Here is a 42,332-nt window from a genome sequence, read left to right on the forward strand (position 1 = left end):
TCCGAGCGGAGGGGCGCTTGCCCGGCGCCCCTGCGGGGAGGGTGCCCACGCGGCACTGAGTATCCGGGGCGCCGCGAATGAGTACGCGGTCAGGTGCCGGGCCGCCCCCACCGCTGGTGCACTGTCGTCATGAACACGCACACCTCGCGTCCGCGCCCCCTCCGGCATGTCACCGCCAAGGCCACCGCCACCGGTTCGGCTCTGGCCGTGGTGTTGATCCCGCTGGTGGTCGGCGCGCTGGTGGCGCGGCAGCTCGGCGGTGACCCGATGGCCTCCGTCAACGCGCTCATCGCGGGCGGCGGTGAGCGGGCCAGGCTCTCCCCGGATCAACTGCCCGTCCTGCGGACCCTGCGCACAGCGCCCCGCAGGACGGTCGGCCGGCTGACCCGCCGACAGCTCCTGAACCGTGGGGAACGCGATGACCCGACGGTCAGTCACCACGGCGCGCACTGAGCCGAGTTGGCTACTTTTCGATCTCCTGTGCGACTTCTGGTTCGAGTTTCAAGCAAGTCTTGGGGATTTCGTGTAGAAGACTGTGAGAACTCCGGAAGACCGTTCGAAGTGAGTGCGCGTGACTGAACCGACAGGCCCTGTCTGCCCCCAGTGCGGTACGCCCCGGGCGGCGGACGGCACCCCGGCCTGTTCCTGCGCCGAGCAGGCGTCCGAGGCCCACCGCGACTCCCGAACGGCACAGGCGGCGGCCGCCGAGGACTTCGACCCCGTACGGATACGGCCGTTCGTGAAGGTCGGCGACGACTCCTCCGACGCCCACGACACCTCCGGCCTCCACGACCCCGCGCACACGTCGGACGACCCCACGGAGAAACTGCCTGCCCAGGCCGGGTATCCGGAGCCGCCCAGCGCCCCGGACGAGCGGCCCGCCGTCGGAACCGGCCATCACGAGCGAGGCCCGCGACGCAGGAGGGCGCTCGCGGTCGGTGCCGGGGCCGCCACGGTGGCCGCCCTGGTGGCGGCGGGCCTCGTGAGCGGACTCTTCTCGTACGACGCGCCCGCACGGAACGGCTCCCTGCCGGACGACGTCCGGGCCCGGCTCCCGGAAGCGGCCGCCCAGGCCTCCCAGGAGGACACGACCCCGACGCCCACCCCGTCGGGCACGGCCTCACCGAGCCGGTCGACGGGCACCCCGAGCGCCTCCCCGGACGCGACCCCCGGCGAGAGCTCGACCGCCCCGAGCGGCTCCGGCCGCCCGACCCGGACCCCGTCCAACAGCGGCGCGACCCGCACGTCGGGCCCCGCGCCGAGCGGGAGCGCCGAACAGAACCCGGTGCTCGGCCTCGGCGACCAGGGTCCCGAGGTCACCGAACTCCAGCTCCGGCTGCGCCAGGTCGGCCTCTACGACGGGGACGCCGACGGCGAGTACGACCGGGAGGTCGAGAGCGCCGTCCGCGGCTACCAGCTCACCCGCGTCATCCTCGACGACGAGTCGGGCGTCTACGGCATGCCGACCCGCACCGCGCTCGAGTCCGAGACCTCGGAGCCGTGATCCGGGCCGTCCGCCGCACCCGGCAGCCGGCCGCCCGCGGCCGTTCCGCCGGTCAGACGCGGTCGGCCACGATCAGCAGGTACTGGAAACTGCCGTTCCCGTAGGCGGTGATGAAGGTGTCCTCGATGCCGGTGACCAGGTGGTCGGCCTGCTTGCGCAGCTCCCAGTAGGGCAGGGCGGCAGCCGTGAGGTCCCGCACATGGACGGGGACCAGACGGTTGCGGGCCAGCGCGCGGAAGTACGCCGAGCGGGGATGGATGTCGCAGATGTAGTGCGCGTTGATGAGGGACACCTCGCGGGAGGCGCGCCCGTAGGCATCGTTGTAGCAACCCGTGATGGTCACATAGCGTCCGCCGCGGCGCAGCAGCCGGGCGTGCTCGGCGAACAGCAGGTCCAGCTCGACGTACATCGTGGACTCGTTGTTCCAGGACGCGGCGAACTCCCCGGCGGGCAGCCCCGTGTCGAGCATGTCGCGGTGGTGGTAGCGGACCCGGTCGTCGATGCCGCGCCTCCTCGCCTGGTCGTTGGCGAAGTCGGCCTGCTTCGCGGAGATGGTGACGCCGTCGGCGTGGCAGCCGTACCGCAGATGCGCCACCACGCTGCCGCCGCCGCGCCCGCACCCGGCGTCGAAGACACGGTCGGAGGGGGAGAGCGGACCCAGATGGTGGGCCAGCAGCTCCGCCTGGGCCTGTTCCAGGCGGTGCAGTTCGGCGGTGACACGCTCCCGGCGGCGCGCCGGGTCGGGGTCGTCGTCGAGGACCGACCAGTCGGCCTCCCCGACACCGTAGTGATGGTGGTAGAGGTCGTCGATCCTGCCGAGTTCGAGGTTGACCGGGTTCTCCTCGGCGTTCCAGTAGTCGGCGACCCTCCGCTGGTAGGTGGAGCGGGCCGGGGAGGGGACCGGGGGCCGGTCGGGCGCCGGTGCGGCGGGCGGGGTGACGGCGTCGATGATGGTCAACAAGGGCTCCTTCGCTGCGATCGGGCGTCGGCCGTGCGGGGCGTTACCAGTAGTCGGGAAGGCTGTAGCGGTCGGTGTTGGTGGCGTGCCACTCATGGCTGCCGGCCACCCAGGCGGCGACCGCGGTGACGTAGCGCTCGATCGGCGGGGAGGTGGCGGACAGCGCCGCGGACTCCTCCTCGAACGCCTCCATGATCCGGTTGTGGATCTCGACGGCCTTCAGATAGGCCGCCTTCAGCCCGCACCGCTCGTCGGCGGCGATCACCACGGGCAGGTTCAGATGGTCGGGGTCATGGGTCAGCTCCTTGGTGAAGGAGTACAGATCGTTGACGATCGTGGCGGCGTTGCCCGCGAGGGCCGTGATCCGCTGGACCTCGGGCCGGGCGTAGAGCGCTTCCGGCAGCTCCCAGCCGTCCACGGCGTCGACCACCGCGAGACAGGGCCGGAAGTTGTTGAACTGCCGCATCACCAGGTACTCCCACACCCCCGGCATGTGCGCGGTCTCCGCCCAGGCGGCCTCACCGAGATAGCCCAGGTGCAGCCGGGCCAGGTCGTGGACGAGACGGTCGGTCTGGCTGGGTGTGGCGAACACCGCGTAGTCCCGCAGCGCGAAGCGGTACGAGCGCAGCGGCCCGTCGGCCCGAACGCCGTGCTGCCACCGGTCCTCCAGGTCGGGGGTGCCGTGGAACGGGTCGAGCGCCGACTGGGCCATGAGCAGCCGGCCGCCGAGGCCGCGCGGCGATCCGCCCTTGCCCTCGTCCACCTCGCAGTAGACGTTGTCGACGAGGTGCTCGGCGAGGAGCAGCTTCCCGGCGGCGGTGAGGTGGTCGATGCCCGCCGCGCCCGGATGCGCGAGCACGATCGCCCGGCCGAGCCCGAACCGTTCGAACTGGCCCCGCCACTGCGGAGGGAACAGATCGAGGTGGTCGGCCCACGCCGCGAGTCTGCGGTCGACCTCCGCGACCTTCGCGGGATCGGCGGGCACGGCCGGCCGGTACCGCAGTCCGGGGATCGCGCCCCCGTCACGGGCGGGGGACCGTCGGGCGAGGCTCGGCGGTCCCGGAAGCCGGGTCGCGGTCCCGGCGCCGGACGACGAGGGTCCGTTCATTCCGGCATCCATCCGATCTGCACGTTCTCCAGGATCCCGGCGGCGTCGGGCACCAGCACGGCCATCGAGTAGTAGGCCGTGACCAGATAGCTCATGATCGCGGTGGTGTCGATGCCCATGAACCGCACGTTCAGCGACGGCTCGTACTCCTCGGGGATACCGGTCCGGTGCAGACCGATGACGCCCTGGTCCTTCTCGCCGGTGCGCAGCGCGATGATGCTGGTCGTGTGCTGCGCGCTGATCGGGATCTTGCCGCACGGCAGCAGCGGGACCCCGCGCCAGGCCGGTACCTCGTGCCCGCCGAGACTGACCGTTCCGGGCGTCAGTCCACGCCGGTTGCACTGCCGGAAGAAGGCCGCGATCGCCTTCGGATGGGCCAGGAACATCCGGGTCTTGCGGCGCATCGACAGCAGTTCGTCCATGTCGTCCGGGGTCGGCGGCCCGGAGAAGGTGCTGACACGCTGCCCGTAGTCGACGTTGTGCAGCAGACCGAACTCGCGGTTGTTGACCAGCTCCCACTCCTGGCGTTCCCGGATCTCCTGGATGGTCAGCCGGAGTTGCTGCTCCGTCTGGTCCATCGGGTGGTTGTAGAGGTCCGCCACACGGGTGTGCACGCGCAGCACGGTCTGGGTGAGCGACAGTTCGTACTCGCGGGGGGCGAGGTCGTAGTCCACGAAGCCACCCGGAAGCGTCAACTCGCCCACATGGCCGGCCTCCAGGGGGACATCCGCTTCGCCCTTGCGGTTCATCGGCTTGTTCTGCCGGTCGGCGAAGGCGTCGAACTGGGCCCGCAGCGACGGGGTGCGGTCCACGAACGCCATCAGCGTGTCCCAGTTGAGCGCCAGTACCACGGCCGACGTCTCGGCCCGCACGGAGCTGAGCCACAGCGGGTCGGCGTGGCCGATCGCCTCGTCGCCCAGCCCGTCGCCGTCGGCGATGACGCCGAGGACCTCCTCCTCCCCGTACTTGCCGGTGGTGTACCGGGTGAACCGGCCGTGCACCACGAGGTACGCCTCCGTCACCGGCTGCCCGGCGTCGACCAGCACCTGCCCTGCCCGCACCTCACGGACCCGGAAGCGCTGGGAGATCTCCCTGAGCGCCGCGAGGTCGGAGTAGCCGCGCAGCGCGGGCAGTTCGGTGAGGGTCTCCGGGATGACCTTGACGTCGTCGGCGCCGTTCTGGTCGAACTGCACCCGGCCCCGGCCGATCCGCAGTTGCAGGCGCCGGTTGACCCGGTAGGTGCCGCCCTTGACGTCCACCCACGGCAGCATCCTGAGCAGCCACCGGGACGTGATGGCCTGCATCTGCGGCGCGGATTTGGTGGTCGTCGCGAGCTGGCGCGCGGCCCGGGTGCTCAGACTGGTGTGGTGCGGTTCGTCGGCGGGATCGGGGGCGCTTTCGGAGGAACTCACGGGGGCGGTCACTTTCCCTCCCGAAGGGTGAGCGGACGTACGCGGAGGTGCCGGGACGTGCGAGGACGCGCGGAAACACGGGCGGACACCGGGACACCGGTCGACGGCGGTACGGGGAACTCGGGTGGCGCGCGTACGACGTGGTCGTGGGCGGATTCCGAGGCGATGGACGCCGGAGCGGCGGCGGTGAGCGGCGCGGGCGGCTGTGCGGCGCGCGTCGCAGGTCAAGCCAAACAGACGGGGCGGCCGGTCGGGCACCGCGTGAAAGGGGCGACTTCGGGTCCTCGGGAGGCGGAAACCACCGACCGAGGCAGACGCGGGGCCGCCCCGCGCACCCGCGCCCCTCAGCCGCGCCCGGCCCCGGCGCGCGGGACGCACGACACCCGCCCGCGCCAGGGGGCAGCCAGGGCACGACAGGGCGCGGAGATTTCACCCGGGCCGGGCGCGGCCCGTACGGTTCCCGGGAACGCGGTCGGCCGCGAGGGATCTGGAGGTGGTTCTCCGTGAGCGCTCACGACGCGCCCGGCGACCTGGTCGTACGGCACACCGGCTCCACGGTCGCCGGCGAGCGCCCGCTCTCCGGCGCCCTCACCGAGGTCACCCTCGACGACGGCCGTGTGGTGATCGTCAAGCGGGCCGACGGACCGGACGCGGCACGGGCGGAGGCGGCCGGACTGCGCTGGCTGGCCGAAGCGGGCGCGGTCCCCGTTCCCGCGGTCCACGGCCAGGAGGGGGACCGCCTGGTGATCGACCGGGTCCGGCAGGGCTCACCCGGCGCCGCGGCGGCGACCCGACTCGGGGAGTCCCTGGCCGCCCTGCACACCGCGGGAGCGCCCGCCTTCGGCGCCGCACCCCCCGGCGGCCCGGAGCACGCCTCCATCGGGCACGCCCCCATGCGGAACGCCCCCGGTGCCGACTGGCCCGGCTGGTACGCCGAGCACCGGGTGCTGCCGTACCTGCGGCTCGCCGTCGACAGCGGCGCGATCCGCCCGGCGGAGGCCGCCGTGTTCGAGGAGGTCTGCGCGCGGCTGCCCGATCTCGCGGGCCCCGCCGAGCCGCCCGCCCGGCTGCACGGCGACCTGTGGAACGGCAACGTCCTCTGGGGCGCCGACGGCCGTGCCTGGCTCATCGACCCCGCCGCGCACGGCGGCCACCGAGAGACCGACCTGGCGATGCTCACCCTCTTCGGCTGCCCCCACCTCGACCGGGTGCTCGACGCCTACCAGCGGGCGGCGCCCCTGGCCGCCGGCTGGCAGGACCGTGTCGGCCTCCACCAGCTCTTCCCCCTGCTGGTCCACACGGTGCTCTTCGGCCGCGGCTACGCGCAGCAGGCCCTGGACGCGGCACGGGCGGCGCTCGCGCGGTGAACGCGGGCGCCGCCCGGGGCGACGTGAGCGGCGAGGAAAGCGAAGGGACTCGTTACAAGGAGGAATGGAGAAGGAAGCCCCTTCATGGCCTCGCCTTCGGCCACGCTAGCACTAGGGCCCTTCTGATGGATCTCCGCGGCGTCGCGACGCCCGGCACCCATTCTCGCCGCACCGGACAAAAGCCCTAGTAGCTCCGCTACGAGGGCTTCCGTCCGGCACACTGAGAGCACGCACCGAACGCCGCTCCTTCTGCCACGGAGATCCATCAGAAGGGCCCTAGCCCGGAATCAGGTCGCGCAGATTTTCGAGGGTGATGATCCGGGAGTCCGGATGCAGCCCCTCGGGGCGTTCGAGACCGATGTACGTGACCGGCTCGGCCGGGACGGACCCGCCGTCCCAGGACTCCACGGCCGTCGTCCCGTCGGCGTCCGTCATCAGACCGACGAGGTACCGCACCGTGAGCTGCTCCCGCTCCATGACGGCCCGCACCACGCGCGACACCGATGCCTGGTTCTCCTCGACCCGGTTGCCCGCCGAGACGCCCTTCAGACAGAGGTGCAGCCACTTCGCGCTCCAGCGGCCGTCCCGCTCCCGCCTGAACGCCAGCGGCAGCGCCACCCGACCCGGCCCGCGCAGCTCCGACTTCATCCGCACGGTGCGCGGTTCGAACGGACGGCCCTTCTGTTCCGCGTCCCGCAGCATGAACCCGAAGAACGACTCCTCGGCCTCGTCGAACCCCTCACCCGTGTAGATGTTCACCTGCGGAACGACGAACGAGCCGCGCACCCGGTCCAGGCCCAGATCGATGAACTCCGAGGCTCCCTCCGGCGCCTCGGTGATGTCACCGGAGTGCTCGCCCCCGACCGTCTTGAGCGAGGTGTACGAGAGCCAGCTGTCGGTGCTGTAGTCGGCGTTCAGGAGCAGCGCCGACAGGTCGTAGTCGGTCCGACGCCCGCGCTCCTTCCAGTACACGAAGAAGCGCAGCAGCTCGCCGTCCACCGCCGAGGCGGAGCCCCGCGGCAGCACACCGAGCCCGGCGGTCGTCGCCCGGCCGCTGAGCGGCAGCGCCACGTCCAGGACGTCCGGGTCGACCAGCAGCCGGGCCGGCACCGGCAGGCGGCGGCGCAGCTCCGCGTCGAGGGCGGCGATCAGACGCTCGCGGTCCCCCGCGGGCACGGCCGGCCGCACGTCGGCGGCGACCCAGGCCCGGCCCCGGCGGTTGACGAACACCCGGCGCTCGCCGGACTCCCGCTCCCGGTTGAGCAGATGCTCGCGCACGGCCAGCACGACCCGGCCCGACACCTGCGGGGCGACCTCCACTGCCGCGGCCACCACCGCGTCCCGCTCCTCCTGGCCGGCGGCGGTCCGCAGCAGGTGGTCCAGGGCCCGGAACAGCTTGCCGGGCGCGGACCGCAGCAGGCCGACGGCGCCGGGGACGTCGCCCTCACCGAGCAGTCGCTGCGCGCGGCTGTCGAGGGACAGTGCCTCCTTCTCACCGCGGGCCACGGCGAACACCTCGGCGGCGTGCGGCCACCGCGGGTACTCGTGCGGGTGGAGGCGCTCACCGAGCCGCTTGAAGGGCTCGCGGTACGCGTGCACGTCGCAGAGCTTCGCGGGACTCTCCGCGACCACGGCGTCCAGGCCCGCGAGAAGCGCCCGGCGCACCGGACGCGGTATTGTCCGCAGCCGTGTCGGCTCCCGCAGCGTCACGTCACCGCCCGACAGGGCGCAGGCCAGCCGCAGCACATCGGTGACGGTGTCCAGGAGCAGGTCGGCGCCGACGGCGAGGCGGGCCTCGTTGACCACCGCGCGGTTCTCCCGGACCGGGATCACCTCGGGCTGCGGCCCGGTCGCGCACCGCTCCGCGAGGACCTTCAGGTCGGCGAGGTGCTCCTCGCCCAGCGGTGTGGTGCTGCCCGCGAGCGCCAGGTAGAGGGCGGTGACCTCGTCGTCCAGGGCCCCGCCGAGGTGCAGGACCGTCAGCCGGTCGCCGGCCGAGGCGATCAGCTCGTCCTGCACGGCGAGCATCTCCTCGTAGGTGTGCTGGTAGCGGCCGTACGACGGCAGGCTGAGCAGGTTCAGCACCCCGTGCGCCAGCTGGGAGAGCACGCTGCCGCGCGCCTCGCGGTCCCGGAGCGCCTCGGCCACGCACCGCGTCCAGAACTCCTCGGTGTCCGGCACGTTCGCGGGGAAGTCGATGAAGTACGTGTTGTGCGCGACGTGGTCGCCCACCATCTCGCGCACCGTACGCAGCGTGCGCGTGGCGGTGTGCACCACCGCGGCCGACGACAGCCCCGACAGGTGCGCCAGCAGGTCGGCCGACAGCTTGAACCCCACCGACAGCAACGCGGCGTCGAACTGCCGCGCGGCCGCGGCGCCGTCCCCCGCGGACCCCTCGGGGGCGGGCAGACGACGGGTGTGCCGGAGAACCACGGATGCGAGACGGTTGGCCATCCCGGGATGATCGCAGAGGTGTACGAATCACCGCACAGGAGTTTTCCCGCCCTCCGCGTCCGGCGCCGAGGGCGGTGCCCTCACCTCCGGGACGTGAACCTCAGGCCGCGCAGCATGGTCTCGAAGCGGGTGAACGCGGCCGCTGTGTCGGGCTGCTGATCGGTGTTCACCGTGGTCCAGGCGACCAGCGGGGTCCGGTCGCCGATGTCGATGACGGCCAGGCGCAGGGCGAACTCGGGCTGGAGGCCGTAGCAGTCGTGCTCGGCGTTCCCGTCGGCGGTGGGGCAGCCGATGCTGCCGTTGAGCGACCAGTCGGTGGTGCCGGTCATCAGGGTCGCCGGGTGCCCGTCGACGGTGGTCTCGTCCGTGTCCCGCCACTTCGCGTGGTAGTCGCTCTGCCCGCGCAGGAAGGCCAGGTAGGCGTCGTAGTCGCGGGCCGGCTTCACCGGGTCGTTCCGGCCGGGCGGATAGACGACCACCGGCAACAGGAACCGGACCCGGTCGCTCTCGTCCTTCATCCAGGTCAGGAAGGTGCGGGTGTCCTTCAGGGGGCGCACGCCCAGCGAGGTCGGCACCGTGACCGTCAGCGGCACGCCGAACGCCTTGCTGGTGTACACGACGGCCGACGCCGTGGGCCGGGCGGCGGCCCGCGAGGGCGGGGTCCGCGCCGTCGAGTCACCCGCGCACGCCGCGAGCGTGCCCAGCAGCACCGCGCCCACGGCGGCCGCCCGGTATCGCCGACTCCTCAGGTGTCTCACCACGGCACGACTCTGCGCGACGGCGGGGACCACGGCAATCGGAGACACCCGCAAGGGCGAGCACCCCGTGACAGGCGCCCCCGACCGGCGCCCCCGACCGGCGCCCCCGGCGAGCGCCTCGCGGCTTCGAGGGCCGAGCCGTCGCCAGGAGGGCGGTCCCGCCCCGGTCAGCGCGTCGGCGTGCCGATCCGCAACCGGTTGCCGTCCGGGTCGCGCAGTGCGATCTCGCGCGCCCACGGAGCCTCTTCCACCGGCACGCCGAACGCGGAGGCGAGCGTGTCGACGTCACGCACCCGCAGATAGACCAGGGTGTCGGGACGGGCGTCGCCCTCGTGCTCCGACAGGAACAGCCGTATGCCGCCCCGGGCGACCTCGACGAACGCGGGGAGCCCCGGTGCGAAGCGGTGCTCCCACTGCTGGGCGAAGCCCAGTCGCTCGTACCAGGCGACCGCGGCCGCGGCGTCCGCGACCCGGAGAATGGGGATGACTTCCTCGTCCACCTCGTCCATGCGGCCCATGGTGGCAGCCCCCACTGACGACGCCGCCGGCCCGCGCCGTCGTCAGAGCGCCGCGTGCGTCTCCCGTCTGCGGCGCGCGTGGTCGAGGAAGCCGTCCAGGGCCAGTTCGAAGGCGGCGTCCGCGCGGTGGTCGCCGACGGCGTCGAGCGCCTCGGTGAGGCGGGGCGTGGCCGTCTCGTCGGCGATCTCCCACATGGCCTCCGGCGCGGCCAGATCGAGGGCCGAACCGAGGACGACGTTCTCCAGGGCGACCAGCACCGGCATCACGTCGGCGAGGGGGAAGCCCGCGTCGAGGAGCAGCGTGACGGCGCGCTCGTACTGATCCAGGACGCGCGGGGCCCGCACCGGGGACGTCATGAGCAGCGGGATGGCCCGGGGGTGGGCGGCGAAGGCGGCGCGGTAGGAGCGGGCCCAGGCCGCGAGGGCCTCGTCCCAGGGGCGCAGCTCCAGCGCGGAGACGTCGATGCCCTCGGTGACCCGCTCGCGCAGCAGTTCCACGATGCCGTCCCGGCCGTCCACATGGTGATACACGGATCCGGTCTGCACCCCGAGCCGCCGGGCGATCTGCGGGACGCTGAAATCGCCCTGCGCGTCGACGAGTTCGAGCGCGGTGCTGGTGATGCGCTCCCGGTCCAGCAGGGGTGTGCGCGGCCGTCCCATGGTGTCCGTCCTCTTCGGGGTCTTCCCAGCGGTCGAGGTGAAGGTTACATTGCCAAAACCGAAAGCCTTTAGGTTTACCGGTCCGGGCGACCCCGCCCACCCGGTGGCCTCGTCCCCCGACCACCCGGTGGCCCTGTCCCCGCAAGCAGCCAGAAGGGCTTTCCCCGATGACCGTCACCCCCTCCGCGCCCAGCGCGGACCAGGCCGGGACCGAAGCGCCCGCCACGTACTCGCTGCGCCGGGGCTCCCTCGGCACCACCGACATCGCCTTCTTCGTGGTCTCCGCCGCCGCCCCGCTCACCGTGATGGCCGGCGTCGCCCCCCTCGCGATCCTGATGGGCGGCATCGGCGCCCCCGCCGGCTATCTGCTCGCCGGACTCACGCTCGCCGTCTTCGCCATCGGTTTCACCACCATGAGCCGCCACGTCCGCAGCGCCGGTGCCTTCTACGCGTTCATCACCCGCGGCCTCGGCCGCCGGGCCGGCATCGGCGCCGCGCTCCTCGCGCTCGTCGGCTACAACGGCATGGAGATCGGCGTCTACGGCCTCCTCGGCACCGCCACCCGCGACACCGCCCGCTCCCTGTTCGGCGCCGACGTCCCCTGGCTGCCCGTCGCCCTCCTGGGCCTGCTGCTCATCGGCTACGGCGGGTACCGGTCCATCGACTTCGGCGCCAAGGTCCTCGGCGTCCTCCTCGTCGCCGAGACCGGCATCCTGGTCCTGCTCGCCGGCGCGGTCCTGGTCGACGGCGGCGCCGACGGCCTGTCCCTCGCGTCCTTCGCGCCCGGCAACGTCATGGTCCCCGGCATGATCGCCGTCCTGGCCTTCGCGTTCGCCGCGTTCACCGGCTTCGAGTCCACCGTGATCTACCGCCGGGAGGCCCGCGACCCGGCCCGCACCGTGCCGCGCGCCACCTACCTCGCCGTCGCCTTCCTCGGCCTGTTCTACGCGTTCGTCGTGTGGACGGTGATCCAGGCCTTCGGCGACGCGAAGGTCATCGCCACGGCCGGCTCGAACCCCGCGGACCTGTTCTTCTCCGCCATCACGGTCTACGTCGGCCCCTGGGCGGCCGACCTGATGCACATCCTCATCGTCACCAGCGTCCTGGCCTCGCTGCTGGCCTTCCACAACGCCATCAACCGCTACGGGCTGGCCCTCGCCGAGGAGGGGATCCTCCCCAAGGCCCTGGCCCGGGTCCACCCCCGCCACCGCTCCCCGTACGTCGCCGGCCTCGCCCAGACCGTGCTCGGCGCGGCCGTCGTCCTCGCCTTCGCCGCGGCCGGCGCCGACCCGTACACGCAACTGCTGCTGTGGGTGAACACGCCCGGCATGCTCGCCCTGATGGTGCTGCAACTGCTCGCCGCCATCGCCGTACCGCTCTACTTCCGGCGCCGCACCCATGGCGAGGGTGCCCTGCGCACGGTCGTCGCGCCCGTCGCCGCCGCGGTGCTGCTGACCGGTGCCATCGCCCTGGTCGTCACCCACCTCGACCAGTTCACCGGCGCCTCCACCACCGTCAACACCGTCCTCGCGGCGATCGTCCCCGCCGTCCTCGTCATCGGTCTCGCCCTCGGGTGGTGGCTGCGCCGGTCCAGGCCCGAGGTGTACGCGGGCTTCGCCGCCGAGCCACCGGCCGACACCGCCGAGTGACCCCCACCCTCCGTCCGCCCCTCTCAAGGAGACCCCTCCCGATGCCCCTCGCCGACCTCGTCATCACCGGCGCCCACATCCGCACCCTCGACCCGCACCGGCCGCACGCCTCCGCCGTCGCCGTACGCGACGGGCTGATCGCCGCCGTGGGCGAGGACGCGGACGTACGGGACTGGCGCGGGTCGGACACCGAAGTGGTGGACCTGGGCGGCGGGTGGCTGGTGCCGGGCCTGGTGGACGGGCACAGTCACCCCGTGTGGGGCCTTGACCTGGCCACCGGACTCGACCTCACCGCCGTACGCGACCTCGACGGACTGCGCTCCGCGCTCGCCACCGCGCCCCGCATCGACGGCTGGGTCCTCGGCTGGGGCCTGGACCACAACGCCTTCGAGGGCCGCCCCGTCGACCGCGCCCTCGTCGAGGACGTCCTGGACGGCGCGCCCGCTTTCCTCCGCCTCTACGACGGCCACTCCGCCCTCGTCACCGGGGCCGCGCTGCGGGCCGCCGGCATCACCGGGCCGCGGACCTTCGCCCAGCGCTCCCACATCGCCGTCGACGCCGACGGACGACTGACCGGACATCTCGTCGAGCACGCCGCGATGGACCTCGTCACGACGGTCATGCCCCGCGCGACGTACGACGAACGCCGCACCCGGTTGATCGACCTGTTGAACGCCATGGCGGCCACCGGCCTCACCGGCGCCCACGTCATGGACCTCGGCGATCCCGCCCTGATGGACGCCGTCGCCCGGGAGACCGTCCTGCCGCTGCGGCTGCGCTTCGCGCCGTGGTGCATGCCGGGCGCCGACGCGGACGACCTCGCGGAGCTGGTCGCCCTCCAGGGCAGGGGCGGCCGGCACTGGCAGGTCGGCGGGGTGAAGTTCTTCATGGACGGCACCGTCGAGGGCGGCACCGCCTGGCTCGACCACCCCGACTGCCACGGCCAGGGCACCGACGCGTTCTGGCCCGACCCGGACGCATACAGCGACGCCGTACGCGTCCTGCACCGCGCCGGGGTGCGGACGGCCACGCACGCGATCGGCGACGCCGCCGTGCGCCACGTCCTGTCCACGGTCGAGTCGCTGGGGCCCGGCGGGCGGCACACGCACCGGGTCGAGCACATCGAGTCGGTGCCCGACGACCTCGTGGCACGGTTCGCCGAGGTCGGGGTCGTCGCCTCCATGCAGCCCCCGCACACCGACTACACCCGTGCCGACCTGTCCGACGCGTGGTCGTCGCGGCTCGGCGAGGAACGCGCCTCACGGGCCTGGCGGCTGCGGGACCTGCGGGACGCGGGCGTGGTCGTCGCGCTCGGCTCCGACTGGCCCATCGCCCACCACGACGCCCGCGGGGTACTGGCCACGGCCCGGGCACCGCGCGGCGCCGCCTCCTCCCGCGCCGGGCTCAGCGGACTCCAGGCGCTGGAGGGCTGCACCAGCCACGCGGCGCTCGCGGCGGGCGAGGAGGCGGTCGCCGGACGGATCGCCGAAGGCTACCGGGCGGACCTGACGGCACTGGCCCTCGACCCGGTCGACGCCCCCGCCGACGAGGTCGCCGAGGCGCCGGTCCTCCTCACGGTGACGGGCGGCCACGTGGTGCACCGGGGGAGCCGGCGGTAGCGCCACCGCGGGGGCCGGGCCGCGCAGGCCCCGTACCGACCCGGCCCCCGGCGTCGGCGGGTCACCGGTCGCGCAGGTCCTGCACCCGCCTCGCTTGACCACCGAGCGCTCCAGGGTCTCCGGGTCGACGACCTCCACCTCCACCTCCACGGTCACACCCACCCGTCGCGCCGCCGGGGAGAGGGGACGGGACGGGTCTTGCCCGTCCGCTCGAATCGCGTCACACTGGTACCGAACGAATGATCGGTTGGGAAGCTGGTATCGATGACGACGACAGATTCCGCCGGGGCGCCGCCCGAGGACGCGCTCCAGGAGCACTTCGACGCGACGATCGCGCGGGACCAGCGGATCGAGCCGCGTGACTGGATGCCGGAGGGCTATCGCCGGACGCTGATCCGGCAGATCGCGCAGCACGCGCACTCGGAGATCATCGGCATGCAGCCGGAGGGCGAGTGGATCACCCGCGCGCCGTCCCTGCGCCGCAAGGCGATCCTGTTCGCGAAGGTCCAGGACGAGGCGGGGCACGGGCTGTACCTGTACTCGGCTGCCGAGACCCTGGGCGCCGACCGCGCGGACCTGACGCGCCGGCTGATCGAGGGCCGCCAGAAGTACTCGTCGATCTTCAACTACCCGACGCGGAACTTCGCCGACGTGGGTGTCATCGGCTGGTTCGTGGACGGCGCCGCCATCTGCAACCAGGTCCCGTTGTGCCGCAGTTCGTACGGCCCGTACGCGCGGGCGATGGTGCGGATCTGCAAGGAGGAGTCGTTCCACCAGCGGCAGGGCTACGAGTTGCTGCTGACGATGATGCGCGGCACCGACGAGCAGCGCGCGATGGTGCAGGACGCCGTGGACCGCTGGTGGTGGCCGTCGCTGATGATGTTCGGCCCGCCGGACGACGCCTCGCCCAACTCGGCGCAGTCCATGGCCTGGAAGATCAAGCGGCACTCCAACGACGAACTGCGGCAGCGGTTCGTCGACATGACCGTCCCGCAGGCCGAGAAGCTCGGCGTCACCCTCCCGGACCCGGACCTGAAGTGGAACGAGGAGCGTGGCCGCCACGACTTCGGCACCCCCGACTGGGCCGAGCTGAAGCGGGTCATCACCGGCGACGGGCCCTGCAACGACCAGCGGATGGAACGCCGCAGGACGGCCCACGAGGAAGGCGCCTGGGTGCGTGAGGCGGCCACCGCCCACGCGGCCCGGCAGAGCGAGCGAGCCCGGAAGGGGACGGCGGCATGACCGGCACGGACGACAGGGGCGCGGCGCGCGGGAACAAGGGCGACTGGCCGCTGTACGAGGTGTTCGTGCGCGGCAAGCGCGGCCTGAACCACGTCCACGTGGGCTCGTTGCACGCCGCCGACGACCAGATGGCGCTCACCCACGCCCGCGACCTCTACACCCGCCGCAACGAGGGCGTCTCCCTCTGGGTGGTGCGTTCGGAGCACATCGCCGCCTCCACCCGCGACGAGAAGGACCCCTTCTTCGAGCCCAGCGCCGACAAGGTGTACCGCCACCCGACGTTCTACGACATTCCCGACGACGTCCCGCACATCTGAGGAGCAGGGCATGAGTGACGACCACGTCTATCTGACCCTCGCCGAGGGACACGACGACGACACCCGCTGGGCGTACGGCACCGGCTTCGAGGACCCCCTCCACGGCGTCGACACCGGGGTGCCCGAGGGCGTCGACATAGGGGAACTGGCCCGCGTCTGTGTGGCGTTGGCCGACGACGCCCTGGTCTCGGCCCAGCGGCTCGCCGAGTGGACGACCCGCGCGCCCGAGCTGGAGGAGGAGGTCGCGCTCGCCAACATCGGCCTCGACCTCCTCGGCCAGGCCCGCCTGTTGTACTCCCGTGCCGGCCAGGTCGACGGCACCGGCCGCGACGAGGACGCCTACGCCTACTTCCGGGACGCCCAGGACTTCCGCAACGTACGCCTCGCCGAACTCCCGAACGGCGACTTCGCGTTCTCCGTCGTCCGGCTCCTCGTCCTGTCCAGCTGGCGCCTCGCGCACTTCGAACGGCTGGTGGACCACCCCGACCCCGTCCTCGCCGCGATCGCGGCCAAGGGCGTCAAGGAACTGACCTACCACCGCCAGTACGCCGCCGACTGGTCCGTACGGCTCGGCGACGGCACCGACGAATCGCACCGGCGGATGCGGAAGGCGCTGGAGCAGGTCGGCCCGTACTTCGGCGAGCTGTTCACCGCGTACGACGTACGGGACGAGGTCGTCGACGTGCTGCGGCAGGTCACGGAGGCCGCCGGGCTGCCCATGCCGGTGTACCGGCCGCTGCCGGGCGCCGGGCGCGCCGGCGACCACACCGAGCATCTGGCGCCGCTGCTCGCCGAGTTGCAGAGCGTGGCCCGCGCCCACCCGGAGGCGACATGGTGACCACCCTCCTCGACGCCCGGCGGGCCCGGCAGATCGCCGGGCAGGTGCCCGACCCCGAGCTGCCGATGCTCACCCTCGCCGACCTCGGCGTCCTGCGGGACGTGGAGCTGACCGGCGACGGCACGGTGATCGCGAGCCTCACCCCCACCTACTCGGGCTGCCCGGCGATGGCCGAGATGCGGGCCGACGTGGCGGCGAGGCTGCGCGCGGCGGGATACGAGCGGGTGGAGATCCGCACGGTCCTCAGCCCGCCCTGGACCACCGACTGGATCACGGAGTCGGGCCGCCGCAAGCTGACCGAGCACGGCATCGCCCCGCCGGGGCCCGCCCCTCGCGGCCCGGTCCCCCTCCAGCTGTCCGCCACCCGGCGCACGGTCCCCTGCCCCCGCTGCGGCTCCCGGGACACGGGGGAGACCTCCCGCTTCGCCGCCACCTCCTGCAAGTCCCTGTGGCGCTGCCACACCTGCCGCGAGCCGTTCGAGCACGTCAAGGAGATCTGAATGAAGGGCTTCACGGAAGGGCCCACCGGGGGCCTTCGCGGGGGACCGGTGGCGGAGGCCGCGGGCGAGGCCGCTGTCGCGGCCGCTGTCGGGGCCGCGGGTTCGGTCGCCTCCGCGGTGCCCGGTCCGGCCACCGGCGAGGGCGACGGCGGCACGCCGGCCGTACGTCCGCGCGCCCGACGCCGACCCGTCTTCCACGCCCTGCGCGTCGCCGAGGTACGGCCGTTGTGCGAGGACGCGGCCGCCGTCGGGTTCGAGATCCCGGACGAGCTGGCCGAGGAGTTCACGTTCGCGCCCGGCCAGTCGCTGACGTTGCGGCGGGAGATCGACGGACGGGACGAACGCCGCTCCTACTCGATCTGCTCACCTGCGGGTTCGGCACCACGCATCGGCGTCCGGGTCGTCCCGGGCGGCCTGTTCTCCTCCTGGCTGGTGAACGACGTACGCCCCGGCGACACGGTCGAGGTCATGCCGCCCACCGGCTTCTTCACCCCGGACCTCACCGCCCCCGGCCACCATGTGCTGATCGCGGCGGGCTCCGGAATCACCCCGATGATCTCCATCGCCGAGTCCGTCCTGGCCGCCGACCCCCGCTCCACGGTGACCCTCTTCTACGGCAACCGGCGCACCGGCACGGTGATGTTCGCCGACGAACTCGCCGACCTGAAGGACCTGTACCCGGCCCGCTTCCAGCTGGCCCACGTCCTGTCCCGCGAGCCGCGCGAGGCGGAGCTGCTCTCGGGCCGCCTGGACGCCGGACGTCTCTCGACGCTCATCGGCTCCCTCGTCGACGTCGACACCGCCGACCACTGGTGGCTGTGCGGCCCGCACGGCATGGTCCGCGACGCCCAGCAGGTCCTCACCGGCCTCGGCGTCCCGGTCGACCGCGTCCATCAGGAACTCTTCTACGCCGACGACGAACCCGTCCGCGAGGTCCGCCACGAGGAGGCCGCCGCCGAGGGCCCTGTCAGCGAGGTCACCATCACGCTCGACGGCCGCACCACCACCGCGCCCCTGCCCCGCGACCGCACGATCCTCGACGCGGCGCAGCGCACCCGCCCCGACCTCCCCTTCGCCTGCAAGGGCGGCGTCTGCGGCACCTGCCGCGCGCTCGTCCCCGACGGCAAGGCGGACATGCGCCGCAACTACGCGCTGGAACCGGCGGAGGTGGCGGCGGGGTATGTGCTGACGTGCCAGACGTATCCGGTGTCGGAGACGCTGACGGTCGACTTCGACACGTGAGCGTTGGGGGGGCGGGCGCCTCATAGCTCGGGGGTGCGTGTGGTGTGGCGGGTGCGGGTCCGTTGTGGTTTCTCGCGCAGTTCCCCGCGCACCTGAAGGGATCGGGCCTGCGGCCCGCCCTTCAGATGAAAAGCACGGGGCCGCAGGCCCTGCTTTTCCGGGGCGCGGGGAACTGCGCGAACAAGCCCCACGCACCCGCAGCCGCCGACGAAACCCCGCCCCCACCACGAACGCGCCCCCGCCGCGCGCTCAGTTCCCGGCGGCCCGGCCGACCGACTCCACCAGCGGCAGCAACCGGTACGGCACCCGCTCCCGCAGCGCGACCTCCGTGCGGGTGCGCACCACGCCGGGCAGGCTGATCAGCGACTGGATCACGTCCTCCAGGTGCGCGTTGTCGCGGGCCACGACCCGGGTCAGCAGATCGCCGCCGCCCGTGATGGAGAACGCCTCGATGATCTCCGGCACGGCCGCCAGCGCGTCCCCCACGTCGTCGAGGTGCCCCTGCGTCACCTCGATGTGCACGAAGGCCAGCACCGGATGGCCGAGCGCGGCGGGGGAGAGCGACGGCGCCGTCCCGGTGATCACGCCGTCCCGCTCCAGCCGGTCGAGCCGGGCCTGCAGCGTCCCCCGCGCGACACCGAGCACCCGGGCGTACTCCCGCACACTCGTCCGCGGCTGCTCCAGCAGCAACCGCAGGATCCGGGTGTCGAGCTCGTCCACGGCCATGATCCGCCGACCTCCCTGCGCCATTCGACGATCATGGAAACGGTATCAACGGACCGCTCACAAGGCCGTTCGCCCGATCCCTGATCCGATGGCCCACCAAGGGCCCATCGCGGCCCTTGCCGCCTGGGCCAATGGCTCAGCCCAGGACCTCCGAGTTGAGCCATCGGGGTCAAAGGTGCTTATCTCTTGCCCTATCCACGTAGTTTCGGCGCCGCGCAGTGCCGGACGGCGACGAGGCCGGACCCGGAGCGCGGCGCCTTCGCTGTGCCCGCCGCCCGCTGAGACCCAGCACGCCGCGGACGCGGCACGCACCAGTGCGAGGGGGCGGTACACGGCCATGAAGAGGATGTTCACAGCGCCTGATCCGGGGCGTCTGCGGCTGCGGAACTCCGTCCGCGCCGTCATCGGCGTGGGCGCCGCGGTGGCCGTCTCCGAGCTGAGCGGCTTCCCGCTCCCCGCGTCGATCACGGGGGGCCTCGCCGCGCTCCTCGCCCTCTTCACCGTCACCGACGGCACGGTTCGCGCCCAGCGGATCACCACCGCCCTGCTGCCTCTCGCCGGATTCCCGGTCCTGGCGTTCGCCACCACGCTGCACGACCTCACGGCCGCCCGCGACATGGCGTTCGTCGCCACCGTCTTCTGCGGGGTCTACGCCCGCCGCTGGGGAGCACGCGGTCAGGCGCTCGGCATCTTCGCCTTCATGAGCTTCTTCGTCACGCAGTTCCTGCACGCGGTCCCCGCGCAACTGCCCGGCCTCTACGCCGCCATGACCCTCGCCCTCCTGGTCGCCGGGGCCGTGCGCTTCGTCCTGTGGCCCATAGAACGCGGCGCCCCTCCGATCGCGCCCCCCACCGAGGCGCCCCGCACCGGCCTGGACCGGCCCACCACCCGGCAGGCGTTCCAGGCCGCGGCCGCCTGCGCGGTCGCGCTCGTCGTCGGCCAGGGGTTCTCCGAGGACCGCTGGTACTGGGCCGTCGGCACCGCCTGGTGGATCTTCGTCAACACGACGTCCCGGGGCGAGACCCTGGTCCGTGGTTTCCGCCGCGTCCTCGGGACCGTGATCGGCGTCGCCGTCGGCCTCCTCGTGGCCGTCCCGCTCGACGGGGCGCCCGTGGCGTCGGCCGCCCTCGTCGCCCTCTGCGTCTTCGGGATCTTCTACACGGCGGCCGTGTCGTACTCCTGGATGATGCTGGCGGTCACCGTCATGGCCAGCCTCCTCTACGGTCTGCTCGGCGTCCTGGACGCCCAACTGCTCGCGCTCCGGCTCGTCGAGACGGGGGTCGGCGCGGGCTGCGCCATGCTCGCGGTGGTCCTCGTCCTGCCGGTCACCACCCACGCGACCAACGACGCCTGGATCCTGCGGGCCCTGCACTGCGTGCACGCCGCCGCGACCCAGACGGCCGCCCGGCTGGAGGGCGACCCCGAGGCCGACCCGGCCCCGCACGCCGCCGAACTGGAGGCGCTGTTCGGGCGGGCCCGTGTCGCCCTCGCCCCGCTGGTGCATCCGCTGAACCCGTTCCACGGCCGCAAGGCGCGCGCCCGCCAGGCCCTGCGCCTCCTCGACGACTGTGTGAACGAGGTCCACGCCCTGGTGTCGGCCACCGTCGAGCCGCCCGCCTCCCACGAGGCGTCCCTCGTGGCCGCCTGCTGGCGGGTGAAGGCGGCGGTGGAGGCGCTGACCGTCCACGAGACGCGGGCCCCGGCCTGGCCGCAGCACCTCACCGGCCAGGAGGCCCCGCACCAGCCGGAACCCGGCACCCCCCTGGTCCACCTGCACAACCTGGAGCGGACCCTGTCCGACCTGGCCCTGCCCCTGGGCAGGACCCCGGGCTCCCGGCTGGCCGGCTCCTGACCCGCGGGCACGCCACCACCCCGACGGACGACGCAGATCAAGCACTGCTGTTGGTCTAGACCTGCTGCTACCCTCACCCGCACCGAACACCACCGGGAGGGGACGGCAGTGGCAGCAGCACAAGGGAAGCGGGAGCGCCGCGCGTACATCGGCTCGTTCACGACGGAGGGAGGCCCCGGCGTCCTCGTCGCCGCCGTGGACGAGGACAGCGGCGCCCTGACCCTCGTCTCGGGCGCCGCCGCCGACGTCCCCGACCCGTCCTACCTCGCCCTGTCCGCGGACGGCGAGACGCTCTACGCCGTCAGTGAGAACCCCGACGGCGCGGTCGCCGCCTTCCAGGTGGCGGACGACAAGCCCGCCCTGACGGGCCCGCCCGTCCCGGTCGGCGCCGGCCCCACCCACCTGTGCGTCCTCGACGGCCACGTCCTGACCGCCGACCACGCCGCCGGCAGCGTCACCGCCGTCCCGCTGCTCCCCGACGGCACCCTCGCCCCCATCGCCTCCGGCACCCTCCGCCACCCCGGCGTGGGCCCGCACCCGGACCACGAGGGGCGCCCGCACGCCCACCAGGTGGTACCCACCCCGGCCGGCGACCGGTTCCTCTCCGTCGACCTCGGCACCGACACGGTGCGGGTCTGCGCGCTGGAGGAGGGAGTGCCCGTCGTGCGCTCCGCGACGCGGCTGCGGCCGGGCTCCGGTCCGCGCCACCTCGCCCTCGCCCCGACCGGCGGGGCGGCCTCCTCCCCGCCGAGCGCCCCGGACGGCATGTACGTCCATGTGCTGAACGAACTCGCCCCGACCGTCACCGTGTGCCGCTGGAACGCCCCCGACGGCCCTCTGGAGCCCCTGGGGGAGGTCCCGGTGCTTCCCGCCGCCCCGGACGGCGACGCGTACCCCTCGGGCATCGTGGTGTCGCCCGACGGACGCCATGTGTGGACGGCGACCCGCGGCACGGACGTCCTGTCCGTGCTCGCCGTCGAGGGCCCCTCCCTGCGCCTGGTCACCACCGTCCCCTGCGGCGGCCGCTGGCCCCGCGCCCTCGCCTACGCGGCGGGCACGCTGTACGTCGCCAACCAGCACTCCGGGAACGTCACCTGGTTCACGGTCGACCCGGACACCGGCGTCCCGGTCCTCGCCGGCTCCGTCGACGTGCCCGCCGCCTCGTGCGTCGTCCTGGACACCTGACGGCGCCCCGCGTGGGCGGGCGCGGCTCCCCGGGCACGCGTACGGCCGAGGGCCCGCTCCTGCGAGAGGAGCGGGCCCTCGGCCGTACGGGTCGAGACGGACCGGGCGCGGCCTCAGTCAGCGGACCGGCATGCCCTGCTGCTGCGGCGGGGCGATACCCAGCGCCGTCGTGTACTTGCCGAGCGCCAGCTTGCCGATCGCCGGGTACGGGCCGAGCGCCTCGGCGGCCGAGCACCCCGCCTCCGCCGCGGCGTCCGCGATGAGGGCGGCGTCGATCTCCGGCCCTATCAGATACGGCGCGAGCGCGAGCTGCTGGGAACCGGAGGAGCGCAGCTGCTCGGCCACGGAGCTGATCGAACCCTCCTGGTCGAGCGCGGCGGCCATCACCGGCACCGCGAGCCGCGCGGCCAGCAGCATGCCCGTGATACCGGCCGCCTGCACGGCCTCGTCACCGCCCACGGAGGCGAGGATGATGCCGTCCGCGGCGGTGGCGACGGTGAACAGCCGGGCACGGTCGGCACGCGCCAGACCCGCCTCCGACAGCCGCACGTGCAGCGCCTCGGCGAGCAGCGGGTGCGGGCCGAGGACATCGGTCAGCTCGGCCGCGATCCGGCTTTCCATGACCGCCTGGCGGACCTGCCGCAGCGTCGCGTTGTCGGGACCGGCCAGCAGGGGCACGACGACGGCGACGGGGCCGTCCGGCTCCTTGACGTCGAGACCGGCGGCCCGCGCCTGCTCGTAGCGGGCGGTGCGCTCCTCGGCGGCACCCGTGAGCACCGACTGAAGGGTGGGGAACTCGTCGCCGCCGCCGTCGACGTAACCGATGCGGGCGTCGAGGCCGGGCAGCTCGGAGCGCGCGATGCTCACGACCTCCTCGGCGAGGCTGCGCGTGGCGGCGCTGGGCGTGCCCGGCACCGCGAGGAGCAGCGCGGGCGCGCCCTCGGGAGCCGCCAGGGGTTCCGGTCGGCGGTGCCGGCCGGGCTGGCGGGGTCGCGGCATTCGTACTGGCAGGCCGGACGCGGGCCCAGTGGGGGAGCTCATGGCGCCGCATGTTACTTGTTTCCGGGGTTCCCCTGTTCGGGGAGGGTGCAGGTGAGCGGTATCCGTCCGGATTTGTCTGATGAGTTACGGGTCGATCAGGCCGATCAATACCGCATTTATCTGCCGAGCAGTGCTCTTGACTGACCACAGTGGTGCTTGTCGGACAGGCTGCTTTGGTCCGTATTTCAGGTACTACTTTTCGGCCACTGTGTACAACAGCCGATCGTCGTACGGCAATCGGAGGCCGCCGGTGGCCAGATCGGTAGCGATCCGTACGGCGCCGAGCAGCGGATCGCCCTCCGTGGGCACCCTCCGGGCCCGCGGCAGCCGCCGTGCCAACTCCTCCTCCAGCGGTACGAGGAGAGGGCCGCCCAGCTTGAACAGGCCGCCGGTCAGCGCCACCAGGGGGTCGCCCGACGCCGGGCAGACGGCGACCGCGGCGTCGGCCATGTGCCGGGCGGCGGTGCGCAGGATGTCCGCCGCCACCGGGTCCTCGCCCGCGCAGGCGGCCACCTCGGGTGCGAAGGAGGCCAGCACCGCCGGACGGTCGGGCCGGGGGTAGAGCTGCCCGGGCAGCCTGTCCGGTGGGCCGAACATGCCCTCCAGACGCCCGAGGAGCGCCTCCGAGCCGCCGCCGCGCCCGTCGTGGGCCCGCAGCGCCGCCTCCAGCCCCGCCCGCCCGATCCACGCCCCGCCACCGCAGTCCCCGAGCAGATGGCCCCAGCCGTCCGCCCGCCGCCAGGCCCGCAGATCGGTGCCGATCGCGATCAGCCCCGTACCGGCGGCGATCACGGCACCGGGCCGCGCCCCCAGCGCGCCGGTGTACGCCGTGACGGCGTCGGCCACCAGCGCCGTCCGCCGGGCCCCCAGTTCACGTGCGAACGCGGACGGCAACTCGGCCCGCAACCGCTCCCCGAGCGTCGCGAACCCGGCCGCCCCGACGGCGACCGCGCCGGGCCGCTCCCGCCCCGCGTCCGCGAGCAACTGCCGCGCCCTGGGCAGCACCAGCTCCAGCAGATGCCCCGCGTCGATGCCCGACGCCCCGGTGCGCACCGGCTCCCCGGAGGCGAGCGGCTCCCCGACGACGGTGCCGCCGACGGCGAGCGCCACCCGCAGCCCCGACCCACCCGAGTCCACCGCGAGGACGACGGGGCCCTCCCCGCCGCCCGCCGAGGCGGACACCGGTTTTGGCCGTTCCCCGGACGGCACCCCGGCGGCCGTCATGGCAGACGCCAGTCCACGGGAGTACCGCCCTGACGGGCGAGCAGGTCGTTGGCGCGGCTGAAGGGGCGGGAGCCGAAGAACCCGCGGTCGGCCGACATGGGGGAGGGGTGGGCGGACTCGATGGACGGCAGATCGCCCAGTAGGGGGCGGAGGTTGCGGGCGTCGCGGCCCCACAGGATCGACACCAGGGGGCGCCCGCGCGCGGCCAGCGCCCGTATCGCCTGCTCGGTGACCTCCTCCCAGCCCTTCCCCCGGTGTGCCGCCGGTTTGCGCGGGGCGGTGGTGAGCGCCCTGTTGAGCAGCAGGACGCCCTGCTGGGTCCAGGGCGTCAGATCGCCGTTGCCCGGCGGCGGCAGCCCCAGGTCGTTGCCGAGCTCCCGGTAGATGTTGATCAGGCTGCCCGGCAGGGGCCGTACCTCCGGGGCCACCGAGAAGGACAGGCCCACCGCGTGCCCCGGTGTCGGGTACGGGTCCTGGCCGACGATGAGGACGCGGACGTCGTCGAAGGGCTGCTGGAAGGCGCGCAGGACGTTCGGTCCGGCCGGGAGGTAGGTGCGTCCCGCGGAGATCTCCGCACGCAGGAAGTCGCCCATCCTGGCGATCTGTCCGGCCACGGGCTCCAGCGCCTTCGCCCAGCCCGCTTCGACGATTTCATGCAACGGTCGTGGTGCCACGGCGTCACCCTACTGCCGCGACCGCGCCGACGATCAACCACCGGTCGCGGTGCGACCGGTGCTGACCGTTTCGATGCCGAACCGAGCCCGTTCCGGGCCGACTTGGGGTCCGGCCCGTCAGTCCACGCCGTCAGTCGATCACCGCCGCCCGTACGCACAGCACGTCCGGCAGATGGGACGCCAACTGGAGCCAGCTGTCCCCGTCGTCCGCCGACGCGTACACCTCGCCGTTGCGGTTGCCGAAGTAGACGCCCGCCGGGTCCGCGTCGTCCGTGCACATCGCGTCGCGCAGCACCGTGCCGTAGTGGTCGTCCGTCGGCAGGCCGCTGGACAGCGCTTCCCAGCTCCCGCCCGCGTCCGCCGTGCGGAAGACCCGGCAGCGGTGGTCGGCGGGGACCCGGTCCGCGTCCGCGTTGATGGGGAACACGTACGCGGTGTCCCCGCGGTGGGGGTGGGCCACGGCGGCGAACCCGAACGTGGACGGCAGCCCCTCGCCGATGTCCGTCCAGTGGGCGCCGCCGTCGTCGCTGCGGTACACCCCCCAGTGGTTCTGCAGATAGAGCCGGTCGGGGGTCACCGCGTCCCGCGTGACCTTGTGCACGCACTGGCCGAACTCCGGGTCGGGGTCCGGCAGGAACACCGCGGAGACCCCGGAGTTGGACGGCGACCAGCTCGCGCCGCCGTCCTCGGTGCGGAACACGCCTGCGGCGGAGACGGCGACGGTCGTCGCGCGCGGGTCACGCCGGTCGGTGAGGATGGTGTGCAGCCCCTCGCCGCCACCGCCCGGCTGCCACTTGTCGCGGGTCGGGTGCTCCCACAGCGGCCGCACCAGCTCGAAGGTCTCGCCCCGGTCCTCCGAGCGGTACAGCGCGGCCGGCTCCGTGCCCGCGTACACCACGTCCGGTTCGGCGGCCGACGGGTGCAGCTGCCACACCCGTTCCAGGGAGGCGCCCGTGTCCTTGGGGAACTTCACGGCTGGACGGGCCGGTTCCGTCCAGGTGCGCCCGAGGTCGTCGGAGTGGAACACGGAGGGGCCCCAGTGCGCGCTGTCGCCCCCGACGAGCAGACGGGGCGTGTCCCCGCGGGTGTCGACGGCGACCGCGTAGACGGCCTGCGCGTTGAAGTACGGGCTGTCGTCGAACTCCCAGGCGCCGCCTCGCCGCCGCCCGATGAACAGGCCCTTGCGCGTGCCTACGGTGAGCAGTACCTCGGCCATCCCGGCCACCTCCCTGGACATCGTCGTCTCAGTCACGGGCCAGTCTGCACCCAGCCACTGACAGTCACCCCTTGAGTCGCCATCGCCGCAGGTCGGGCGGCATGTGGCGGGTGGGGGACGGGTGGGGGACGGGTGGGATCGAGCCATACCGCGGGCGGGGTGACCCAGGTCGCATGAGCAGGGACGGGGCCGCCGCCGTATGGGAGTGCGGTCCGGCTGTCCTGTGTGCGTGAGGGAGGGTGCCCCCGATGGTGGCATTCCGTGGTCCGAAGGTGTGGCTGTGGCGCTGGCGGCGGAACCCGCTCAAACGGCGCGGTGACCGGCTGGAGTCCTGGGTGCTGGTCGTCGCCTGGGTCCTCACCGTGGGCGGCGGCCTGGTCGCGGGGTTGCTGTCCGCGGACTCCGTCGAGTCCGGTCTGGCCCGGCAGCGCGAGGAGTGGCGGCCCGTGGAGGCGCGGCTCGTGCAGGACGCGCCGGAGCCGGGCGCCGGCAGCGGCGCGGGCGCCGAGAAGGTGTGGGCGAAGGTGCGCTGGGCCGCGCCGGACGGCTCCACGCGCGAGGGTCAGGCCCGGGTCGACCCGGCCGACGTCATGGGCACTCCGGTCACCGTCTGGACGGATGCCCGGGGCCGGCTGGTGACCGAGCCCGCCGGGGAGACCCAGGCCCGGCTGCGGGCCGGTCTGGTCGGTGGGCTGGCGGGAATCTTCGTGGCGGCCGTGCCCTTCGCGGGCGGCAGGCTCGTCCGGGGCCGTCTGGAGCGGCGCAGGATGGACCAGTGGGACGAGGCGTGGGAGCGCATCGCCCCGCTGTGGGAGCGCAAGATCTGGTGAGGGCGCCCCTGCCCTGATGCGTCGCCCCGGTCGACACCCGCCTCGCACCGGCGTCCCGGTGGCCCAACGCCGACGGCGGGCCACCGGGACGCCGGACGAGGCCCGTGGGGGGAGACCCCGTCCGGCCGTGGGGAGCGGACTCACCGGTGGGTGACGAGCGGCCTCACCTGTAGGTGATGTCCGAGCCGGAGTACAGGCAGTTGGTGCTGTCGGGGCCCGTACCGACGGCCGTGTTGTTGTTGTACTTCTGGCAGGGCACGACCTTGCGGCCGCTGTCGTTGAGGATCGTGATCCTGCGCAGGGTCGCCACGTCGCCGCGGTTGACGTTGATGCCGACGAGCCGGGCGGTGGAACCCGTTCCGGTGACCTCGATGTTGTTGAGGTTCACCTTGCGGGTGTACTGGGTGGAGCAGTCGCCGCAGGAGCGGTACAGCGTCTTGAACTCGCTGACCGCGAAGTTGGAGATGTTCAGGGTTCCCGGCCCGTTGTGCTGGAACACCTTGTCCGCGGCCTTCCTGGCGCCGCCGCCGGTCACCGTGTAGGTGGAGCCGCCGCGGAAGGTCGCGGCGTCCTCGCCGACGTCCTCCCACCACACGTTCTGAAGGGTGCAGTTGCCCTCGCAGTGGATGCCGTCGGCGCCGGGGGCGCCGATGATGACGTTCTTCAGCGTCGCGCCGGCCGCGAGCTTGAAGATCGGGTCCTGGCCCTCCTCCTGGCCGTCCCCGGCCAGGTCGCCGCTGCCGTAGTAGCGCTTCATGCCGCCGTCGCGGACACCGGACACCGAGATGGTGGAGGTCACCGGCTGGTTGCCGGAGGCCGACGGCCAGGTCGCGGCGCTCGCCGGAGTGGCGCCACTGGTCATGATCATGCCAAACGAGAGGCCGAACGCGGCCATCGTCCCGGTCAGCGCGCGCGTGCGGGCGCGCGTACGTGCCGCAGAAGTCATGTCCCGATTCCTTCTGTCTCCGAGGGGGTGGGGGTGGGGGTGGGGGTGGTCAGAGCTTTCCGGCGCCCGCACCCGACGTCACCGAGGCGACGACGGACGAGGCGGGTTCCGCGGTGTAGCGGTACGGCGGGGAGGTGAACGTCCCCGTCCGGGAGACCTCGGTGGCGGCCCCACCGAGGTCGTTGCCGCGCAGATTGGCGTAGCCGTCCACGTCACTGCTGCGGTGCGTGGTGACGGCGACCAACGTGTCGCGGAAGACGTTGTTCTCCACGAGCATCTGGGCGCCCATGCGCGAATGGCAGGCGGTCTCGGCGCCGTCCACGTAGTTGTTGTAGAAGTGCCCGGTGCCGAAGCGCAGGCTGGGGATGCGCGAGTGGACGTCGCTGAAGTGGTTGTGGTGGTACGTCACCTTCAAGTGGCCGGTGTCCTCTGAGGCGTTGTTGTCGCTGTGGCCGACGAGCGAACCCTTGAAGTGGTTCTTGAAGGTGTTCCAGGACACCGTCACGTCGTCCGAGCCGTGGTTGATGTCCAGCAGGCCGTCGTAGTGGTCCTTGTCGTGATCGCGGTCGGCGGAGAAGGAGTTGTGGTCGATCCACACCCGCGTCGACTCCTGCACGGTGATCCCGTCGGCGGGCGCGACCGGCTTGCTGATGTTCAGGTTGCGGACGACGACATCGGTCTTCTCCTTGATGCGCAGGCCGCCCCCGGTGAACCCGGAGGACGCGCCCACGCCCAGCACCGTCGTGTGGGAGCCGAGGTCGACCTGGCCACTGAGCGATATCAGGCCGCTGACCCGGACGACCTTCGCCGTGTCACCGGCCACGGCGCTTCTGAAGGCGGCCAGGGTCGAGACGGTGACCGGCGGCGCGCCGCCACCGCCGGTGGTCCCGGCGCCGTAGCCGATCGGTGAGCTCTCCGCGGCCCCCGCGGTCTGCGGCAGGGCGATCACCGCGGCCGCCGCGAGAACGGTCGCCGCGGCCGTCGAGGAGGTTCTTCGCGCGAGTGTGCGTGGGGGGATACGTGGGGGGACGGTACGCATGCGGGTGCGTCCCTTCAGCTAGGAACTGACGGTCCATGTACGTGAACGTTGTGTGCCATGCTGACCGCCAAGAGCGGGTCGGGTGGTCGAGCTGGGGGACTCGACATCCGGGGAGAAGCTTGAGTGCAGGCAGATGAAGTCCAGGCGCCCCCTTCCGCTCCAGGCGGCGAGGGTGGCCTGTTCACACTGCTGAACGGAACGTAGGGTGCAAGCGCTTTCTAGTCAACGCTTCGCGCAAAAGACCATGGGGCGCCCCAGGTGAAGCGGGCGTCCCGGCCCGCGGGGCCGGCGTACGCGCTCCGGTGGCGCGCCGGGGAGCGAATTCTTTCGACGTGTGGGAGCGCTTCCAGGGCGGCCATGTGCATGTCACGATGCTCGGCGGACGCTTCCCTCCCGGCCCGCTGAAGGGACAACGACGTGCCCCGAACCCCCCACCGCACCGCGCGCCGACCGCTCCGAAAAGCCCTCGTCGCACTGTTCGCCGCCCTGACGCCGTTACTCGCGACCACGTTCCTCACCGCCCCGGCGGCCTCGGCCGCGCCGCTCCCCGAGCCGTCGTCGCTCGCGCAGGCCGCTCCGGACGCGGGCGCCGCGCGGGACGCGAAGGCCGAGGCGGCGCCCCGCGCGGCGCTCACCCAGATCACCAACTTCGGGCAGAACCCCAGCAACCTCCAGATGTACCTGTACGTGCCGAACAACGTCGCCAGGAAACCGGCGATCGTCGTGGCCGTGCACTACTGCACCGGCTCCGGGCCCGCCATGTACAGCGGCACCGAGTACGCCTCGCTCGCCGACCGCTACGGCTTCATCGTGGTCTACCCGTCCGTCACGCGCAGCAGCAAGTGCTTCGACGTCGCCTCGCCGCAGGCGCTGCGCCGGGGCGGCGGCAGCGACCCCGTGGGCATCAAGTCGATGGTCGACTGGACGGTCCGCACCTACAACGCCGACACCAGCAGGATCTTCGCCACCGGCATCTCCTCCGGCGCGATGATGACCAACGTCCTGCTCGGCGTCTACCCGGACGTGTTCGCCGCGGGTGCCGCCTTCGCCGGCGTCCCGTTCGCCTGCTTCGCCACCACCAACGGCTCGGAGTGGAACAGCGACTGCGCGAACGGAAGGATCATCCGGTCCCCGCAGGCGTGGGGCGACCTGGTCCGCGGCGCCTACCCCGGCTACAACGGCCCCCGGCCCCGGATGCAGCTGTGGCACGGCACCCAGGACGACACGCTGCGGTACCCGAACTTCGGGGAGGAGATCAAGCAGTGGACCAATGTGCGCGGCGTCGGTCAGACGCCGAGCTCCACCGACTCGCCCCAGAACGGCTGGACTCGCACCCGCTACGGCGGTACCGGTGACCGGGCCCCCGTCGAGGGCATCAGCATGCAGGGCGTCGGCCACAACGTGTACGCCCGGGGCATGGGCCAGCGCGTCCTGACCTTCTTCGGCATCACGGGCCAGTGAACCGTGCCCCCTGCCCGAGGGCCTGTCGTTTGGTCACGCCTGGGCCGCGGGCGTCAAGGCGCCGTTGCCCGAAGCCGGCATGATCCGAACGACAGACCCTGGGCCGGCTCGGCGGGAGAGGGCTGACCGGCAGACCGTCACCGACCGGGGCGCCCCGTAAGGCCCCGCGCGGGGCATCGTGATCGCGACCGACGTCACCGCGACCACGCGCCCGCGCGGCGGTGCCGGTCACGTGATCGCGCCGGGCGCCGGGGTCGGTCATGTGATCGCGCCGGGCGCCGGGGTCGGTCGCGCGCTCGCGCCGGGCGCCGGCACCCGGGCCGACCGCCCCCGCAACAGCGCCGCACCCACCGCCGGGCCCGCCACGGGAGGGGTCGCGCCTGACCCGCCGACCCGCCTCGCCTCCATCCACCGCCGGACGCGCACCGGCCGGGTGCGCGCCCGGGACCCCGCGCGCCTTGGCGTCGAGTCCCCTCACGCCAAAGCACGGGGCGCAGCCCCGGCCGCTTTCAGGGGCGCGGGGAACCGCGCGACAAGCCACAACGCACCCGCAGTCGTAGTCGCAGTCGCAGTCGCACCTGCAAGTCATCGACGAACCCGAACCCCCGAGCCCTTCCAGCAGAGCCCCGTTCCCGCAGAAAGGTATCGCCCGTGCAACCGTCCAAGCCGTCGAGCCGTGTGTCGCTCGCCCATCTCGTCGCCGCCTGCGTCCTCGCGCTGGCCCTCGTCGTGACGTCCTCCGCCGTGGTGGCGCTCGTCAGGGGCCCGCAGGGCACCGCCGGTGCCGGTGACACGGCCACGTCCGCCCGGCACTGGGTCAACACCTGGTCGGCGATGCCGCAGCTCACCGAGGCGCACAACATGCCGCCGGCGCCGTTCACCGGCGAGCGGGCGGTGCTCGTCGACACCACTCTGCGGCAGACCGTGCGCGTCACCACCGGCGGCGACCGGGTCCGGTTGCGCTTCTCCAACGCCTTCGGCGGCACCGCGCTGCCGCTGACGGCGGTCACCGTCGCCCTCCCCAAGGGCGGGCAGGCCGGGGTCGGCGCCGTCGAGCCGGGCACCACCCGGGCGGTGACGTTCGGCGGCCGGGACGCCACGACCGTGCCGGTCGGCGCCCAGGTCGTCTCCGACCCGCTGGACTTCACGGTGCGGCCCGGCTCCAACCTCACCGTGACCACGTACCTGGCCGAGGGGCAGGCGTCCCTCGCCCTCACCTCGCACCCCGGCTCCCGCACCACCTCCTACCTCCAGCACGGGGACGGCACCCGCGACGAGGACCTCCCCGGCGCCACCCCCACCAACCACTGGTACCTGCTCAGCGACATCGAGGTCCTCTCCCGGCCCGCCACCACCGCCGTCGCCGTCCTCGGCGACTCGCTGACCGACGGCCGGGGCTCCACCACCAACGGCAACAACCGCTGGCCCGACCAGCTCTTCGACCGCCTCCAGCAGAAGCCCGCCACCCGGAACATCGCCGTGGTGAACCAGGCCGCCGGCGGCAACCGCATCCTCAACGACGGCCTCGGCCCCAACGCGCTCGCCCGGCTGGACCGCGACATCCTGGCCCACAGCGCCGTCGAACAACTGATCGTCTTCGAAGGCATCAACGACATCGGAACGGCCGAGGCCACCCCCGCCGCCCAGCGGCGCGTCACCGCCGACCTCATCGCCGCCTACGACCAGATCATCGTCCGCGCCCACGCCCAGGGCATCCGGGTGTACGGCGCGACCCTGCTCCCGTTCGACGGCAACACGCTGTACGACGACGCCGACGGGCACCGCGAGGACGCGCGGCAGGCGGTCAACACCTGGATCCGCACCAGCGGCCGCTTCGACGCCGTCCTCGACTTCGACCGTGTCGTCCGCGACCCGCAGAACCCGAGCCGACTCCGGCCGACCCTCCACGACGGCGACTGGCTCCACCTCAACCCTGAGGGCTACCGCGCCCTCGCCGAAGCGGTCCCGTCCCGGCTGCTCCAGCAGAGGTGAGGCGCAGCGTACGGGACACCTGCGCCCCCAGGTGCGCCCGCACACCGTGACCGAGCGCCTCCGCGACCTCACGCGCCGTACTCCGCCCCATCCACCCCAGAACCATGGATGACGAGCCGATTCGCGGGAACCCGGCTCCCCCGGAAGGGCATCACGCGTGAGGTGAGGGAGAGCCATGGCACGACGTGGCCGGTGGGGTGATGCACAGGCTGAGCAGGGGCGCACCGGGGGACTCGGACTGCTGACACGTCCGACGGCCGCCGCCACCGGGCTCGCGCTGGCCGGGCCCCGGCTCCTCGCCCGAGGAGCCGGACCCGCCGTCGGCCTGGCCGCGGGAGCGGTGGCCGGAACGGCACGGGCGAGCGTCCGGGGCGCGGACAGCGCCGCGCACGTCGCACGCGTCGCCCGTAGCGCGCTGCCGGGTGGTGCGCGCCCCTGGCGCTCCGGCGCGCGGGCCCATCTCGCGCTGCGGCCCGAGACCTTCGAACGGGTTCACCGCGAGGGCGGCACGGAACACGCGGCCCGAAAGGTGGCCGCCGCACTGGCCGAGCGGCCGGACGTGGCGCTCGCCTACTGGGACCGGGGCCTCGCGCGTCTGGTGGTGTCCGCCGCCGAGGAGGCCCTCGGCGACACGGTCGTGGACGAGGCGGTCGCACTCGCCGCCCGGCACGGGCTGTCCCTGGCCGACGAGGACGTCGAGGGATACACCCACCCCGGCGACCCGGCCGGCACCCGGGCCGCCGCGACGGCCCTCGCCGCCGACACCCTCGGCACAGGTGTCGCCCTCGTCGGCTCCTTCCTGCGGCTGCCGCGCTCACCGCGCCTGGTCACAGCGGCGGCGACGCTGCTGCGTGAGAACCCCCGCTTCCGCGCGTTCCTGCGCGACCGGCTCGGTCCGTCCCGCATGGACGTGCTGCTGGCCACGGCCAACGCCGCCGTCCACGCCGCGGGCCAGACCCCGATCGCCCTGCTGCTCGACGGGGCGCTGCGCACCTGCCAGCTGGGGGACACCCTGGCCCGCGCGACCGCCTTCGACACCGTCCACGACCAGGTGTGCACCCCGCGGCGCGTCGGCCTGCCCCCGCGTCCCTCCGTACGGCCGCCCCTGCGGTCCACCCCCGCCCAGGACTACGCCTCCCACGCCTCCACCGGCAGTGTGCTGGGCGCCGCGGCGACCCTGCTCGTCAAACACGACGGCAAGGAGGCCGCCGAAGCCGTCCTCGCGGGCTCGCCCAAGGCCGCCCGCTACGGCCCCGCCGCCTTCCACCACGTCCTCGGCGCGGCCCTCGCCCGGACCGGCGTCCTGGTCCGCGACCCCGAGAGGCTGCGGCGGCTGGAGACCGTGGACACCGTCGTACTGCATCCCAGCGCGCTGCGGAGCCCCGGCGCGGGTGCGGACCCCTGGGTCGAGACCGTGCTCGACGCGGCGCGCCGGGCCGGGCTCGCCGTCGTCATGGTGGACGACCCGGCGCTGCGCGACTTCACGAGCCTCGCCGACCAGGTCGTGACCGGCGACCGCCCCCTGCGCGAGGTGGTGCGGGGCCTGCGCGACGAGGGCGCCGCCGTCCTGACCGTCGCCCGCTTCCCCTCCACCGACCCCGAGGCGGGCATCGAGGACACCCACGTACGGGACGACATCACGCGCACGCCCGACGACGACACCACGGGCGCGCCCGCCACCGCCGACGTGCCGGACGAGGGCACGGGCGCGCGGGACGACGGCGCCCACGACCGAGGCGAGGACGCTGGCGCCGGGCACGCCACGACCCCCGCGCCGGAAGGCATGGACGTCCTGGACGGTCTGCTCGGCGGGGACGTGGCCGTCGCCCTCGCGGACGGGGACTCCGCCGTCGTCTGGGGCGCGGACGTCCTCGCCCTCAACGGTCTCGCCGACGTGTGGCGGCTGCTGACGGCCGTACCGGCGGCCCGTACGGTGGGCCACCGGTCGCAGACCCTCGCCCGGTCCGGCGCGGCCCTGTCCGGGCTGCTCGTGGCCGTCGGCGAGGCCGAGGGGGCGCGCCGGAGCGCCCGTCTGCCCGGACTGCGCCACGTGCCCGTCGACGTCGGCGCCGCGACGGCCCTGCTCAGCGGTGTACGTGGCGCCCTCGGCGTGGCCCTGGCGCGGGCGCCGCGCCCCCGGCCGCGCACCGCCTGGCACGCGCTGCCCCCGGACGACGTCCTCGACCGGCTCGACCACGCGGCCGGCGAGGAGGAGGACACCACGGTGGTCGAGCAGGCCGCCGGGCGGCTCCACGAGGTGGCCGACACGGTGGGCCACACGCCCGCCGCCGCCCCCGTGCGCTGGACGGTGGAGCTGGCCCGGGCCGTCCGGGGGGAGCTGGACGATCCGCTCACCCCGGTGCTGGCGGTCGGCTCGGCCGCCTCCGCGATCCTCGGCTCGGTCGTGGACGCCCTCCTCGTCTTCGGCGCGCTCGATCTGAACGCCCTGGTCGGCGGTCTGCAACGGCTGCGCGCCGAACGGGCGCTGTCGGGACTGCTCGCCGACCAGCAGCAGAAGGCCCGCGTCACACCCCGGGAGCCGGACGAGCCCACAGGCCCGCCCCCCGTCGACGCGTCGGCGGAGGCCGAGACCGTGGACGCCGCCGTGCTCGACCCGGGCGACGTGATCGAGCTGAAGGCGGACGACGTCGTGCCCGCCGACGCCCGGCTGCTGTGGGAGGACGGCCTGGAGGTGGACGAGTCGGCGCTCACCGGGGAGTCCCTGCCGGTGGACAAGCAGACGGCCCCGACACCCCGCGCGCCGGTCGCCGACCGTAGCTGCATGGTCTTCGAGGGCACCACCGTGGTGGCGGGCCAGGCCAGGGCCGTCGTCGTCGGCACCGGCGACCGCACGGAGGCCGCACGCGCCGTCGCCCTGGCCGCGCGCACGCCCCCGTCCGCCGGTGTCCAGGCCAAGATCCATGAACTCACCCGCAAGGCCCTGCCGTTGACCCTGGCCGGTGGCGCGGCGGTGACGGGTCTGTCGCTGCTGCGCGGCACTCCGATCAAGGAGGCGGTGAGCGGCGGCGTCGCGGTGGCCGTGGCCGCCGTCCCCGAGGGGCTGCCGCTGGTCGCCACGGTGGCACAGTTGTCGGCTGCCCGTAGGCTGAGCCGCCGCGGCGTCCTCGTACGCACCCCGCGCACCCTGGAGGCGCTGGGCCGTATGGACACCGTCTGCTTCGACAAGACGGGCACCCTCACCGAGAACCGCCTCCACCTGGTCCGGGTCGGCGAGGCCGACGGCACCGTCCGCACCCTCAAGGACACCGGCGCCGACGACACGGCCCGCACCCTGCGGGTCGCCGCGCGCGCCTGTCCCCGTCTGAACGGCGGCTCGAATCGCCCGGTGCACGCCACCGACGAGGCGGTGCTGGACGCGGCCGGCCCCGACCCGGAGTGGGAGCAGACCGAGGGGCGGCCCTTCGAGGCGGCCCGCGGCTACGCCGCGGCCGTCGGCACAGCGGCGGACGGCACCCCCGTCCTGGTGGTCAAGGGCGCCCCGGAGACGGTCCTGCCCGCCTGTCCCGGTCTCCCCGATCACGCGTCCGGGACCGCGCAGTCCCTCGCCCGCGACGGTCTGCGCGTCCTCGCGGTCGCCGAACGCCCGCTGCGCGCGGGCGAGGAGCCGTCCACCGCCCTCGAAGAACCGCTGGACGACCTGGACTTCACCGGCCTGCTCGCGCTCGCCGACGTGCCGCGCGAGACGTCCACCGACCTGGTGCGCGGGCTGCGCGAGGCGGGCGTACGACCGGTCATGCTGACCGGCGACCACCCGCAGACCGCCCGGGCGATCGCCGCCGAACTCGGCTGGCCCGAGGACACGACCGTCGTCACGGGCGACGAACTGGCCTCCGCCGACCGGTCCGTACGGTCGAGGATGCTGCGGGACGCGGGTGTCGTGGCGCGGGTCGCGCCCGAGCAGAAGCTCCAGGTCGTGGAGGCGCTGCGGGACGCGGGCCGGGTGGTCGGGATGGTCGGCGACGGCGCCAACGACGCCGCCGCCATCCGCGCCGCCGACATCGGCGTGGGCATCCAGGCCCGCGGCTCCGCCGCCGCCCGGAACGCGGCCGACCTGGTCCTGACCGACGAGGACCTGTCGGTGCTGATCGAGGCGGTCACCGAGGGCCGCTCCCTGTGGCACAGCGTCACCGACGCCATCGCCATCCTGATCGGCGGCAACGCGGGCGAGATCGGCTTCGGCATCCTCGGCACGCTGCTCGCCGGACGGGCCCCGCTCTCCACCCGCCAGATGCTGCTGGTGAACCTGTTCACCGACCTGTTCCCCGCGATGGCGGTGGCGGTCACCCCCAAGGAGGAGCCGGGCGGCGCGGACGGAGGCGACACGGAGGGTGCCGCCCCGGGGCCGGAGCCGCTCGGCACCGACCTCCTCGGCGCGCCCCTCATGCGCCAGATCCGCCACCGTGCCCTGACCACCTGCCTGGGCGCCACCCTCGCCTGGCTGGCCGGCCGCTTCACGCCGGGCACCGCGCGCCGCTCCACGACGATGGCCCTGTGCGGGGTGGTCGGCACCCAGCTGGCCCAGACCCTCGCCGACCGCCGGCACAGCCCGCTGGTCCGCACCACGGCCCTCGGCTCCGCCGCGGCCCTCGTCGTCCTCGTCCAGGTCCCGGGCGCCAGCCACTTCTTCGGCTGCACCCCGCTCGGCCCGCTCGCCTGGGCGGGTGTCGCCGCGGCGATCGCCCTCGCGGTGGCGGGCCAGCGGACCCTGCCGGATCTGGAGCGGACGGTCCAGCGGCTGATGCGACCCGGGCCCCGGACCTCGGCGGAGCCGAGCCCCGCCTGACCCCCACCCCGCCGCCCGTGGGGCGCGCCCCGCCTGACGAGACCAGCCGGGGTCCGCCGGGGCGCGGAGGTCAGACCGACCGGTGGTACTGCTCGGGAACGTGCACCTCGCCCCCCAGCTCCTGGGCGGTCTGCCGGGCCCAGGAGGGGTTGCGCAGCAGCTCACGGCCCAGCAGCACGGCGTCGGCCTCTCCGTTGGCGAGGATCTTCTCGGCCTGCTCGGCCTCGGTGATCAGACCCACCGCCGCGACGGGCAGCCCCGCCTCGTCCCGGACGCGGGCGGCGAACGGAACCTGGTAGCCGGGGCCGACGGGGATGCGGACGCCGGAGGCGTTGCCGCCGGTGGAGACATCGAGGAGGTCCACGCCGTGGGCCTTCAGTTCGGCCGCGAGCCGGACGGTGTCGTCCGCCGTCCAGCCGCCCTCCTCCAGCCACTCGGTCGCGGAGACCCGGAAGAACAGCGGCTTCTCCTGCGGCCACACCTCCCGCACGGCGTCCACCACCTCAAGCGCGAAACGGATCCGGTTCTCGTACGAGCCGCCGTAGGCGTCGGTACGGCGGTTGGAGTGCGGGGACAGGAACTCGTTGATCAGGTAGCCGTGGGCGCCATGGATCTCGACGACCTCGAAACCGGCGGCGAGGGCACGGCGGGCCGCCTCCGCGAACTGCCCGACGACGGCCCGGATCTGCCCGACCGTCAGCTCGTCCGGCACCGGGTGCTGCTCGTCGAACGGCACCGCGCTGGGCGCGACCGGCTGCCAGCCGTGCGCGTCCGGGCCGACCGGGGCACCGCCCCGCCAGGGCTGGCCGGTGGACGCCTTGCGCCCCGCGTGAGCCAGTTGCACCGCGGGCACCGTCCCCTGCGTCCGTAGGAAACCGGTGATCCGGCGGAACGCCTCCACCTGCGTGTCGTTCCAGAGGCCGAGGTCGTACGGGGAGATCCGGCCCTCGGGGGCCACGGCGGTCGCCTCGACGATGATCAGGCCCGTCCCGCCGGTGGCGCGTGCCGCGTAGTGCGCGAAGTGCCAGTCGCCCGGGGCGCCCGTCCCGGGTCCTTCCGGCGCGGCCGAGTACTGGCACATCGGGGGCATCCACACCCGGTTCGGGATGGTCAGTTCACGCAGGCGGTAGGGCTCGAACAGCGCGCTCACGGCGGACTCCGATCGTCAGGGGATGCCGACACGGGTCGGGTACGACTCGATGCCTCGTACGATAGCCATCGTAGTACGGCGGATGTCAAACTACGATGGTCCTCGTACAATGAACTCCCCGAAGGCCCGACACAAGGGAGCCGCCGTGACCACCCCCGCCGTCAGCAGTCGCGATCTCCCGCATCCGGAGACCGCTCAGATCCGGCTGGAGTCCGTGCTGCACGCGCTCTCCGACCCCATGCGGCTGCGTATCGTGCGAGAGCTCGCCGCCGACGGCGACGAGCTCTCCTGTTCGTACTTCGACCTGCCGGTCACCAAGTCCACGACCACCCACCACTTCCGGGTGCTGCGCGAGAGCGGGGTGATCCGGCAGGTCTACCGGGGCACCGCCAAGATGAACGGCCTGCGCCGGGACGACCTAGACGGCCTCTTCCCGGGGCTTCTCGACGCCCTCCTGGACGCCGCCGACCGGCAGGCCGCCCGGGTCCGGGACCTCGGCGACGGCTGAACCGGCCTTCGACGGAAGGTGGTTGAAGAGCAGGTTCAGCGCGATCGCCGTGAGGCAGCCCGCGCTGATGCCGCTGTTCATCACCGTCTGGAACCAGTCGGGGAACTTCGCGTAGACCGTCGGCACCCCGACCGGCAGCAGGCCGACGGCCGCCGACACGGCCACCACCGTCAGGTTGTGGTTGTCCTGGAAGCCGACCCGCGCCAGCGTGCGCAGCCCGCTCGCGGCGACCGTACCGAACATCACCAGCCCCGCACCGCCGAGCACCGGCGCCGGGATCGCGGCCACCACCGCACCCAGCTTCGGCAGCAGCCCCAGCAGCACGAGGATCCCGCCGGCGGCCGCGACGACCCAGCGGCTGCGCACCCGGGTCATGCCGACGAGGCCCACGTTCTGCGCGTACGCCGTGTACGGGAAGGTGTTGAAGACCCCGCCGAGGACCGTGGAGAACCCGTCGGCCCGCAGCCCGTCGGCGAGGGAGCGCGGCCCTACCTCCCGCCCGGTCATCTCGCCGACCGCGATCAGGTCACCGGTCGTCTCGGTCATCGTCACCAGGGCCACCACCAGCATCGACACGATCGCCGACACCTCGAACGTGGGCGCCCCGAAGTGGAACGGCGTGCTGACACCCAGCCAGTCGGCGTCCCCCACCCCGCCGAAGTCGGTGAACCCGAGGGGCACGGCGACGGCCAGGCCGACCACGATGCCGATCAGCACCGCGATCCGGCTCAGGAACACCGGGGCGAACCGCTGCACTCCCAGGACGACGAGCAGCACGAACGCGGCGAGGGCCAGATTCCTCGGCGCGCCGAAGTCCTTCGCGCCGACGCCGCCGGCCGCCCAGTTGCCGGCCACCGGCAGCAAGGACAGACCGATGATCAGGATCACCGTGCCCGTGACGAGCGGCGGGAAGAAGCGGAGGAGCCGGCCGAACGCCGGCGCCAACAGCATGATCGCCAGGCCGGCCACGATCACCGAGCCGTAGATGGCGGGGAGCCCGCCCCCCTCCGTGCCGATCAGCACCATCGGGGACACGGCCGCGAACGTACAGCCCTGCATGATCGGCAGCCGTACGCCGAAACGCCAGACGCCCACGCACTGGATGAGCGTCGCGACACCGCACACCAGGAGGTCCGCGGTGATCAGATACGCCAGGTCCGCGGGCGGCAGCCGCATCGCGCCGCCGACGATCAGGGGGACGGCGACGGCACCGGCGTACATCGCGAGGACATGCTGAAGGCCGAGTGCCGCGAGGTGACGTACGGGAGGAACCGCGTCGACGGGGTGGAGGGGCGCGGCGTCGGTCATGGGCGCTCCAGGGTGGGGCCGGGCGGGGGGACGTCTTGAGACCGTAGGAGGCTTGAACGGTTTGTTGATGTCGGGGGTGTTGCCGATCCATGTCGAAGGGGTCGGCCACCGCCGGCCGCGTGCGCCTAATCCCGGGCCTCACCCTGAGCGGCCGTCAACAGTGACTCCCAGTCCGGGAGTTTCACCACGCCGCGGCCCAGGGAGGCCCCCAGTTCCGCCTCCGCCCGTTCGATCGCCTGCCAGCCCGACCACTCCACGGGGCGGACGCCCTCCGCCCGCAGGGCCGTCAGCGGGTCCGCCGGGACCGCGCGGCGCAGGAGCGCGGGGGCGTCCTCCAGCAGCGAGGTCACCGTCTCCTTGGCGCAGGGGCGGTTGGTGCCGATCACTCCGGTCGGGCCCCGCTTGATCCACCCCGCCACGTACTCGCCCGGAGCGGCCACACCCTCCCGCACGACCCGGCCCGCCACATGGGGGACCGTGCCCCGCTGAGGATCGAAGGGCAGCCCGTCGAGCGCCACGCCGCGGTAGCCGACCGAACGCAGTACGAGCTGGGCCTCGATCTCCTCGTACCGGCCGGTGCCGACCAGGCCGCCCCGGCCGTCCGGCCGCGTGCGCTCCAGCCGGACGCCGCAGACGCGGTCCCCGTCGGCGAGGAGCTCGACCGGGCGCAGGAAGAACCGCAACCGGATGCGGTGCCGGCCGCTCGGCGTCGGCTCGGTGGCCCAGCCGCGCAGGACCTCGATGTTGCGGCGCTGCGCGGCCGGCAGGGCCGACGGGTCGACGTAGTCCGGGTCCATCTCCAGCTCCACCGGGTTCACGGTGACCCGGGTGTCCGGGAGGGTGCCCAGCTCGCGCAGCTCCTTGGTGGTGAAGCGCGCCACGGAGGGCCCGCGGCGGCCCACCATGTGGATGCGGGACACCTGGCTGGAGGCGAGCGAGGCGAGGGCGGACTGCGGCATGTCGGTCGGGCTCAGCTCGGCCGCGCCGCGCGCCAGCATGCGGGTGACGTCCACGGCGACGTTCCCGACGCCGATGACCACCGCGGTACGGGCGCCGAGGACGAAACCGTCCGCCACGGCGTCCGGGTGCGCGCTGTACCAGGACACGAACTCGGTCGCCGACCAGCTGCCCCGCAGATCCTCGCCCGGGATGCCGAGTCGGCGGTCGGTGGCGGCACCCACGCAGTACACCACCGCGTGGTACAGCTCCCGCAGCCGCGCCACCGGCACGCCCCGGGGTCCCACCTGGACCCCGCCGAGGAAGCGCACTCGCTCGTCCTCCAGCACGGTGCGCAGGTTGTTCTGGAGCGACTTGATCTTCTCGTGGTCCGGCGCCACCCCGTACCGGACCAGTCCGTAGGGGCAGGGCAGGCGGTCGAGGACATCGACCAGGACCCCGGGATCCCGCTGGACGAGGCTCTGGGCGGTGTAGCACCCGCTCGGCCCCGAACCCACGACGGCGACACGCAGCACGGCGGAACTCCTTACGCGAGGAGATCGCTGATGCCTCCAGGATCGCACCCTGGGGGCCGCCGGGGGAGGGGGCGCTCGGCGTGGCTCTGCCGAACGATTGTGATCACTCCCTTACGTTGCGTGTGTGCTCGAAGCTTCCTTTCTCAACCTTTCTGATCGGCATTGGCAGGACGGCGCAGTCTCGGTGTGGCCCGCGTGGGAGGTGCAGGAAGGCGGGGGAGCCACCGCCTGGTTCCACGCCCGGCTGAGCTTCCCCGACGGGGCCCGGGTCGAGGTCCTCGCCGTGGTGGCCGGGGGCCGGCTGTCCCTGGAGGACGTCCGGGCCCAGCCGCCGCTGTCCCTGGGCGACCTGGCGGAGCTGGCCGACTGGATCGAGGGCCCGCTCTTCGAGGTCTGCGGCGCCGTGCTGCCCGACCCGGTCGAGGACAGCGTGCCGGGTGCCCGGTACGAGGCCGCCCGCCGGGCCAGGCCCGCCTGGCCGCGGGGCACGGAGGGGCGGCGGCTGGTCGCGGAGGAGTACCTCACCGCGCAGCGGGAGGGCTACGACCCGGTGCTCGCGGTGATGTGCGCGACCGGGCACAGCCGTCGCAAGTCGCTCCGCCTGATCGCCGGCGCCCGCGACGCCGGCCTCCTGACCCCCCGCCGCGCCCGACGCTGAGCCCACGGCGACCAGGGCCGGGGCGGGCAGCGGCGGGCAGTGGCTGGGCCGTGTCCGACGATTCCCGTCTGCCTCGACCTAGAAGGCTGATGAAGATCTT

Annotated in this window: 34 protein-coding genes and 1 pseudogene; 18 read left to right on the top strand and 17 right to left on the bottom strand. The window is 73.5% G+C overall.

The window, feature by feature from the left end; genetic code table 11:
* Nucleotides 1-129: 129 nt before the first annotated feature.
* Together SMA5143A_RS24830 and SMA5143A_RS24835 are read left to right on the top strand one after the other, a co-directional pair.
* Complete coding sequence (locus tag SMA5143A_RS24830) at nucleotides 130-453, top strand: hypothetical protein (RefSeq protein WP_258193720.1); 324 nt, start codon at nucleotides 130-132, stop codon at nucleotides 451-453.
* Between the two features lie 118 nt (nucleotides 454-571).
* A complete protein-coding gene (locus SMA5143A_RS24835) occupies nucleotides 572-1,504 on the top strand; it encodes a peptidoglycan-binding domain-containing protein (RefSeq protein WP_107465054.1) in 933 nt (310 codons plus the stop codon).
* A 52-nt stretch (nucleotides 1,505-1,556) separates the two neighbouring features.
* On the opposite strand, the gene SMA5143A_RS24840 is transcribed toward SMA5143A_RS24835, so the two are convergent.
* The 3 genes from SMA5143A_RS24840 to SMA5143A_RS24850 are packed head-to-tail and all read right to left on the bottom strand — an operon-like array spanning nucleotide 1,557 to nucleotide 4,994.
* A complete protein-coding gene (locus tag SMA5143A_RS24840; RefSeq protein ID WP_375136541.1) occupies nucleotides 1,557-2,456 on the bottom strand; it encodes a geranyl diphosphate 2-C-methyltransferase in 900 nt (299 codons plus the stop codon).
* A gap of 49 nt (nucleotides 2,457-2,505) precedes the next feature.
* Nucleotides 2,506-3,570, bottom strand: coding sequence for a family 2 encapsulin nanocompartment cargo protein terpene cyclase (locus tag SMA5143A_RS24845; RefSeq protein ID WP_107465056.1), 1,065 nt, complete (start codon nucleotides 3,568-3,570; stop codon nucleotides 2,506-2,508).
* Nucleotides 3,567-4,994, bottom strand: coding sequence for a family 2B encapsulin nanocompartment shell protein (locus SMA5143A_RS24850; protein WP_107465057.1), 1,428 nt, complete (start codon nucleotides 4,992-4,994; stop codon nucleotides 3,567-3,569). Before SMA5143A_RS24850 ends, SMA5143A_RS24845 begins: the two co-directional genes overlap by 4 nt.
* Nucleotides 4,995-5,485: 491 nt before the next feature.
* Between SMA5143A_RS24850 and SMA5143A_RS24855 the strand changes: the two genes are divergently transcribed.
* The gene (locus tag SMA5143A_RS24855) at nucleotides 5,486-6,349 is read left to right on the top strand and encodes a fructosamine kinase family protein (protein ID WP_181362002.1); all 864 of its coding nucleotides are present in this window, start codon (nucleotides 5,486-5,488) and stop codon (nucleotides 6,347-6,349) included.
* A gap of 276 nt (nucleotides 6,350-6,625) precedes the next feature.
* On the opposite strand, the gene SMA5143A_RS24865 is transcribed toward SMA5143A_RS24855, so the two are convergent.
* The 4 genes from SMA5143A_RS24865 to SMA5143A_RS24880 all read right to left on the bottom strand — a co-directional run bounded on the left by SMA5143A_RS24865 (nucleotide 6,626) and on the right by SMA5143A_RS24880 (nucleotide 10,739).
* A complete protein-coding gene (locus tag SMA5143A_RS24865; protein ID WP_107465058.1) occupies nucleotides 6,626-8,803 on the bottom strand; it encodes a TerD family protein in 2,178 nt (725 codons plus the stop codon).
* Nucleotides 8,804-8,883: 80 nt separating this feature from the next.
* Nucleotides 8,884-9,564, bottom strand: coding sequence for a hypothetical protein (locus SMA5143A_RS24870; protein ID WP_146193949.1), 681 nt, complete (start codon nucleotides 9,562-9,564; stop codon nucleotides 8,884-8,886).
* 164 nt (nucleotides 9,565-9,728) lie between these two features.
* A complete protein-coding gene (locus SMA5143A_RS24875) occupies nucleotides 9,729-10,061 on the bottom strand; it encodes a glyoxalase superfamily protein (protein ID WP_107465095.1) in 333 nt (110 codons plus the stop codon).
* A gap of 60 nt (nucleotides 10,062-10,121) precedes the next feature.
* Complete coding sequence (locus tag SMA5143A_RS24880) at nucleotides 10,122-10,739, bottom strand: TetR/AcrR family transcriptional regulator C-terminal domain-containing protein (RefSeq protein WP_107465060.1); 618 nt, start codon at nucleotides 10,737-10,739, stop codon at nucleotides 10,122-10,124.
* A 167-nt stretch (nucleotides 10,740-10,906) separates the two neighbouring features.
* Here SMA5143A_RS24880 and SMA5143A_RS24885 point away from each other — a divergent pair, with 167 nt between their 5' ends.
* The 7 genes from SMA5143A_RS24885 (at nucleotide 10,907) to paaE (ending at nucleotide 18,146) form a co-directional block, all read left to right on the top strand.
* On the top strand, nucleotides 10,907-12,388 hold the full coding sequence (locus SMA5143A_RS24885) for an APC family permease (protein WP_107465061.1): 1,482 nt from the start codon (nucleotides 10,907-10,909) through the stop codon (nucleotides 12,386-12,388).
* 41 nt (nucleotides 12,389-12,429) lie between these two features.
* Complete coding sequence (locus SMA5143A_RS24890; protein WP_107465062.1) at nucleotides 12,430-14,007, top strand: amidohydrolase; 1,578 nt, start codon at nucleotides 12,430-12,432, stop codon at nucleotides 14,005-14,007.
* Between the two features lie 264 nt (nucleotides 14,008-14,271).
* Nucleotides 14,272-15,249, top strand: coding sequence for a 1,2-phenylacetyl-CoA epoxidase subunit PaaA (gene paaA, locus SMA5143A_RS24895; protein ID WP_107465063.1), 978 nt, complete (start codon nucleotides 14,272-14,274; stop codon nucleotides 15,247-15,249).
* Nucleotides 15,246-15,566, top strand: a complete 321-nt coding sequence (paaB, locus tag SMA5143A_RS24900) for a 1,2-phenylacetyl-CoA epoxidase subunit PaaB (protein ID WP_055513771.1) — start codon at nucleotides 15,246-15,248, stop codon at nucleotides 15,564-15,566. Before paaA ends, paaB begins: the two co-directional genes overlap by 4 nt.
* Before the next feature lie 10 nt (nucleotides 15,567-15,576).
* Nucleotides 15,577-16,404 (top strand): 1,2-phenylacetyl-CoA epoxidase subunit PaaC, encoded by an 828-nt coding sequence (paaC, locus tag SMA5143A_RS24905; RefSeq protein ID WP_107465064.1) that lies wholly within the window; start codon nucleotides 15,577-15,579, stop codon nucleotides 16,402-16,404.
* A complete protein-coding gene (gene paaD, locus SMA5143A_RS24910; protein ID WP_107465065.1) occupies nucleotides 16,398-16,904 on the top strand; it encodes a 1,2-phenylacetyl-CoA epoxidase subunit PaaD in 507 nt (168 codons plus the stop codon). The genes paaC and paaD overlap by 7 nt, the downstream gene beginning before the upstream one ends.
* Nucleotides 16,905-18,146, top strand: a complete 1,242-nt coding sequence (gene paaE / locus SMA5143A_RS24915) for a 1,2-phenylacetyl-CoA epoxidase subunit PaaE (protein WP_107465066.1) — start codon at nucleotides 16,905-16,907, stop codon at nucleotides 18,144-18,146.
* Nucleotides 18,147-18,395: 249 nt separating this feature from the next.
* Here the strand turns inward: paaE and SMA5143A_RS24920 are convergent, their stop codons facing one another.
* Complete coding sequence (locus SMA5143A_RS24920) at nucleotides 18,396-18,872, bottom strand: Lrp/AsnC family transcriptional regulator (RefSeq protein WP_055523826.1); 477 nt, start codon at nucleotides 18,870-18,872, stop codon at nucleotides 18,396-18,398.
* 346 nt (nucleotides 18,873-19,218) lie between these two features.
* On the opposite strand from SMA5143A_RS24920, the gene SMA5143A_RS24925 reads away from it, so the two are divergent.
* Both SMA5143A_RS24925 and SMA5143A_RS24930 read left to right on the top strand, forming a co-directional pair.
* Entirely contained in the window at nucleotides 19,219-20,724 is a 1,506-nt protein-coding gene (locus tag SMA5143A_RS24925; protein WP_107465067.1) for an FUSC family protein, read from the top strand.
* A 108-nt stretch (nucleotides 20,725-20,832) separates the two neighbouring features.
* The gene (locus SMA5143A_RS24930) at nucleotides 20,833-21,909 is read left to right on the top strand and encodes a lactonase family protein (protein ID WP_107465068.1); all 1,077 of its coding nucleotides are present in this window, start codon (nucleotides 20,833-20,835) and stop codon (nucleotides 21,907-21,909) included.
* A 117-nt stretch (nucleotides 21,910-22,026) separates the two neighbouring features.
* Here SMA5143A_RS24930 and SMA5143A_RS24935 read toward each other — a convergent pair whose 3' ends face one another.
* The 4 genes from SMA5143A_RS24935 to SMA5143A_RS24950 all read right to left on the bottom strand — a co-directional run bounded on the left by SMA5143A_RS24935 (nucleotide 22,027) and on the right by SMA5143A_RS24950 (nucleotide 26,064).
* On the bottom strand, nucleotides 22,027-22,950 hold the full coding sequence (locus SMA5143A_RS24935) for a sirohydrochlorin chelatase (RefSeq protein ID WP_107465069.1): 924 nt from the start codon (nucleotides 22,948-22,950) through the stop codon (nucleotides 22,027-22,029).
* Nucleotides 22,951-23,142: 192 nt separating this feature from the next.
* Complete coding sequence (locus SMA5143A_RS24940) at nucleotides 23,143-24,174, bottom strand: N-acetylglucosamine kinase (protein WP_107465070.1); 1,032 nt, start codon at nucleotides 24,172-24,174, stop codon at nucleotides 23,143-23,145.
* Entirely contained in the window at nucleotides 24,171-24,848 is a 678-nt protein-coding gene (locus tag SMA5143A_RS24945) for a uracil-DNA glycosylase (protein ID WP_107465071.1), read from the bottom strand. Before SMA5143A_RS24945 ends, SMA5143A_RS24940 begins: the two co-directional genes overlap by 4 nt.
* A gap of 130 nt (nucleotides 24,849-24,978) precedes the next feature.
* Nucleotides 24,979-26,064, bottom strand: a complete 1,086-nt coding sequence (locus SMA5143A_RS24950) for a WD40/YVTN/BNR-like repeat-containing protein (RefSeq protein ID WP_107465096.1) — start codon at nucleotides 26,062-26,064, stop codon at nucleotides 24,979-24,981.
* A 248-nt stretch (nucleotides 26,065-26,312) separates the two neighbouring features.
* Between SMA5143A_RS24950 and SMA5143A_RS24955 the strand changes: the two genes are divergently transcribed.
* Nucleotides 26,313-26,894 carry an Rv1733c family protein gene (locus SMA5143A_RS24955; protein ID WP_107465072.1) on the top strand — a complete coding sequence of 194 codons (582 nt, stop codon included), beginning with the start codon at nucleotides 26,313-26,315 and terminating at the stop codon, nucleotides 26,892-26,894.
* A gap of 163 nt (nucleotides 26,895-27,057) precedes the next feature.
* Here the strand turns inward: SMA5143A_RS24955 and SMA5143A_RS24960 are convergent, their stop codons facing one another.
* Both SMA5143A_RS24960 and SMA5143A_RS24965 read right to left on the bottom strand, forming a co-directional pair.
* Nucleotides 27,058-27,840, bottom strand: a complete 783-nt coding sequence (locus SMA5143A_RS24960) for a pectate lyase (protein ID WP_099969169.1) — start codon at nucleotides 27,838-27,840, stop codon at nucleotides 27,058-27,060.
* A 49-nt stretch (nucleotides 27,841-27,889) separates the two neighbouring features.
* Nucleotides 27,890-28,879 carry a pectate lyase family protein gene (locus SMA5143A_RS24965; RefSeq protein ID WP_107465073.1) on the bottom strand — a complete coding sequence of 330 codons (990 nt, stop codon included), beginning with the start codon at nucleotides 28,877-28,879 and terminating at the stop codon, nucleotides 27,890-27,892.
* Between the two features lie 417 nt (nucleotides 28,880-29,296).
* Between SMA5143A_RS24965 and SMA5143A_RS24970 the strand changes: the two are divergent.
* The 3 genes and pseudogenes from SMA5143A_RS24970 to SMA5143A_RS24980 form a co-directional block, all read left to right on the top strand.
* Nucleotides 29,297-30,716 (top strand): annotated as a pseudogene (locus SMA5143A_RS24970) (extracellular catalytic domain type 1 short-chain-length polyhydroxyalkanoate depolymerase); the annotation flags it as partial.
* A 275-nt stretch (nucleotides 30,717-30,991) separates the two neighbouring features.
* Entirely contained in the window at nucleotides 30,992-32,332 is a 1,341-nt protein-coding gene (locus tag SMA5143A_RS24975) for an SGNH/GDSL hydrolase family protein (protein WP_107465074.1), read from the top strand.
* A gap of 175 nt (nucleotides 32,333-32,507) precedes the next feature.
* Nucleotides 32,508-37,136 (top strand): cation-translocating P-type ATPase, encoded by a 4,629-nt coding sequence (locus SMA5143A_RS24980; protein WP_181362003.1) that lies wholly within the window; start codon nucleotides 32,508-32,510, stop codon nucleotides 37,134-37,136.
* Between the two features lie 70 nt (nucleotides 37,137-37,206).
* Here the strand turns inward: SMA5143A_RS24980 and SMA5143A_RS24985 are convergent, their stop codons facing one another.
* Entirely contained in the window at nucleotides 37,207-38,286 is a 1,080-nt protein-coding gene (locus SMA5143A_RS24985) for an NADH:flavin oxidoreductase/NADH oxidase (protein WP_107465075.1), read from the bottom strand.
* Between the two features lie 145 nt (nucleotides 38,287-38,431).
* Here SMA5143A_RS24985 and SMA5143A_RS24990 point away from each other — a divergent pair, with 145 nt between their 5' ends.
* Nucleotides 38,432-38,794, top strand: a complete 363-nt coding sequence (locus tag SMA5143A_RS24990; RefSeq protein WP_107465098.1) for an ArsR/SmtB family transcription factor — start codon at nucleotides 38,432-38,434, stop codon at nucleotides 38,792-38,794.
* On the opposite strand, the gene SMA5143A_RS24995 is transcribed toward SMA5143A_RS24990, so the two are convergent.
* Nucleotides 38,705-40,102 (bottom strand): nucleobase:cation symporter-2 family protein, encoded by a 1,398-nt coding sequence (locus tag SMA5143A_RS24995; protein WP_107465076.1) that lies wholly within the window; start codon nucleotides 40,100-40,102, stop codon nucleotides 38,705-38,707. The two genes, SMA5143A_RS24990 and SMA5143A_RS24995, sit on opposite strands and share 90 nt — an antisense overlap.
* A gap of 125 nt (nucleotides 40,103-40,227) precedes the next feature.
* Nucleotides 40,228-41,574: an FAD-dependent oxidoreductase gene (locus tag SMA5143A_RS25000; RefSeq protein ID WP_107465077.1), complete on the bottom strand. Its 1,347-nt coding sequence runs from the start codon at nucleotides 41,572-41,574 to the stop codon at nucleotides 40,228-40,230.
* A 184-nt stretch (nucleotides 41,575-41,758) separates the two neighbouring features.
* Here SMA5143A_RS25000 and SMA5143A_RS25005 point away from each other — a divergent pair, with 184 nt between their 5' ends.
* Nucleotides 41,759-42,232, top strand: a complete 474-nt coding sequence (locus SMA5143A_RS25005) for a DUF6214 family protein (protein WP_258193722.1) — start codon at nucleotides 41,759-41,761, stop codon at nucleotides 42,230-42,232.
* Nucleotides 42,233-42,332: the final 100 nt, after the last annotated feature.

The sequence above is a fragment of the Streptomyces sp. MA5143a genome (assembly GCF_900290235.1).
GTDB lineage: Bacteria > Actinomycetota > Actinomycetes > Streptomycetales > Streptomycetaceae > Streptomyces.

Bases quoted from the DNA above. Each gene is read 5' to 3' on its own strand.
- SMA5143A_RS24830 (WP_258193720.1), top strand. From the start codon at position 130: ATGAACACGCACACCTCGCGTCCGCGCCCCCTCCGGCATGTCACCGCC.
- SMA5143A_RS24845 (WP_107465056.1), bottom strand. From the start codon at position 3,570: ATGAACGGACCCTCGTCGTCCGGCGCCGGGACCGCGACCCGGCTTCCG.
- SMA5143A_RS24865 (WP_107465058.1), bottom strand. From the start codon at position 8,803: ATGGCCAACCGTCTCGCATCCGTGGTTCTCCGGCACACCCGTCGTCTG.
- SMA5143A_RS24880 (WP_107465060.1), bottom strand. From the start codon at position 10,739: ATGGGACGGCCGCGCACACCCCTGCTGGACCGGGAGCGCATCACCAGC.
- SMA5143A_RS24885 (WP_107465061.1), top strand. From the start codon at position 10,907: ATGACCGTCACCCCCTCCGCGCCCAGCGCGGACCAGGCCGGGACCGAA.
- SMA5143A_RS24890 (WP_107465062.1), top strand. From the start codon at position 12,430: ATGCCCCTCGCCGACCTCGTCATCACCGGCGCCCACATCCGCACCCTC.
- paaA (WP_107465063.1), top strand. From the start codon at position 14,272: ATGACGACGACAGATTCCGCCGGGGCGCCGCCCGAGGACGCGCTCCAG.
- paaB (WP_055513771.1), top strand. From the start codon at position 15,246: ATGACCGGCACGGACGACAGGGGCGCGGCGCGCGGGAACAAGGGCGAC.
- paaC (WP_107465064.1), top strand. From the start codon at position 15,577: ATGAGTGACGACCACGTCTATCTGACCCTCGCCGAGGGACACGACGAC.
- paaD (WP_107465065.1), top strand. From the start codon at position 16,398: ATGGTGACCACCCTCCTCGACGCCCGGCGGGCCCGGCAGATCGCCGGG.
- paaE (WP_107465066.1), top strand. From the start codon at position 16,905: ATGAAGGGCTTCACGGAAGGGCCCACCGGGGGCCTTCGCGGGGGACCG.
- SMA5143A_RS24920 (WP_055523826.1), bottom strand. From the start codon at position 18,872: ATGGCCGTGGACGAGCTCGACACCCGGATCCTGCGGTTGCTGCTGGAG.
- SMA5143A_RS24925 (WP_107465067.1), top strand. From the start codon at position 19,219: ATGTTCACAGCGCCTGATCCGGGGCGTCTGCGGCTGCGGAACTCCGTC.
- SMA5143A_RS24935 (WP_107465069.1), bottom strand. From the start codon at position 22,950: ATGAGCTCCCCCACTGGGCCCGCGTCCGGCCTGCCAGTACGAATGCCG.
- SMA5143A_RS24940 (WP_107465070.1), bottom strand. From the start codon at position 24,174: ATGACGGCCGCCGGGGTGCCGTCCGGGGAACGGCCAAAACCGGTGTCC.
- SMA5143A_RS24950 (WP_107465096.1), bottom strand. From the start codon at position 26,064: ATGGCCGAGGTACTGCTCACCGTAGGCACGCGCAAGGGCCTGTTCATC.
- SMA5143A_RS24955 (WP_107465072.1), top strand. From the start codon at position 26,313: ATGGTGGCATTCCGTGGTCCGAAGGTGTGGCTGTGGCGCTGGCGGCGG.
- SMA5143A_RS24960 (WP_099969169.1), bottom strand. From the start codon at position 27,840: ATGACTTCTGCGGCACGTACGCGCGCCCGCACGCGCGCGCTGACCGGG.
- SMA5143A_RS24965 (WP_107465073.1), bottom strand. From the start codon at position 28,879: ATGCGTACCGTCCCCCCACGTATCCCCCCACGCACACTCGCGCGAAGA.
- SMA5143A_RS24980 (WP_181362003.1), top strand. From the start codon at position 32,508: ATGGCACGACGTGGCCGGTGGGGTGATGCACAGGCTGAGCAGGGGCGC.
- SMA5143A_RS24995 (WP_107465076.1), bottom strand. From the start codon at position 40,102: ATGACCGACGCCGCGCCCCTCCACCCCGTCGACGCGGTTCCTCCCGTA.